Raw genomic sequence first — 57,671 nt, 5'->3', positions numbered from 1 at the left:
TGCGCGAAGGAAAGCAACGAGATCCTTGCGCTTTGTCTTGAGTGTTTCTTCCGTAACGACAACCGTATCGTTGAAGATCGTAAAGCCAAAATCATAGAGCAGGAAGGAAACTGCTTCTTCGCCAGCCTGCTTGATGGTGAAAGGAACATTGGTCGTAAAATCGAGTGAAGCGTCGATTTCACCCTTGATGAGCGGCGTCGGATCATAGGCGTAAGGAACGATGTTGACTTGAGAAGGCTCTATGCCCGAAATCTTCAGCATGGCTTCAACCGAGATGACGTTGACCGGCGGCACAGCCAGCGTTTTGCCGATCAGGTCCTTTGGCTCCCTGATCGGGTTCTTGGCCAGCGAAATAATACCGATTGGGTTCTTCTGATACTGGGCGCCGATGATTTTGAAAGGCGCACCCTGTTCGACGATGGCCTTGATCGTCGTGTCGGGGGTGGTGAGGGTCAGATCGGCCTTGCCCGCGATGATCGTGCTTTCCGGAATGACGTCGGGACCACCGGAGATATAGTTCAGGTCGAGGCCTTCTTCGCGATAGAAGCCCTTGTCGACTGCAATGAAATAGCCGCTGAATTCCGCGTCATTGATCCAGGAAGCCTGAAAGTTGAATGGTGTATCCGCAGAGGCAAAACGGCTCATGGCTGGCAGAGCGGCTGCGGCGCCCATCAGTCCGAGAAAACGACGGCGATCCAGGGCAATATTCATTGAATTTTCCTTTTGGTGCTGAACTGTCAGGCAATGCCGCGCATGCGCGCAAGCTCACGCAGCGGGGGGATGGACTGGATTTCTTCGGCTGAAACGTCGTTCCAGCGAATACCACGCGGCCTGCGACGGTTGCGCGTTATCTCGATCAGGCGGCTGGGCGTGGCAATGAAGTCGAGAGCAATATCGTTCTCCGATACGTTGAGGCGCTCTTCCACGATCTGTACGTCATGCACGGCTGCCACAATCAGAGACTGCTCGTCGGCAAGTCCCAGATCGGTGAACATGCCCCATTCCAGATCGAAGAACGCATGGCCTTTGCCAAAACGGACTCCATCGATGGAAACAGCGGATGCGCCAGTCGCAATGACATCAAAACGACCGATATGGGTCAGGTCTTCTAGACTGACCGATCGACCGAAATGTTCCATTCCGTCAAGCCAGGCTGCGGCTTTCTCCAACCCCGGGGGAACGGATCCCGGTTCGAGCAGGAGAAAGCCGCGCTGCATGCCGTAGGTCGGCATGATGAATGGTGTACCCGACATGATCAGGCGACGGCGCAACTCGATCATGGAATTATCTGGCGTCACAAAAACCAATTTGGCTTTCGCAATCCCTTCAATCGCCAGCAAGCGATCCGTAGCTGCCTCTACTTCTTCAAAGTCCGGTATGAATTCCGAGAATTTGAAGTGGAAGCGTGCATCAGGGCGCGCGACGTCTTTCAGCCGATCCCAGATGCGCTGCCGTGTATTGCGGGAATACGCCATGGAGAATCCATGAATTTCAATGTTTCACTATCAATGAAACAAATGTTTCAGTATTGCAAGAGGCGATGATAAGCTTTTTTAGTGCACAGAGAGATTCGGAATAAACGCACATGGCTTCACGTCTGGTACTGCGCATACAGGAGCGCTACGCAAAGCTCACGGCAGGCGAGCAGAAAATCGCGCAGCTCGTTCTCGAGCGCGAGGACGACATTCTGATTCATTCCGCTACCGAAATCGCGGAGATGGCCGGCGTATCCAAGGCGACCACAGCTCGCTTCTTTCAGCATCTGGGCTATGCCGATTTCAATGAAGTGAAACTTCAGGCGCGCGAAGAGCGCAATCGCACTGAACCTTTTGAATATTCGAGTACGGTTGACGAAGAAGTGCCGTTGGTGCGCACCATCAGCACGCACCTCGATCTGGAGATCGCCAATATTACTCGAACGTTCGAGGCGCTTCGCTCTGACAAGATGCGCGAAGCTGCCGAACTTATTGCAGAAGCGCCGCGTGTCTGGGTGATCGGGCTTGGTGACGAGGAAGGGTTTGCGCGCTACGCGCGGCTTCTGTTTTCAAGGCTGCGCCACAGCGTGATGCTCCTGGGCATCAACCAGGGGTCATGGGCTGAGGACCTGGCCATGACTGGTCCGAAGGATGTGTTGCTGCTGATCACATTGCCGCCGCATCGGGCATTGCTGAAACAAATTCTGGGCTACGCCGCAACGAGCCGGTTGAATATCGTGACTATTACAGACCGTGGATCAGTTTTTGAGGCACAGCGTTACGCGCGTGTTGTTCTCCCATGTCATGTAGACAGTATCGCATTGGGCGCATCTTATACCGCCGTCAGCAGCGCCATCCGGCTTTTGGCGCTGACCTATGCTTCATATGCGGGGAAATCGGCGCAACAGCGGCTGGAAATCGTCGCCGGTATTCACGACGAACTTGACGATATGGACTGAAACTCAGCCGTTCAGTTGTTTCTGACATGTTCCGGGCGGAAGCCGACACCGATCAACCTGCCCGCAAGATGTGCAAGAATGGGCCAGCGTGCGAGGTGACGCATAAAGGTGGGTGGCCCATCGCGTCTGGTATTGTTTGTTTCACGCTTGCGACGATCACTGCGCATCATCAGTTGCAGTTTCTGCGTTGCCTTTGTGGGAAAGCGACGTCGGGCTTCGACTGCTTGGAGATACGGTTCCAAAGTTTGGTTATCCTTAAGCGGTGCGGCCAGAATATTGGCTGCTGCAACGGCATCCTGAATGGCGAGATTGACCCCAAAGCCACCAATTGGCGACATGGCATGGGCGGCATCGCCGATACACAGAAGCCCCGGTTTCCACCACGTTTTAAGTCGGTCGATGCGTACGCTCAAGAGATGAATGTCATCCCATGTGCCTATTTCGTTCATTCGGTCAGGAGGCAATGGAGAGACTTCTGCAACTGCCTTGCGGAATGCATCGAGTCCTCCCTGCCTGACTTCGGCAAAGGTCTGTTTGCGGAGTACAAAACCGCATTGCCAGTAGTCACCGCGATCAATCATGACGAAACCTTGTCGAGGGCCGCCATGGCCCATCGTATAGGGTGGGTCATTGGGAGCGTGCGACAACTTCATCCAGAGAATTTCGCTTGGCGAGCCAAAACTTTCGACCTCCAGACCGGCTTTTGTGCGCACCACGGAGTTTCTTCCGTCCGCACCCACAACAAGTTTGGCATTGATATTTATGGTTTCAGCTGGTGTTGTCGCGACGAGGCCGGTAACACTTCCGTCCTTCTCGGTCAGATTGATCACACTTGCACGCATAAGGAGCCTGAAGTTTGAATATTTCGCAGCTTCGCGTGCAATGTAATCCAGAAATTCCCATTGCGGCATGAAAGCGATGAAACGACACTGAGCGGGAATTCTCGAAAAATCGGCTATCGTGATGTCCTTGCCGCCAATCTCCGCATGTAACCGATGCGCCTTGGTATGGGGCAAGTCGAGAAGACCGTCCAGCAAGCCGAGTTCATGCATGACTTGAAGCGTGGACGGGTGAATTGTGTCCCCGCGAAAATCACGCAGAAAATCTGGATGCTTTTCGAGAACGGTCACGTTCACACCAGCGCGTGCAAGCAAAAGTCCCAGCATCATTCCTGCTGGCCCACCACCCGCTATCGCGCAATCGGTTTCGATATAGCTTATTGGCTGCGTCATGACTGTTCCACTCGACCGCGCTTGTTTTGCACAAGACATAAAAAGACCGGCGCTCTCAATAGGTCAAGCGCCGGCTGGAAGTCTACGCGACCAGTAGAGGTCAAAACATGAATTAAATTATCAAGTTTAATTTGTCAAGCCGGTGAGCCCTGTCGTTGGGTCAGTGATTGGAGCTGATTTGACGGAAAGTACTCGAAACCTCTGACTCGTCGGTATATCAGGCATTGAGAATTGAAACCTATCCAAGCGCGGGTGGATTTCTTTTGCCAAGCTGCCGCTCGCGGAAGACCGAGAACAATCCGGCGCTGACGACGATGACCGCACCGGCAATGATGTTCCATGTCAATTGCTCGTGGAACACTGTGACTGCAATACACGCGCCGATAACGAGCTGCAGATAGGTAAGCGGTTGTACTTCTCCTGCCTCCAGAATGTTGTAGGCACGGATGAGGAAATAATGGCTTGCTATACCGCATGCACAAAGGGCTGCCATCCAAAACCAGTCGCTTCTGGCAATAGGCATGAGATAGAAACTGCCGACAAATGTGAGGGCAACAGCACCTGCTATTCCAGTGTAGAAGAAGCTGGTCATGGCATCGTCGCTCTTGCTGACGGCGCGTGTCGCAACCGCGTAAACGGCGAACATGACCATCGCCGCCACGGGTAGAAGCAGGCTTGCGTCGAATGTCGCGTTCACTGGATTGATAATCAGCAGAACACCGATCAACCCGACAATAATTGCAGTCCAACGTCTCCAGCCAACCTTTTCGCCAAGGAAGGGCACCGAGAGCATGGTCACCAATAGCGGCGCGCCCTGAAAAATCGATTGTGCCGTTGCCATGCCCGCGCGACTGAGGGCGAATATGAATGTAACGATTTCAGCAGCAAGCAGGATGCCGCGAAAAACCTGCAAAAAGGGACGTTTCGTTGCTGCGGCCTTGGCAATGCCTCCGGAGCGGATTGCAAGCAGGAGAACGAAGGCAGCAAAGACCCAATAGCGGATCATCGTTATGAGGATCGGCGAATAATGGGTGCCAAGATACTTCGAGATACCATCCTGCGTTGCAAAAATGGTAACCGCGAGAAGTGTGAAGAGATAGCCCTGGCCTTTGCGTGTCATGGCGCACTCATATCGACACAGCTTTGGTGCTGCCACCCATAAAATCCGAAATGCCCACATTGTATGAGCATTCCATCGTTATCGACGGAAGATTTTCAGTCGATGTACTTTGATGGATTGACACCTCCAAGTTCTCGGCTATTCTTTTATAAAAGCCTATATAACATAATTGTGGAACAAATCAAAAATGGGGGTTCTGCCTTGCGGATCAAATTAGCACTCCTTCTGGCTTCTGCCATGATCTTCAGTCCCGGCGTTTCGCTGGCTCAGGACAAGGGTGGTGTCATCAATGTCGCGACCATTGGCGAGCCGCCGACGCTCGACCCGATGGTATCCACTGCCGATCTTGTGGGTATCGTCACGCAGCATATCTTCGAAACGCTCTATACGTTCGACAAGGAATGGAAGCCGACGCCATTGCTGGCAGAAAGCCTGCCTGAAATCAGCGCGGATGGAAAAACCTATACGATCAAGCTGCGTTCCGGCATCAAGTTCCATGACGGTAGCGACATGACGTCGGAAGACGTGGTTGCGTCGCTGGAGCGCTGGACGAAGCTCGCTTCGCGCGGAAAGCAGGCGTCGGCCTTTATCGATAATATCGCGGCGACCGATCCGGCCACAGTGACGATAACGCTCAAGCAGCCTTATGCGCCATTGACCTCTCTGCTTGCCTTCAACAACTCTGCGGCGATCATCATACCGTCAGAAAAACAGGCTGAGCCGATGAATGAATTTATCGGTACCGGTCCCTATATGCTCAAGGAGCGAAAGGCTGATCAGTATATTCAGCTGGTGCGTTTCGACGGATACAAGTCGCGCGACGGTGAGAGTGATGGTTACGGTGGCGCACGCCATCAATATCTAGACGAAATCCGTTTCGTGTCAGTCCCGGATGCTAACACCCGTGTCGAGGCAGCGGTTTCCGGACAGTATGATTATGTCGATTCCATTCCGGTTGAATCATTTGACAAGATCAAGTCTTCGACAGCTTCCCAGCCATTGCTTCTCAAGCCCTTCGGCTATCCTGTCTTTGTTTTCAACACCAAGGAAGGTGTGGCGTCGAAACTGCCGGTCCGAAAGGCCGTGACACATGCGCTGAGCATGGAAGACATGCTTGCAGCGGCATTTGGCAGCACGGAATTCTATGCATTGGACGGCGCTTTCTATCCGTCCAATTTTGTCTGGAATACAGAAGCTGGCGTCGAAGGGAACTACAATGTGGCCCAGCCGGAAGCTGCAGCGGAAGAATTGAAGGCGGCTGGCTACAACGGCGAGCCGCTGCGTATTCTGACCAGCCGCCAGTACGAGTTCCATTACAAGATGGCGCAGGTGGCTGCCGAATATCTGAAACTTGCCGGTTTTACAGTGGATTTGCAGGTTGTCGATTGGGCGACGCTGACACAGCGCCGCGCAGATCCCAAGCTCTGGGATATCTACATAACGCACAGCCCCTTCCTGCCCGAGCCTGCTTTGATGGGCTCTCTATCGACCAGTTCGCCGGGTTGGTGGGACACGCCAGCGCGTAAAACCGTAGTCGATGCTTTCACGTCCGAATCCAATCCGGAAAAGCGCGTTGCGCTGTGGGCGGACGTTCAGAAGACCATCTATGACGAACTGCCCCTGATCAAGATCGGCGACTTCAATGCCGTTGCAGCGATGTCCACCAAGCTGGAGGGCGTCGAGCCAGCGCCGTGGCCTTACTTCTGGAATGCTTCGTTGAAGAAGTAACTTCCGGCAAGGCGAATGCCGTCCTTACGGTCGGCATTCGCTGAATGGTTCAACCTGGAGAATCTGATCGCATGGTGCGCTACATCCTTCAGCGGTTTGTCGGCATGGCTGTCGTCATGTTTCTGGTCGTAACGATCGTATTCGTGATCGTTCGTGTGACGCCCGGCGATCCTGCCGCCGTCATGCTTGGGCCGGACGCATCGGCGCAGGACATTGCCGATCTGCGCGCTCGACTCGGACTCGATCAGTCGCTGGTCATCCAATACTTCTACTACATCGGTCAGCTACTGAAGGGCGATCTCGGCCAGTCGATCTTCCTCAACATGCCGGTTGGTGCAGCATTGCTCGACCGGGCTGAGCCGACCTTCTTTCTGACCGTTCTTTCGCTTCTGATTGCCTGCATCATTGCCCTGCCGGTTGGAGTTTATGCAGCTTATCGGCGCGGTTCCTTTGTCGATCAGGCGGCGACAACGGTTGCTATGCTTGCAGCGAGCATACCGAGCTTCTGGCTCGGTCTCATCCTCATGCAGTTTTTTGCCGTCCGGCTGAACCTGTTTCCGGTATCCGGCTATGGCGGGCCGGGTTCGAGCTTCATCGATCGAATGTACCATCTGATCCTGCCAGCCATCGCGCTGGGGCTGGTTTCCTCCGCTCTGATCCTGCGTTTCACGCGCGCCTCAATGCTTGATGTTCTTGGTGACGATTACATCCGCACGGCGCGCGCAAAGGGGTTGATCGAGCGGCGCGTGATCATGAAGCACGCATTGAAGAATGCGCTTATCCCTATCCTCACAGTCGTCGGTCTCACCGCAGCCGTTCTGATCTCCGGCGCTGTGGTGACGGAGACTGTGTTCGGCCTGCCGGGGGTTGGCAATCTTGTCGTGTCTGCGGTCCTCCGACGGGATTATCCGGTAATTCAGGGCGCGCTGCTCGTCATCGCGGGGCTCTATGTCCTGATCAATTTCATCATCGACATGCTCTATCTGTTCGTAGATCCGAGGGTTCGCTACTGATGGCCGATCTTGTTACGACCACGCAAAAAGCCCCTTCGGAACGCGCTTTGTTCATCCGTCGGCTGTTCAAACGCAAGACGGTGGCGGCAGGCATCATTGTGCTTGCCGTCTTCGCTATCCTCGCGCTGCTGGCACCCTGGATCGCGCCTTATTCACCGTCGAAGCTTTCTATCGTCAACCGGCTCAAGCCACCGAGCGAGATGTTCTGGTTCGGTACGGATGAGTTCGGGCGCGATGTCTTTTCTCGCACGATCTATGCCGGACGGCTGTCACTTATGGTGGGCGCGGCGGTCGTTGTCCTGTCGGCGATCATAGGCGTTACGCTCGGATTGCTTGCAGGCTTCTTTCAGCGTCTGGATACGCCGATCGCTCGCCTGATCGACGCGATGATGGCATTCCCCGACATTCTGCTGGCCATTGCGCTGGTCGCGGCGCTCGGCCCGTCGCTGGCGACGGTCATCGTTGCGCTGTCTGTTGTTTACGCACCGAGGCTGGCGCGCATTGTGCGCGCCTCAACGCTGGTGATCCGTGAGTTGCCCTATGTCGAAGCGGCCCAATCGCTTGGAATTTCGACATTCCACATCATGACGCGGCACGTGCTGAGAAATCTGATCTCACCCATCATCGTGCAATGCACTTTCCTTTTTGCGAGCGCAATGCTTGCCGAAGCGGGGCTCTCTTTCCTTGGTCTCGGCGTAAGCCCCGAGATTCCAACCTGGGGAACCATGATTGCGGCAGGACGCCAATATATCGGTCAGGCCGACTGGATGACCTACTTCCCCGGCTTCGCCATCATTCTTTCCGTCCTCTCGCTCCAGATGGTGGGGGATGGACTACGCGACATGCTCGATCCAAGACTGCGAAGGGATTTGTAATATGATTTCCGGTGAACAGGCGAAGCCGCTTCTTATCACCAATGTCAAACCGGTAGCCTTCGGGGTGGAACACTCCGACGCGACGACCGATATTCTGGTAGGGAAAGACGGTAGTATCAGCGCCATCGGCAAGTCGTTGAACGCACCAGCCAATGTGGAGCGTGTCGATGGCAAAGGAGCTTGGATTTCGCCAGGTTGGGTCGACCTACATGTCCATATCTGGCATGGCGGTACGGATATTTCGATACGCCCTTCGGAGTGTGGCGCTGAACGAGGGGTGACGACGCTTGTCGATGCCGGTTCGGCGGGAGAAGCCAATTTCCATGGCTTCCGGGAGTATATCATCGAGCCGTCCAAGGAACGGATAAAAGCCTTCCTCAATCTCGGCTCCATTGGCCTTGTCGCCTGCAACCGGGTTCCGGAATTGCGAGACATCAAGGACATCGATCTCGACCGTATTCTCGAATGCTATGCAGCCAACAGTGAGCATATTGTCGGGATCAAGGTCCGGGCCAGCCATGTCATAACCGGGTCATGGGGCGTTACGCCGGTCAAGCTTGGCAAGAAGATCGCCAAGATACTCAAAGTGCCTATGATGGTGCATGTAGGCGAGCCGCCCGCGCTCTATGACGAGGTTCTTGAAATTCTTGGCCCTGGCGATGTGGTCACGCATTGCTTCAACGGCAAATCCGGCTCCAGCATTATGGAAGACGAAGACCTGTTCAACCTCGCGGAACGCTGTGCAGGCGAGGGTATCCGGCTGGATATCGGCCATGGCGGGGCGTCCTTCTCGTTTAAGGTTGCTGAAGCGGCAATTGAACGTGGCCTCCTTCCATTCTCAATCTCGACGGACCTACATGGCCATTCGATGAATTTCCCTGTCTGGGATCTGGCGACAACCATGTCCAAGCTGCTGTCGGTCAACATGCCGTTCGAAAATGTCATCGAAGCTGTCACGCACAATCCAGCGTCGGTGATCAAACTCTCGATGGAAAACCGGCTTTCGGTAGGACAGCGCGCAGATTTCACGATCTTTGATCTGGTCGACGCCGACCTGGAAGCGACGGATTCCAATGGCGATGTGTCTCGCCTGAACAGGCTTTTTGAACCCCGCTACGCAGTCATCGGTGCCGAGGCCATCACGGCCAGCCGCTATATACCGCGTGCGCGCAAACTTGTTCGTCATAGCCATGGCTATTCGTGGCGCTGACACTGTCGGCGCAGCATTGAATTTGCGGGAACGTCCCGTGACGAAATGATGAGGAAAATTCGTGTCTCATTCTCCCCAAACGACCGAAGTACAGCACTCCCCCTATGACCGGCTGGCTTCGCTTGGCATAACTTTGCCACCACCGCCACCGCCTATCGCGAATTTTGTCACGCATGTTCGGGAAGGCAATATCCTCTATCTTTCCGGGCAGGGGCCGCGGGAAGAGAGCGGATATTTGCGTGCGGGTAAAGTCGGTGGCGATATCGGCGTGGATCAGGCCTATCAGGATGCCCGACTGACGGGTATCAATCTGCTGGCCGTCATGCACGAGGCGCTTGGCGATCTTTCCCGTGTGAAGCGTGTCGTAAAGCTGTTGGGGATGGTCAATGCCGTGCCGGACTTCGAATTGCACCCCAACGTCATCAATGGCTGCTCCGATCTTTTCATCGAAGTATTTGGCGCTGCCGGACAACATGCACGTTCAGCCGTCGGCTTCGGTTCCTTGCCGGGCAATATCACGGTTGAAATCGAAGCGATCGTCGCCCTGAATGACTAGGACAGCGTCAATGATTGCGCCAACCCATCAGCTTTTCGATCTTCGCTGCCGAAGCGCGCACCTGACTGGTGTAGCGGCTTTCGTCGGAAAGCACTTTCTGTTCCGGGAGCACGATGGAGATTGTCGCAACGCATTGTCCATCGCGGTCGCAGATCGGGGAAGCAATACAGGCAACCGCATAATCGGATTCCGCAATCTGGATCGAGAGTCGCTCATCGAAGGCTTTCGCCGCAGCCTCCGAAAGACTTGCGGCATCGATTTCAGCCCGACCGGTTGGAGAAGTCCGGGCGCAGCGCTTGAAAAGCTCGATCCGTTCATTTGCAGCCAAATGGCCGACCAACAGACGTCCGGATGCGGTCCAGTTCAAGGGCACTCTTGTGCCGACACGCGAGGCAACCTGGAACGGGCTCGGTCCATCTGCCATAGCCAGAACAAGCATATGGTCGCCGTCCCGGCCACACAGCTGCACCGCTTCGTTTGCTTCGCGGCAGAGATCATGCATCTCGTGCGTGGCCACACTCATGAAGTCAAGCGACCGCGCGTAAGCAAGACCGTAGTGATAGAGCCGCGCGCCGAGCCAGATTGCGCCATCCGCATTGCGGGCGAGCATATTCTTTTCAACGAGATCATCGATGGTCACATAGACCGTCGACAAAGGCGCCTTGATCGCCTTTGCAATCGCATAGGGGCCAGCCGGAGCACCGGTTTCATAAAGATAATCAATCACCTGCAACGCACGATCTATGCCGCTCACACGCGAGCGGCGTGTCGACTTGGCTTCGGTGTCGTCTGCAGGGGCCGTTTCAGCGGGGACGGTGGATGATGATGCGCTCACTCAAGTGCTCCATGTGAATTCGAGAAGTTATTACATTACTATGGTATATCCGTCTATGCCTGAGACAGCGAAAGAAATGGGAGAATTGAAATGACCGATGATATCCGCCGCAAGATCGGGCTTCGACCGGTCATCAATGTTTCCGGTACGATGACATCGCTTGGCGCGTCCATCGTTGTGCCTGAGGCGGTAGAGGCGATGGTGGCCATCCTGCCGCAATTCATCGAGGTCAATGATCTTCAGCGCAAGGCAAGTGAAGTGATTGCGCGATTGACAGGCGGCGAGGCTGGCTTCGTCACGGCGTCCTGCTCGGCAGGCATTACGCTTGCTGTTGCCGGAGCTATGACAGGCAGCAACCTTCTCGCAATTGAAAGGCTACCGGACACTACGCCGGAAAAGAACGAAGTTCTGGTGCAGACCGGTCACGTGGTCAGCTACGGCGCTCCGGTCGATCAGGCAATCAGGCTTGCGGGAGGCAAGGTCGTCCTGATCGGACAGGCAACATCGACTCATCGCTATCATATGGAAAATGCGATTACCGAAAAGACGGCTGCTGCGGTTTATGTCGTATCGCACCACGTCGTCGACTATGGCCTTCTGCATCTCAGCGAGTTTGTCGAGATCGCGCATGCCAAGGGTGTGCCTGTGATCGTGGATGCCGCATCTGAATACGACTTGAAGCTGTTTCTGGAAAAGGGCGCAGACATCGCAATCTATTCGGGACACAAGTTTCTGGGCGGTCCGACCTCCGGCATCGTTGCGGGTAAGAAGGAGCTCGTCCGCAATGCGTTCCTGCAAAATCTCGGCATCGGGCGCGGCATGAAAGTTGGCAAAGAGAGCATTTATGGCGTTATGGCGGCGCTGGAAGCGTGGGAGAAGCGTGACCATGCTGGAATTCGCGAGAGGGAAACCGGATATCTGGAATTGTGGAAGAAGACACTGGATGGTCGCCCCGGTATCACGGCTCTGATCGAACCAGATCCGACCAATAACCCGCTCGACCGCCTGCGAGTAATTGTATCAGCTACTGATGCCCACATCACGGCCTGGGATTTGGTAACCGCTCTTGCGCGAGGGAACCCACCGATCATCACACGTGACCATGAGGTAGAGCACAACTATTTCTATCTCGATCCCTGTAATCTTCATCCCGGTCAGGAAACCGTTGTTGCGCAGCGTCTTGGTGAGGAGCTCGATAAAGCCCGGGCGTCTAATGAGATTATCGCCACTCCTTTTGAGGACCGAAGCAGACATCGTTTCGACGGTTTGCTGCGTTGGCCGGATTGATAATCGGAAGAGCCTGAGTAAAGCGGAGGAACATCATGACGTCTGAGAAAATAGCGACGGTTGGAAAACACGAACCTGTTCTATCCGTTCAAGGACTGACCACTTCTTTTCTGGTCGATGGTGTCTGGAAGCCTGTTGTCGATGACGTTTCCTTCGATGTCCACCCCGGAGAAACCGTGGCAATCGTCGGGGAATCCGGCTCGGGCAAGAGCGTAACCTCGCTGTCGATCATGCGTCTTTTGCAAAAGGATACGAGCCGCACCGAAGGCAGTATCAGGTTGGGAGATCTGGAGCTTCTGACGCTCCCGGAAGAGGAAATGCGCCGGATACGCGGCAATGAAATCTCCATGATCTTTCAAGAGCCGATGACCAGCCTCAACCCGCTCTTCACAATCGGAGACCAGATTTCGGAAGCATTGCTCTGCCATTCGCAAATGTCGAAGGCAGATGCGCGCGCTGAAACGATCCGCTTGCTTGAAAAGGTCCGTATCCCGTCGGCTGCTTCCCGCTTCGATGAATATCCACATCGCTTTTCAGGCGGTATGCGTCAGCGTGTCATGATCGCGATGGCTCTGGCGTCGAGACCCAAACTGCTGATCGCCGACGAACCGACAACGGCATTGGATGTAACCATTCAGGGGCAGATACTCGATCTTATCAAGACATTGCAGGAAGAAGAGGGCACGTCCGTTCTTTTCATCACGCATGACATGGGCGTGGTGGCCGAAATATCGGATCGTACGGTCGTCATGTTTCGGGGAAAGCAGGTCGAGACAGGGCAGACTGCTGATATTTTCCGGCAGAGCCAGCATCCTTATACGCGAGCACTTTTGTCGGCGGTTCCTGTACTGGGTTCAATGCAGGGCTATCAACGTCCTCTACGGTTTCCGATAGTAGACAATGCGACTGGCCTTTCGGAAACGCCAGTCGAGGTGGCGGATACGGTCGACAAGATCGATGTACCCGTGTTGGAAGTAAAAGGCCTTACAAAGCGCTTCGAGATTTATTCGGGCTTTATGTCTCGCCTGAGCGGGCGTGTTCATGCCGTGGAAAACGTGTCCTTCGATCTTCGCAAGGGCGAAACCCTTTCGCTAGTTGGCGAGAGTGGGTGTGGGAAATCGACGACCGGCCGTGCCATCATGCGGCTGAGCGAACCGGATTCCGGTGAAGTTCTGGTTGAAGGCCGAAACATTCTGTCCCTCGACAAACAGGCTATGCGCGAGATGCGACGGTCGGTTCAGATGATCTTTCAGGATCCCTATGCATCGTTGAACCCGCGCATGACAGTGGGTGCCGCGATCGCGGAACCCTACATTGAACACCGGCTGGGGAGTGTGCGGGACGCGAAGGATGTTGTTGCAGACATGCTGGAGAAAGTTGGCCTCACGCCTGATATGGCAAAGCGCTATCCGCATGAATTCTCTGGCGGGCAAAGGCAGCGTATCTGTATCGCCCGCGCGCTTGCCTTGAAACCTAAAGTCATCGTGGCAGATGAGAGTGTGTCGGCGCTCGACGTCTCGATCAAGGCGCAGGTCATCAATCTCATGCTCGATCTTCAACAAAGTCTCGATCTAGCGTTTCTGTTCATCTCACACGATATGGCCGTCGTCGAGCGTGTAAGCCATCGTGTGGCCGTCATGTATCTGGGCGAGATCGTAGAAATCGGACCGAGATCGGCGGTATTTGAGAACCCTCAACATGATTACACACGCAAGCTGATGGCGGCTGTTCCGGTTCCTGATCCTGACAGACGCCGGGTGAAGCTTTCAAGCGAAACGGGAGAACTCAAGAGCCCAATCCGTCCTGCGGATTTCGTTGTGCCTTTGCGCGAATATCGAGAGGTATCGCCGCAGCACTTCGTGGCGTTGTAGAGCATGCAATTCATTATGGTGCGCCAAGACGATCCAGTGCAGTGCGAAGCGGAGTTTCGGAAATGTGGATCAGTCCGGCATAGGGGCTCGCCATATCCGAAATCACGAAAATCGCGCCGGCAACGGACAATGAGCATACGATTATTATCAGTATGACAGTGCTGTTTAGCGGGGCCTGTAGGCCAAAAGTTGCGAATAAAAGCGCCAGCCATGAAATCAGCACGATGAGAAATGGGACAGGCAGCCCTTCATCTGTCGTTTCCACCAATTGCCAGTGACCTTCTGCAATCATGCCGCTGACTTCAAGCGCGCGTGTTTGGAGAGAGCCTTGCGCGGTGTCCTTCGGGTTCAAAGCGCGCAGACTGTCCTGAATATCCTCAATATCCTTGAACTCCGGCAAAGCTCCATTGGAGAGCTCATCGGCTCGCTCAGCATTCCATGCCCGATCGAGACGTTTCTGGATTATTTGCTTGAGTACGGCACGTGGATGCTCCGTTTCAGGACCATAGCGGGCCATGATCCGGTCCAGGAGAACAATGCGGGCTGCCGATGTCTTCATCTCGGCTTGCGCATTGTCATAATCGGATTTTGCCGAAGCAATCAGAAGTCCGAGAGCGAGAGCGGAAAGTGTTCCGACAACAGCGGTGGCAAGGCGTATGACATCCTTGGACTCGGAGTTGAGATGATGCTCGGGCAAACGTGATCGAGCGAACATGCCAAGCATAGTCGCCAATATCAGGATGAAGAATACCAGTGCGCCAAGCAATAAGGAGTTCAACTTCGCCTTCCGCGACTTGCTCTCGAATGATCGCCCATTGAAGCTTAGTATATCATCTGTGAGTTGAGATGCAGCTTCACCAAAAGGGTGGTGTTTTAGGCTCGATATGGCCCGGTATGCGAAGAAAGTGCATTCAATAAATTACACCGCGATCAGATGAAAAAGGTCGGCACATATGGCCGACCCTTTGTTATCAAAACTGCTTTCAATCAGTTCTCTGTATGTTGCTGCTTGGCGAGGTCCTCGACGCTCATGTCCGGTTCGTTACGGGTTTTATACAGCGAATAAAGCACGCCGCTTGCGAGGATAGCCAGCGTTACGACAAGCGACAGCAGCGTGTTGATGTGAACGCCCAGCGGTACGAGGAAAATCTTGATGCCGATCAGCACGAGAATGATAGCAAGCGAAACCTGTAGATAGCGGAACCGGTTCATCGCCGCAGCCAGCGCGAAATAGAGCGCGCGCAAGCCCAGAACGGCAAAGATGTTCGAAGTGTAGACGATAAACGTGTCCTGAGTGACTGCGAAGACGGCGGGGACAGAGTCGACTGCAAAGATCAGATCGACAGTTTCCACCATGATGAGCGCGACCGCCAAAGGGGTCAACCAGGTGACCATCTTGCCGGTTTTAGGGTGTGGCTGTTTGACCGTGAAGTTGCGACCATGCAATTCGCGGGTGATATTGAACCGGCGACGAAGGAACTTGAAGACAGCGTTCTGCTCGATGTCGGGCGTCTCGTCCTGATGGCCGAACATCTTGAAGCCGGTGAAAACGAGAAACGCGCCAAAGAGGAACAGAATCCAGTTGAACTCGTGCACAAGGGCTGCACCAAGTCCGATCAGGATTGCCCGGAAGGCGATAACGCCGAGAATACCCCAGAACAAAACACGATGCTGGTAAAGACGAGGGATGCCAAGAAAGCCGAAGATCGTTGCGATAACAAACATGTTGTCCATCGCAAGACTCTGTTCGATCAGATAGCCGGTATAAAATTCCAGGCCGGATTCCGCTCCGCGCTGCCACCACACCCAGCCACCGAAGGCGAGTGCGATCAGAACATAAAAGCCATAAAGCAGGAGGCTTTCCTTGGCTTCGATCTCGTGTTCGTCACGATGGAGAATGCCGAGGTCGAAGACAAGCAAGCCAACGACGACGACGATAAACGCCGCCCAGAAATATACAGGTGTGCCAAGAAAATCGCCCGAAAGGGCTACAATAAGCGAATCCATCGCCGGACCATCTCCATTTGAACAAGTGGAGCAGCCCCGACATCGCCATAGCGGTAGCCATGACCAGAGGGGCCCGGCGCTGCATTTCTTCAAATGTGTATGGTTTTGCCAAGTTCAAGAGTGGAACCTGAATTTTTTGTAATGTTCGATCCGGTACGTGTCCCGTTCTGAGAACTTTCGATGCGAGTTACGATATCTAAGCCAAGTACTGGAAGCTGATTGCCGCTAAACGCGACATGAAAAAAGCCAGGAAGTATCCGGGCCTGTTGTCTATAACATTGATTTTCTTGAAGAAAGTATTGGCTGGGGAACCTGGATTCGAACCAAGACTAGCGGAGTCAGAGTCCGCTGTTCTACCCTTAAACTATTCCCCAGCAGGAATATGCAAATGCCTTCGATCTGGAGGCCTGCAAGCGCGGTAAAGCATCAGCTCATCCGCGACGGCTTCCATCTAGCGAACTCAAACACCGAACGCAATACTTTTCTTCGAAAAAATCAAAGCGATTTAAGTTATCCAGCAATTGCTGATTTCATGCGATAGGGTCGCTGCAAATTGATGCGCTGAGGAATGGTTTCTGGAAGCCGGCGCATAAAAAGCCCGGCCAGCGGAGGAGCGGCCGGGCAAGAGGCAGGCTGACCGGGAGGGGACCCGGTATGTGAAGGTGGCGCCTGCCAGATGATTTGTCTGCGGGCTTAAAAAGGCTGCGCCTTACTTACCCGAAGAGATGTTGGTTCAGCAGATCAGGCGTGTAGCCTTGATCTGCAACCGAGCGTCTGCCAGCTCACTCAGAACCCGCGTAGGGTCTTCCGTGCCGCGATAATGAGCTGCCGTGTAAATATCCTCACGGCGAAGTCCGATATCGCGCAGCATGTGGTCGTCAAAGCTGCTCAGGTTCAGCACTTGCCGTCGACCATTGGAAAACGTCCAGCGACGCATGATCGACGTAAATACGGTCTTTACCATCTGCACGAACGTGGAGGTTTGTCCGCTTATTGCAGGTAAATGCGTTGTCGTTATCTTGCTTGTCGCTGTCATGTCCGCTCTCCTTTGATCTGGCGGGGCTAAGTGATCCTTATCGTCAGGGTCATTCGCTTTCGCGGCTCCTTTTCCTTTACGATGGCGGCTTTATCCAACAATCGAATTGATTGTTCCAACGAATGTTTTTAATGTAATTCTTCAATAATAATGATGGATGACGCCGATGAGCACGCCTCTGGATCTCGATCAGTTGCAAACCTTCATAGCCATAGCGGATGCGGGCAGTTTTACGCGGGCAGCCGATGCTGTTTTCAAGACGCAATCCGCTGTTTCCATGCAGATGCGCCGGCTGGAAGAGCGTATTGGTAAACCGTTATTTGAACGTGATGGACGGATCAATCGTCTTACTGAAGAGGGCGAGCGGCTTCTGCTTTATGCACGCCGCATGATGCAGCTCAATGGTGAAACCATAGCTGCGTTTGATGACACTCAACTGGAAGGCCACGTGCGTATCGGTACGCCGGACGATTATGCCGATCGGTTTTTGCCGGAAATCATGGCGCGTTTTGCGCGATCAAACCCGCGCGTCGAATTGTCGGTTGTGTGCGAACCGACCGTCAATCTGGACGAGATGATCCGCCGCGGAACACTGGATATTGCTCTTGTCACCCAGTGCGATGACAAACGTCGCTCGGAAGTTGTTCGAACGGAGCCATTGCTTTGGGTGACTTCTGCCAATCATGCTGTGCATGAAGAGGCTGTCCTGCCGCTTGCTGTCGGACGCCCGACCTGTATCTGGCGTCATGCAGCCATCGATTTGCTGGAAGCGGCCAGACGAGATTATCGCATCATCATCACAAGCTGGTCAGCGACCGTTCTGGCGGCGGCGGTTCTCTCCGGCCTTGCGGTCTCAGTTCTTCCGGAATGTGCACTGCGTCCCGGTATGCGGGTCCTTGGTGAAGCAGACGGGTTTGGAATGCTGCCGGAGTTCGGTATTGGCATCATGCGCGGCCATACAAAACAGAATGCCGTCGTCGACGCACTTGCGCAGCATATTATTGAAAGTCTAGACAATATATCGTCACCGCAGCCCGGCGCGATGGCTTCGGCGGAAATTTCACCGTTTCCGGCGGTTCGTACGAGGAGGGTGCGAGCCAACGAATTGCTGCCAGGCTGGTGACGACACCGTAAATAGCCGCATGGCTTCTTGACCAGCCATGTCACCTGGTTGCCTATGATGGGATGAGCATGGGTTCCGATTCGAGTTTTACCGGCGCATCGTCTAATGTTGCCGAGTATAGCGTTTCCGAGATTTCCGGCGCGTTAAAGCGCACGGTTGAGGATACGTTCGGGCATGTGCGCGTGCGCGGCGAAATTTCCGGCTATAGAGGTCCGCATTCGTCGGGGCATGCCTATTTCGCATTGAAAGATGATCGCGCGCGTCTTGAAGCCGTCATCTGGCGCGGTTCGATGAGCCGCCTCCGCTTCCGTCCCGAAGAGGGGATGGAAGTCATTGCTACAGGCAAACTCACAACCTATCCGGGCTCGTCGAAATATCAGATCGTCATCGAACAGATGGAGCCCGCCGGTGCGGGCGCGCTGATGGCGCTTCTGGAGGAGCGTAAGCAGCGGCTGGCTTCGGAAGGACTGTTCGATCCTGCCGTAAAACAACTCTTGCCCTTTATGCCCCGTGTGATCGGAGTGGTGACTTCTCCGACCGGTGCCGTCATTCGGGACATCATTCACCGGATCGCAGATCGCTATCCGCTGCATGTCATTGTCTGGCCTGTGCGTGTGCAGGGCGAGACAAGTGGACCTGAAGTGGCCGCCGCGGTGGACGGTTTCAACGCTTTGCTCGACGAAGGGAATATTCCGAGGCCGGATGTGCTGATCGTGGCGCGGGGTGGCGGCAGTCTGGAAGACCTTTGGGGCTTCAATGACGAAATCGTCGTTCGTGCCGTTGCTGCATCGCATATACCGGTAATTTCTGCGGTCGGCCACGAAACCGACTGGACTTTGATTGATCTTGCAGCCGACATTCGTGCTCCCACGCCAACAGGCGCGGCGGAAATGGCGGTGCCTGTAAAGGAAGATCTTCTGGCAGCGCTGGCGGGGCAATCCGCGCGACTTTCGTCGGCCATGTCACGCTTTATCGATCTGAAACGACAAGCACATCGTTCGGCAGCGCGTGCTCTTCCGTCGGCTGACCAGTTGCTGGCTTTACCGCGTCGGCGTTTCGATGAAGCCGCTGCGCGCCTCACGCGGGCTCTGTTCGTTAATACGCAAAAGAAGCGGGTCCACTTTGACGGTCATGCGCGACAGTTATCGCCGCGTCTCCTTCAACGCCGGTTTACGGAACTGCAGCGCGATGTTTCCGCTCTTGGACAAAGACTGCCTCGTGCGCTCGAGGCATTCCTGCGCGAACGAAGAACAGCTTTCATTCATCGGGCAAATCGCCTTTCGGCGGAGCCGATACTGCGGCGAACAAAACTTACGAGCGTTGCAATAGAACAGCTGGATCGTCGTCGCGATCAAGCCGTCCGTCTTCTCATTGAACGAGCTAAACGGCGCGGGCAGGAACTGGAGCGTCTTATGCGCACGCTTTCTTATGAAAGCATTCTAGAGCGCGGTTTTGCGGTTGTCTTCGATGAAGAAGGGAAACCGGTGAAGCAGGCTGGATCCGTATCGGCTGGCGATGCATTGTCTATTCGGTTTCGCGATGGTGACGTTGCAGTCGTTGCGGGTGATGAGGACGAGAGCGAGCCCGCAAAGCTTGTACAAACAAAAAAGGTTCAGTCTCCCGGCTCTGGCAATCAGGGATCGTTATTTTAGCAACAGTCAGTCGCTGTGTTTTCCGTTTTCTGCTGAGATTGTTTGGCCTTAAGGCTGGCTTAAGCTTGGACGTCTTTTTCTCGCGCATCTGTCATTGTTAGAGATTTAGGATGTCGCGTAAAAAATCCCAGGACGACCTCACAAATGGCTTTGCGAAGGCTGCTTTCAGCCGTCGCGGCTTTCTTATAGGTGTAAGCGCGGTTGCGTTGTCGGGCTGTGTTTCCACGACGCAACAGCCACCTCAACCGGTGAAAAAACTGCCTGAACCTGCACCGTCGCGACCTGTGCCGCTGATGTACCAGGCGCTGCCGGAAGAACAGTTCCCGATCCCGGCTGTCGATACGAGCAAGGTTGATCCAAAATTCTGGCGGCAGGAAGTGGATTATCCAACGGACGAAGTCAGAGGCACTGTTATCGTCGATACGCCGAACAAGTATCTCTACCATGTACTGGGCAATGGGCGGGCCATGCGCTACGGTATCGGTGTCGGGCGCGATGGTTTTGCATGGGCCGGACGCGCCAAGATCGCTTATAAGCGCCAATGGCCGCGCTGGACGCCGCCGGATGAGATGGTTGCACGTCAACCTGCGCTGGAGCCTTACAGCATCGCCAATGGCGGGATGCCCCCTGGTATCAAGAATCCGCTGGGTGCGCGAGCGATGTACATTCACAAGGATGGGCGCGATACGCTCTATCGCATTCACGGATCGCCGGAAGCATGGAGCATCGGTAAAGCCGTGTCGTCGGGGTGCATTCGCATGCTCAATCAAGATGTGATTGATCTTTACAATAATGTACGCGATGGCAGCACGATTGTCGTGATACCCGATCCGAGCAAAGGCCAGCAGGTCACAAGCTGACTAAAACAAAAAGGGCGCGGTATCCGCGCCCTTTTTGTTGGATGTGTTTTGCGGCTCAATGCTCAATAGGCATATTCGAGAAAGATTGGATCGACCGACCCTGCCCATACGCTGTTATATGCCTTCAGCATGCGCTCGGCATCCGTGACGCCTGCTGCTACGATTTCTTCAAGCGGTGCAAGGAAATGTGTTTCGTCATGGCCTTCGCTGTTGAGCTTGTTGCGGTTCAAAAGACCGAGCCGGGAGATTTTCAAAGTCTCACGAGCGACCTGTTCCAGCGGCTTGCCCCGGAATGTCGTGTTCAAAGCTTTAGCGGGAACCTCGTTACGAAGGGCAAGGACCTCTTCGTAAGTCCAATCCTTGGTGAGAAGCTCGGCAGCAGTCAGAGCCTCTTCATCATAAAGCAGGCCGACCCAGTAGGCTGGAAGCGCACAGATACGGCGCCACGGACCTCCATCGGCTCCCCGCATCTCAAGGAAGCGTTTCAGACGGACTTCGGGGAAAAGCGTGGAAAGGTGATTGGTCCAGTCGCCCATATTGGGAACCGGGTCGCTCACTTCACCTTTCAGCGCACCATTCATGAACTGACGGAACGTGACATGCGTACAGTCGTGATAATGGCCGTCGCGCAGGATGAAGTACATCGGTATATCAAGCGCCCATTCGACATAATCGGCGAAACCGAAGTTCTCCGAGAAGACGAACGGCAGCACGCCCGAACGCTGGTTATCGGTATCGCGCCAGATATTCGAGCGCCACGACAAAAGGTGGTTTGGCTTGCCTTCGGTGAATGGGGAGCTGGCGAAAAGTGCGGTGGCCACAGATTGCAGCTTCATCGAAACCTGCATCTTGCGGCGCATGTCGCGTTCCGAGCTGAAGTCGAGATTAACCTGAATGGTCGACGTGCGGTACATCATGTCCAGACCTTCATGCCCGACTTTTGGCATATAGTTGGTCATGATCTTGTAGCGTGATTTCGGCATGACAGGTGTTTCAGCCAAGGTCCATTTTGGACTGCCACCAACACCTAAAAATTGGATGCCCAGAGGCTCGGCAATTTCGCGGACCTGGGACAGATGCGCATTCACTTCACGACACGTCTGGTGAATGGTTGAAAGCGGTGCCCCGGAAAGCTCAAACTGGCCTCCGGGTTCCAGCGAAATGGCGCCCTGTCCGGTTGGCTCTACCAAGCCGATGATATTGCCTTCATCGATAATAGGCTCCCAACCAAGCGTGGCCTGCATGCCTTCGAGTATGGCTTTGATACCGCGCGGCCCCTCATAGGGAACAGGACTGTTATCGGCTGTGTAAAATGGAAATTTCTCATGCTCGGTGCCGATACGCCAGGCATCCTTGGGCTTGCATCCGCCAGCCAGATAGTTCGCCAGTTGTTCAACGCCCGTCAGTGCCGTTTCGTCAGTTGTATCGCGCGCCATGCAGTCTATCCCTAGCCTATTTTTCGCTTTTCAGCGTGATTGGACAAATTTGTCAAATCACGCAAGTCAATTCCATTGAACGTCAGATTTCGAGAACGTCATCCTGCATTCCGCCAGTCTCCGAGCACAGATTGTACCAGAGCCATCGCAGCGACAGCAGCTGTGTCGGCACGCAGGATTCGAGGGCCGAGCGGAATAGCTGTCACGAAGGGGAGATTTCGGAGCGTTTGACGTTCGTCTTCTGAGAAGCCACCTTCGGGACCAATCAACAACGCGACAGGGCCGGGCGCCATTTTCTGCAAGATGGTCAACGGATCGTCCGATTCGTACCCTTCATCGCAGAAGATCAAATGTCGGGATTTGTCCCACTGCTCAATGAAGCGGTCAAAGCGAATGGCCTCACAACATTCCGGTATGGAAAGTACGCCGCACTGTTCCGCAGCTTCTATCGCATTGGCCTTGATGCGATCGGCCCCCAGCTTTGGTACCTGCGTGTGCTGTGTGATGACAGGTTGCAGTATACCTGCGCCCATCTCGACAGCTTTCTGGACCATATAGTCCAGCCGCCCCTGTTTCAGAGGGGCGAAGCAATAAACAAGATCACTCGCTAAAGGCTGCGGGCGCGTCTGTTCGAAGGGCATGAGGAACAGACGCTTTTTACCCTCCGGCTTCAGCCGTGATTTCCATTCGCCGTGGCGTCCATTGAAGGCGAGAATTTCATCGCCATCCTTCAAGCGAAGGACGTGGGTGAGATAATGTGCGGCCTGCGGGGGGACCTCAATCTGGTCGCCGTCGTCGAGGTCGTTTTCAACGTATAGTCTCTGCATTTTGTAGTTTGCGCGCATGACAGCATCGATGGCAGAGGGCAGGGGCGGCGGTCAAGCGCTTTGGTAATGCATCAAGAGACAATTAATTAGCATTCCTACACAAACAATTGATGGGAAACATCATGGCAGTTGCATTTAATTAGATTGTATCCATATAGGTATGAAGCTATCTATTTGAATGGAATTGATGTGATGAAACAAACTTGGGTCGAATTCGCACCGCTTCTTGCAAGCACCGCCAGAGGATGGCGGAAAGCTTTCGATGCAGCGATGGCGGAACATGGTCTTTCCGACGCGAAAGCCATACCGCTGATGATCCTGTTGCGGCACGGAGATCGTATTCCCCAAGGTGTGCTGGCCGAACGGGTCGGTATCGAGGGAGCAACGATTGTCCGGGTTGTCGACGAGTTGGAGAAGGATGGCCTGATCCAGCGGGTTGCCGACGATGCTGATCGTCGCGTCAAGCTCATTCAACTGACAGAGGACGGTCGCGCTCTTGCCGCCAAGGTGGAAAAGTCTGCTGCCCGTCTTCGCGCCATTTTCCTCGGTGATTTCGATTCCGATGCGGTCGACATTGCCATGGAAGTGCTGCGCAAGCTGAATGAGAAGTTTCAAACACAATCTTTCTGATCGGTCGCGCGACCGGAAAGATGCGATGCATTCAACCGGTGCCCTCACAGCCATGACGAAGCCAGTCGAAACAACTCCGAAGTTCTGGGACGTGGTCTTTTCACTGAAGACTTTCGCTGCAGCCATGCTTGCGCTGTGGATCGGCCTGATGGCCAATTTGCCCAATCCTTACTGGTCCATTGCGGCTGTCTATATTGTTGCGCATCCGCTCTCAGGTGCGACGACATCAAAGGGTTTTTACCGTCTGATCGGTACGATTATCGGCGGAGCAGTGACCATTCTGTTCGTGCCGCATCTGGTCAATTCTCCTGAAATACTGACGCTGGCGATCGGTCTTTGGATGGGCCTCTGCCTTGCGATCAGCCTGCTCGATGGTACGCCGCGCAGTTATTTGTTCATGCTGGCTGGCTATACGGTGGCTATCGCGAGTTTTGCCGTTGTTTCCGTGCCTGAAACGACTTTCGACTATGCCGTGGGTCGTGTGGAAGAGATCGCAATCGGGATCATTTGCGCTGCTGTCGTCAATCGACTTGTTTTTCCACGTCACAGCGGCCCGGTGCTCGTCAGTCGTATCGATAATTGGCTGCGTGACGGTTCAAAGCTGGCGCTGGCAAGCATGCGGGGGGAAGGTGCTACACCTGAATTTCTTCGGGATCGCCAGCGTCTTGCAGCCGATGCGCTCGAGCTGCGCAATCTGACGACGCATGTTGCCTATGACACTTCATCAATCAGAAATGTCGGAACGCAGCTTCACGTTTTGCAGCAGCGTATGGTGGCTGTTCTTCCGATCATATCAAGCTTGCACGATGTGCTGGCTATGAAGCCTGGTGAAAATGAAAAGTCCTGGCATCCAGCGGTGCAGAAACTGTTGGACGAGGCCTGTGACTGGATCGAGAGCGGCGAAAACCTGACAGAGGAACGCCGTGCTGTTTTCTTGCAGTTGATCGACGAAATCGACCGGCATGGGAAGGATGCGACAAGTTGGGGTGAATTGCTGCCGTTCAATGTGGCTGCGCGCGTTCGCGATCTGGTGCAGATATGGAGCGATTGCATCACACTGCGTCAGGACATTGTTTCCGATTCCCGACATTCGCTGCGCTGGCGTCGCTACGACGCACATTTGAAGGCCCGCCCTATGCATCGGGACTACGGCATGGCCTTCCTGTCTGGCTTTTCCGCCTTTCTGGCAACTTGTGTAGCGACTGCATTCTGGATTGCGAGCGGCTGGTCTCAAGGCAGTGCTGCAGCCATGATGGCCGGTATTTTCTGCTGCATCTTCGCAACCATGGATGATCCGGTGCCGGTCATGCGCAAGTTCAACTGGCTGCTTTTGATTGTCATCGTTGCCGCCTTCATTTTTGAGTTTGCGTTGCTGCCACTTGTGGATGGGTTCTTCCCGCTGGTTCTGGTGCTGGGACTGTTCCTCATCCCGGCAGGCTTGCTGCTTGCCATTCCTTCGCAATTTTTGCTCGGCATGGTGCTCTGCGTGAACTTGCCGAACATGCTCATGCTGCAGGGCCATCTGACCCACGATTTTGTCAGTTTTGCCAATGCCAATCTGGCCACCGTAGTGGGGATCGTAATCGCTGCCGTAGTGACTTCAATTGTCCGGTCCGTCGGTGCTGAATGGAGCGTGCGCCGCCTGATCAAGGCGGGTTGGAACGATATTGCACTTGCTGCTGAACGGCGCCCCGGACGTCATCGTCGCCAGCGCATGAATCGCCTTTTGCTCCGGATGATCGACCGTATCGGCATGATGACCCCGCGTCTCGCGCTGGTCCCGGCGGCAGATGTCGCGAAGGTCGATCTGTTGCGCGATCTGCGAAACGGCATGAACACGATCGATCTCCAGCAATACCGCTCCAAACTGCCCGAAAACTGTCGGCCAGCTGTCGATGAAGTGCTGGATGGTGTTGGCGCGCATTACCGAGCCTTGGCCAACAAGCCACAGGAGGCAGGTGAAATCGACAGAAACCTGCTCGCCTCCATTGATGCGGCAATCACTACCATTATCGAGAGCGGATCGCCAGCAATAGCCAAACGTACGCGAATGGCGCTGGTCGCCCTTCGCTTCAATCTGTTTCCGAAAGCGCCACCTTTTGCCTTGCCGCCGCGTCCACTCATGGAACTCCCGCAAGCAGCCTAAGACAACGATGTGATTTGTGATGCAACCTGAACTCGATATCTACGGAATTTACATTCCGACCCTCGGCGTGCTGGCGCTTGGCGCTTATTTTGCAAATACGGTCATGCAACGCCTTTTGGCGCGGGCACGCCTTTATCGTTTCGTCTGGCATCGGCCTTTGTTCGATGCTGCGATGTATTTTTGTATTCTCGGTGTTGCCGCCGTCATTCTCAATGGAATACCGCTATGAAAAAGCTCTTTGCACATTCAGGTCGTGTCTTTGTAACCGTCGTCATGGTCACGATGGCAGGGCTCCTCGGTTGGCATTTGTGGGATTACTACATGAACGCGCCATGGACACGCGATGGCAAAATTCGTGCCGATGTCGTGCGTGTTGCGCCGGATGTCTCGGGCCTTGTTGGCGAAGTGCTCGTCCACGACAATGCGACTGTTCATCAGGGCGACGTTATCTTTCGCATCGATCAGGCCCGTTACAAGCTCGCCCTGCAAACAACGGAAGCAAAGGTTGATAGCAGCAAGGCGGCACTTGATATGGCAAACCGCGATCTGGTCCGCTATCGCCAGCTTAACGACACGACCGTGACACGCCAGAAACTGGAGCAGATTGAAACGACGGCCCAGCAAGCGGAAGCTTCCTATCGGCAGGCGCAACTGGATCGCGATCTTGCAGCACTCAATCTCGATAGATCGTCGGTAAAAGCGCCCGTCAACGGTGTGATTACCAACTTCTCGCTTCAGCCGGGTGATTACGTCTCCGCAGGCTCAGCAGTGACTGCCTTGGTGGATACGGACTCGTTCTACGTTTCTGGCTATTTTGAAGAGAACAAACTCGAGCGTATCCAGATTGGTGACCCGGTAGTGGTCGATATCATGGGCAGCAAAGTGCAACTCAAAGGAAAGGTTGAAGGCATCGCTGGAGGTATTGAAGATCGTGAGCGTAGCGATTCTTCCAGCTTGCTTGCGAATGTTTCGCCGACCTTCAACTGGGTGCGTCTGGCACAACGTGTGCCAGTGCGTGTGAAACTTGAAGAGGTGCCGGACAGTGTCCATCTCGTTGCTGGCCGAACAGTCAGCGTTTCGGTGGTGAACTGATTTAAAAGCCCGGCTGTCGTCCGGGCTTTTTCCATGTTAGCAAAGACAAAAGCGGTTGGGGATTTCTCATGGGTGTGCTGGTTGTCCAGAACTACGATGGGTCCGGATTGGGACAGATCGAGCCAATACTGGTGAATGCTGGGCATTCGATTGATCTGCGTCATCCCTACAACGGCGATTCATTACCCTCCGATGACAATGGCTATCAAGCCTTGATCGTTCTTGGCGGCGAGCAGAATGCGCTTGCCGACGCCGAATGTCCTTACTTCCCCCATTTGCTCGAGCTTATACGCCGGTTTGGCGATCATGATAAGGCCGTTCTCGGCATTTGTCTGGGCAGCCAGCTCGTGGCTCGTGCTTATGGTGGGGAGAATATTCTGGATCGCCCGATGGAGTTCGGCTGGCAAGAAATTCGGCTTACCGAGGAGGGTAAAAGCGATCCGGTCTTGTCTGCCGCGGGTGACATCTTTCCAATCTTTCATTGGCATCGCGATACGTTTTCGCTTCCGAAGCAAGCTTTGCATATGGCGATAAGCGATATGACACCTCATCAGGCTTATCGCATTGGACGTGCAGTCTATGGCACGCAATTCCATTTCGAGGCGAACACGCAGCTTGTGGCCGAGTGGAATGACCAGCTAAGCGAACTGATCGCGGGTTTCGCGCCGGATTGGGCGTTACAATATCCAGAGCTTGCAAAGAAGTTCGGAGCACAGGCGGATGCCGCAGGTGCTGCATTAGCCAAGGCGTGGGTAAACCAAATCTAGAGGCCTCGTAACTGCGTCTTAACCTTAAGTCGAAGTATCGCGTTGCCGCTTTGCCACAGCGTTCAACCAATTCGGTTTTTCAAGAGAAAAGCGGTGGCTTGGCTGGAACCGTTCAGTTGCGGGTAACTTTTTTCGGGTGTAACTGAACGCCGTCTCCCCGGGCAGCAACCGAATGAGCAAGGCTGATCGCCATGCTCTCAAGTGGCGGCTCGTCTACCGAACTTTATCCGGCCACCGTCGAAAGAGTTTCCGAATATGACCGCCAAGCATGCCGCTCTTCTCACCGTCCTGATGGTTTCCGCGATTGTATTCATGGCGGTCGGCATATTTACCGTCGATGCGGGCAACAACGCGATGTCTACTGACGGTTATGGCATTTCCAGCGCTCATTGAGCGTACTAGCTCGTTGCAATAAAACGCTTTTCAGAGCCGTTGATCACGATGGCTGAAAGCTGCCCACTTCTCCATGCATATGTATCGAGATTGACCCTGTTCGGTTGAATATCGATAGCGCTTTGCGGTGTATGCCCGTGGATGATGACCTTTTCGAAGGGCTCAGTCCATTTGAGGAAAGCTGTGCGAATCCAGATCAATTCTTCCGGGTCTTGTGCATCCAGCGGCACAGCAGGGTTTATGCCTGCATGACAGAAGAAGAATTCGCCAAAAGCGACTGAGCGCGGCATGGCGCGAATGAAGTCGATATGGGTTTGGGGAACGGCCTTGACGAGCGCGGCATGACCTAGGCGCGCTGAATCTGCATCAGTAAAATCAACTTCCACATTGTAGGAGCGGGCGGTATCAATGCCACCGTGGAGTGCGAATATCCCGGCAACGTCTCCCGTTGCTAGATAGGTAAGAAAACCGTCGTCGTGATTGCCCAACAGCGAAATGACGCGCTTATCCCGACGTGACACATCAATCAGAAAATCCAGCACTTCTTTCGAGCGCGGACCACGATCAATATAATCACCAAGATGAATGATACGCCAGTCGTGAGCGGGGCGGTGGTCAAGGTCGGCACGGATCAGCCCGTGCATATCCTGCAACAAGTCGAGACGGCCATGTACGTCGCCGATGGCATAAAGGCGGATACCGTCGGGTCCTTTGGCATCTTTGAAAACTACGCCGTTCATTCGCTGTCATTTTCCTTCGTGTCCTTGCCTGACTTCGCACCCGCCCGCTGCCGATAGCGCAGGCGCGAGACACGTTCGCGTTCTTCGTGAAGCTCGCGATCATGCGTGGCCTGTTCCACGAAACGAATGTGTTTTCGCACCGCTTCGCGTGCCGCTTGCGGATTACCGGCCATGACGGCATCGTAAATGGCGCGGTGCTGCGAAAGAAACATGTCGGCGACGCCAGGATAGCTGTAAATTAGGCTGCGATTGTAAAAAACGCCATCCTTCAGAAGTTGATAGCAAGACCGCAGGGTGTGCAGCAGAACGATGTTGTGTGCTGCTTCACCAATGGCATTGTGCAATTCCACATCGAGGCGTGCCTCCGTGTCGAAGTCGCTGACGCCATGAGCCTTTTCCATGGCCTCCATGATCTCGGTCAAAAGCGCTTTGTCAGCTGGTGTAGCTCGAAGTGCTGCATATTCTGCGGCAATGCTTTCGATTTCCCGGCGATATTCGAGATAGTCTGCGGTCGCCTTGCGATGATCGGCAAAAAGCTTGACCACAGGGGCGCTGAATACCTGTCCGATCACGTCTGCAACGAATGTGCCTCCACCATGACGAGAGATGAGGAGTTCGGCAGTCTCAAGCCTTTTTAGAGCATCGCGCAATATCGGGCGAGATATATCGAACTGGCGCGCCAGTTCACGCTCGCCGGGAAGCCGGTCGCCACCGCGCAGAACGCCTTCGAGAATGAGCGTTTCGATCTGATGCACAACGTCGTCTGCCGTGCGGCTTGCCTGTATGCGTGAAAAAATTGTTTCGGCCATGCCGTCTGAAGCCCTCTCCATAAAGGCGGCAAATTAGCCTTTAGGTCGATGCCCGGCAACGGAATATATTGAAAAGGAAAGTCCGATCGATGATGCGACCGGGCTTTCGGAATACATGATCAAAAAATGATCAGGCTTTTTTGCGCTTGCGTGTCGCGACGAGTACGAAAAGACCTGCGACAAAGCCGTACATAGCCCATTTAAACGGGAGTGCGTCAGCGGTTTCGCTGCGGATCGGAAGTACGGTCACAGTGCCGGGGCGGCTTTCTACGCCCGATTTGCCTTCGGCTTTAGCTTGTTCGATCTGTTGTGGAGAAACGACCCACTCGGCGCCACGTGATTTGTCATAGAACATGAAACCACAGCCGACGATAACGGCGACGATGATCGCTAGAATAAAACGTAAAGGTGTGTTCATCATTTTTCCCAGAAAATCAGGACAATGGGAGACAATCATCCGATTCGCTTGAATAACGGATTGCGGGATATTTAAGCCTTTTAGAATCAAAAGCTTAGTTAGCTTTATATGCTGGCACACTAATATAGCGCGCGCGACTTATTAACCGACGAACGAAAGCCAGTCTATTTCTTTGCTACTTCGTGCGGAGATGCGCCGCTTTCCCAGTAAGGAACAGGGCCATAAAGATCTGCCAGATAGTCGATGAACAGTCTGACCTTTGCCGGGAGGAACTGTTTCGATGGATAGACGGCATGAATTGCAACGTTGCGAGACGCGGCATAGTCGGGCAGAACTTGTACCAACTTGCCTGCTGCAAGTTCCGGGCCGATATCCCAGGTCGAGCGTTGCGCTATGCCGAGGCCTGCCAGGACTGCCTCGCGTACCATTTCGCTGGAATTGGTTTGCAGTGGCCCCACTGGGCGAATGACGATGGGGCCTTTGGGGCCTTCCAGTCGCCAGGGGTCGTTGTTGTGAGGTGCCAGACAGATATGGTCCTGCAAGTCCTCAATCGTCTGTGGTGTACCGCGTTCCGCGATATAGCCGGGTGAAGCGACGAGAATACGACGCACGGGTGCGAGACGGCGTGCGACGAGGGTTGAATCGGAAAGTTCGGCGATCCGAATGGCAAGATCGTATCCATCGCCTACAATGTCGACCATCTCGTCGGTGAGCTGCATATTGACGGTAAGGTCTGCGTTGGCGCGCATGAACGGCACGAGATAGGGCGCAATGTGCATGCGACCGAAAGTCGTAGGGGCTGAAATTTTCAATGTACCGCGCGCATCGGCAGAACGGCGGGCAACAAAGGCTTCCGCTTCTTCGATGTTGGAGAGAATGGCCAGAACCCGCTCATGATAACCCTGACCGGCCTCAGTCAACGCGATCTGGCGTGTCGTTCGTTGAAGCAGTCGGGTTCCGAGGCGCTCTTCCAGCCGTCCCAGACGTTTTGAGACGACCGCTGGCGAGAGGCCCAGATCGCGAGCGGCTGCTGACATGCTGCCCGTTGCCACGACGCGGGCAAAGATTTCCATATCCGCCAGACTGCTCATCATGTTCTGCTATCCCACTCATTGCCGTGCTTTGCTAAAGCTTTGGGTTTAAAGCATCTAGCCGAGCGCTAGGAAACTAGGCAAGCAATTATGCCGCAGTGTGAAAACTGTTTAGCCGCTGACTAAAGTGGTAAAAATGATTTACCACTTGACGAGAATGGTGCGGAGTGCACTTTGACCACATAAGTGGTGGAGGAGAATATGAGCGGACTCATCATGCCGGAACCGGACGCGTCGTCATGCAGCGGCGCGAGCAGATCGTTGCAGACTTGCGCGACATCGTGTCGGGCGAAGGCGTTGTGGATGCTATCAATGCAATGCGCGTGTTCGAGAGCGATGGCCTGACCGCGCACCGTTCGTTGCCGTTGGTCGTTGTGCTGCCAGAAACGGTTGATCAGGTTTCGCAGGTTCTGCGCTATTGTCACGATAACAACGTTCGTGTCGTGCCACGGGGAGCGGGCACATCGCTGTCGGGCGGTTCCATGCCGCTGCAGGATGCGGTGCTGCTTGGTATGTCCCGCTTCAATCGTATTCTCGAAATCGATTATCCGAACCGCGTTGCCGTGGTACAGCCGGGCGTGACCAATCTCGGCATTACCAAGGCTGTTGAACACGAGGGGTTTTATTATGCGCCTGATCCCTCGTCACAGATTGCCTGTTCCATTGGCGGTAATGTCGCTGAAAATGCGGGTGGTGTGCATTGCCTTAAATACGGTCTGACCGCCAATAATGTGCTCGGCATCGAAATGGTGCTTATCACCGGAGAAGTTATCCGGCTTGGCGGTAAGCATCTCGACAGTGAGGGCTACGATCTTCTCGGTCTGATGACCGGCTCAGAAGGACTGCTCGGTGTCGTGACAGAGATTACGGTCCGTATCCTGCAAAAACCGGAAACGGCGCGTGCAGTCATGGTCGGCTTTCCCTCCAGCGAGCAAGCCGGTCAGTGTGTCGCTGACATCATCGGCGCAGGTATCATACCAGGCGGCATGGAGATGATGGACAGGCCAGCCATCAAGGCTGCCGAAGATTTCGTGCGGGTCGGTTATCCGCTCGATGTCGAAGCGCTGCTGATCGTCGAACTTGATGGGCCGCCCGTCGAAGTGGACTATCTGATAGGTCGGGTCGAAGCACTGGCGCTTACAAACGGTTCCACAACCTGCATTCTGTCGCAGTCGGAAGAACAACGTCTGGCTTTCTGGGCAGGCCGGAAGGCGGCATTCCCGGCAGTGGGACGCATCTCGCCGGACTATCTGTGCATGGATGGCACCATTCCGCGCAAAGAGCTGCCGCGTGTTCTGTCCGGGATGCGCGAACTTTCCGAGAAATACGGATTGCGGGTGGCCAATGTGTTCCACGCGGGCGACGGCAACCTGCATCCGCTTATCCTCTATGATGCGAATATTCCTGGCGAACTGGAAGCTGCGGAAGATTTTGGCGCGGACATTTTGCGCCTTTGCGTGAAAGTCGGTGGTGTTCTCACTGGCGAACATGGAGTAGGCATCGAAAAGCGCGATCTGATGCCGGAAATGTTCAACGAGATCGATCTTGACCAGCAGATGCGCGTCAAATGCGCTTTCGATGCCAAGCATCTGCTCAATCCCGGCAAGGTGTTTCCGCAATTGCGCCGCTGCGCCGAGCTTGGTCGCATGCATGTGCATCGCGGCGAGCTGGCCTTCCCGGATATTCCCCGATTCTGAGTTGTGGTTTTGATCATGAGCGATGCAAATATTCTAAAGCCGCAGGATGAGGCGGGCGTTCTGGAGGCGGTGCAGGATGCACTGGCCAGTTCTACGCCGCTGGAAATTATCGGCCATGGCTCCAAGCGTGGCATCGGACGCAGGGTTGATGCAGGTCGCGTGCTCGACGTGTCGCGGCTTACGGGCGTGACCTTGTATGAGCCGGACGAACTGGTGCTTTCGGCAAAAGCCGGAACGCCAATGGTCGAGATCGAAAAGCTTCTGGCCGACAACAATCAGTGCTTTCACTTCGAGCCGATGGATTACGGCCCGTTGCTGTCGGGCGAGGGTGGGCGCGGCACGATTGGTGGCGCGCTTGCCGCCAATCTGTCCGGTCCGCGCCGTCTCAAGGCAGGTGCTGCCCGCGATCATGTGCTTGGGGTGCGCGTCGTGTCCGGGCGAGGCGAATTGTTCAAATCTGGTGGTCGCGTGGTCAAGAACGTGACCGGCTATGATTTGTCCAAAGGCATGGCTAATTCCTGGGGCACACTGGGCGTTGCCACCGAGGTGACGTTCAAGGTTCTGCCGAAGCCGGAAACGGCGGCAACGCTTGCCGTGCGTGGGCTGACTGACGAACAGGCCGCGCGCGTCATGGCCATGGCGATGGGGTCGCGCGAGGAAGTCGCATCTGCGGCACATTTGCCACCGACGGTTGCCAACCGCTTCCTTGACGGAAAACTCGGCTGGGATGCGGCGACCGTTCTACGGCTCGAAGGCTTTGCACCTTCGGTCGAGCACCGTAGTCGGCAATTGCAGGCGCTGCTGGGCCAATCCGGCACGGTGGAAGTGTTGAACGGGGGGCAATCGCAGCAGCTCTGGCGTGAAGTGCGCGATGTCCTGCCTTATGCCAATGCAGGCGACAATCGCGCTGTCTGGCGTGTTTCGATGACGCCGATGCAAGGCTGGCAGATGGTGGACGAGTTCCGCCGTCATGCGGGCGTCGATGCCTATTACGACTGGCAGGGTGGGCTGATCTGGATGCGGATGGAAGCGGACCCGGAAGCGCAAACTTTGCGCAAGCTGATTACCAAATATGGCGGTGGCCATGCGACGCTCGTGCGCGCATCGGAACATATTCGCGCAAGCAATGCAGTGTTCGAGCCGCAACCGGCAGCACTTGTAGCGCTTTCTCAGCGGTTGAAGCAACAATTCGATCCCGAAAATATCCTCAATCCGGGGCGTATGCATCCCCGTCAGGCTGGAGCTTGAAGCCATGCAGACCCATTTCAGTCCCGATCAGTTACGCGATCCTGGTGTCAGCGAAGCCGAAAAAATTTTGCGCAAATGCGTGCATTGCGGCTTCTGTACCGCAACATGCCCGACCTATGTGACGCTCGGCAACGAACTCGACAGCCCGCGCGGCGCATTTATCTGATCAAGGACATGCTGGAAAATGGTCGTCCGGCGGATGAGGAGGTCGTGCGCCATGTCGATCGCTGCCTGTCGTGCCTCTCATGCATGACGACCTGTCCTTCGGGCGTCAATTACATGCATCTGGTCGATCATGCCCGCGCGCATATCGAGAAAACCTACAAGCGCCCCTTCATGAACCGTTTTCTGCGCGGTGTTCTGGCGCAGGTTCTGCCCTATCCGGGCCGGTTCCGTGCAGCGTTGAAACTGGCGAAGCTCGGCAAGCCGTTCGCGTCGCTTTTGCGCAAGAGCGATGCCCTGAAACCCATGGCGGCGATGCTTGATCTCGCGCCGCAAAGCCTGCCATCAGCGGCCCCTATTGAAGCCATCAGCGCTGCCAAGGGAGAAAAGCGCGGTCGCGTGGCAATTCTCAACGGCTGCGCGCAACCTGTGCTCAATCCGGGTATCAATGCCGCCACCTTGCGGCTTTTGAACCGCTTCGGCATCGAAGTGGTGACACCGAAGGGCGAAGGCTGCTGCGGTTCGCTGGTCCACCATATGGGCCGCGAAGAGCAGGCGCTGGAACAGGCGCGGCACAATGTCGATGTGTGGACGCGCGAGATCGAGGCGGGCGGTCTCGACGGGATCATCGTCACGGCGTCCGGCTGCGGCACAACGATCAAGGATTATGGTTACATGCTGCGGCTTGATCCGGCCTATCACGACAAGGCTGCGCGCGTGTCGGCGCTGGCAAAGGACATCACCGAATATCTCACCGGCATCGATCTGCCGGAACCCGATGCGCCGCAGGCGCTGACAGTCGCCTATCACTCGGCCTGCTCGATGCAGCACGGGCAGAAAATTGTGCGGCAGCCGAAAGACCTGCTGTCAAAAGCGGGCTTCACGGTGAAGGAACCGCTGGAAGGGCATCTGTGCTGCGGATCGGCTGGCACCTATAACATCATGCAGCCGGAGATTGCCGCCAAGCTGCGTGACCGCAAGGTAAAGAACATTGAGGCGACAGGCGCCGATCTGATCGCTACCGGTAATATCGGCTGCATGACCCAGATCGCCACCGGCAGCAAGCTACCCATCGTGCACACGGTGGAACTGATCGACTGGGCCTATGGTGGGCCGAAGCCTCAGGGATTGTCACAAATCGCTGCATAAAAAAAACCGGGCAATTGCCCGGTTTTGTCTTCGATGTCTGCTCAGCCAGCCGAAAAGGTACTCGGATTCGGGCCGATCCGGCCGTCTGCCTTGTCCAGTTTCGTAATCGCATCGTGATCGGTTCCGTTGAGACGGAAATCGAAAATATCGAAATTTTCTTTGATACGGGCGGGCGTAACGGACTTGGGAATGACGATATTGCCCGTTTCGATGTGCCAGCGCAGGATGATTTGTGCGACCGACTTGCCATGCTTTTCCGCGATGGCCTTCAGCGTGGCATCCTCCAGAATTTTACCCTGACCAAGTGGGCTCCACGCTTCCGTCGCGATGTCGTGTTTGCTGTGGAACAGACGCAACTCGTCCTGCTGGAACTGTGGGTGCAGCTCAATCTGATTGAGAACCGGCGTTACGCCGCTTTCCGTGATGATGCGTTCGAGATCGGCTGTACGGAAGTTGGATACACCAATGGATTTGGCTCGACCCTCTTCTTTCAATTTGAGAAAAGCGCGCCATGTTTCCATGAAAAGATCTTTCGATGGCATCGGCCAGTGGATGAGATAGAGATCCACATAATCCGTGCCAAGCTTTTTCAAGCTGGCGTCGAATGCTTTCAGCGTCGATTCATAGCCTTGTTCACCGTTCCACAGTTTCGTGGTGAGGTAAATGTCGCCGCGCTCGATTCCGGAACTCTTGATCGCCTTGCCGACGCCTTCTTCATTGCCGTAAATGGCAGCGGTGTCGATGTGACGATATCCTGCTTTCAACGCTTCGCTGACAGCGGCCACTGCTTCGTCATTACCTACTTGCCAGACACCGTAACCGAGCTGCGGAATGTGATTGCCGTCGTTCAGTTTAACCGTCGGTACGGTCATGATTTATCCTTTCCCTCCGAAGCATTCAGCGCAAAGGTGGATCCTTTGATGCGCATGAATGCTATTGACCTGCATGCCGGTTCTTTCTCCAGCACGAACTGCCATCTGGCAGCCATTTTCATATCTCTTTGGACTTTGCCACTGTCAGCATATGGGTGTTCGGGGGAAAAGGAAAAGCCCTTTCAATCATGTTTCCAAGTCTGCAATCATTCTTTCTGTGCAGAAATTTTGATCTTTTCAGATTTATGAAAACAATACGACCGCCTCCGAGAGAAGGCGGTTGTAAATGGCATAAAAAAGATGGTTCGATTAGCGGACAACCACCTTTGCGCCGACCGGGACACGTTCATAAAGATCGGTGACGTCTTCATTGCGCATGCGAATGCAGCCGGACGACATTGCCTTGCCGATAGTCCAAGGCTGGTTAGTCCCGTGGATACGATAGAGTGTTGAACCGAGATAAAGCGCGCGCGCGCCAAGCGGGTTATTTATCCCCCCTTCCATACGCGCCGGGAGGATACGCCCCTTCTTGCGCTCGCGGGTGATCATTTCCTTCGGCGGTGTCCAGGTTGGCCATTCAGCCTTGCGGCTGATGCGCTGCGAACCCTTCCAGCTGAAACCTTGTTTCCCGACGCCGACGCCATATCGCATCGCTTTACCGCCGGATTGAACGAGATAAAGGAAGCGCTTGCCTGTATCGATGACGATTGTGCCCGGTTTTTCGTTGCCGGAATAGGAAACCGTCTGCGGCAGGTAAGCGGGATCGATCTGGTGCTTTCGTACTGTGGTTGCCGGATTCGCAGCCGGGCGTTGATACGAAACCTGACGATAGCTGGATTTGACTTTCTGCTTCTGTCTGGCGGCAACACGTGGCGCTGGCTGCAAAGATTGCGGTACGGCCCTTATGCGGGCAGGCTGTCCATGCAATTGAGCTACCCATGGCGCGGAAAGATCAGGACTCACACGTACCGGCGGCAGTGTTGCATAGCGGTCATTGGCAAAGGCCATGCCCGTGCTGACGATGGAAACGGCAATCGCCGCAAGCGACCCGATTAAAAGAAGATGCCGTGGTTTCATAATTCAGATCCGTATCTTTGCGCCTGAAAATCTTTGTGACGCAGTTGCCCGTTGCAGCTCCTGACATCTGCTGTCAGGAGAGCGACCCTCATGCTCGTGTGGGGATTGTGTGCCGGAATGGAATCGTAAAGGTAAATTTTGGTCGCGTGTTTTGCCTGACGGCCCTTCCAATTAAAGTTGTGGTTAGTGTCAGGTTGCGCGACATAATTAATTATGGATGAAACTTGAGAGGCGGAACAATGAGCGATGTCGCTGAGGCAAAAACCGGTCTGATCGTCGGCGCCGATGGAATGACGCGTTGCTTCTGGCCGGGTGAGTTACCCGATTATCTTGCTTATCATGACAAGGAATGGGGTGTTCCTGTCTCTGACGATTTCCGGCTTTCGAAAAAATCTGCCTTGAGGGCTTCCAGTCAGGCTTGTCGTGGCTCACGATCTTGCGCAAGCGTGAGAACTTTCGGGCCGCTTTCGATGGCTTCGATTTCCATCGTGTTGCGCAGTACAATCAAGAAGATGTGGCGCGCCTGCTGGCCGATAAGGGTATCGTGCGCCATCGCGGCAAGATCGAATCCACGATCAACAACGCCAAGCGCGCAATTGAGCTGGTTGCCGAAAAGGGTTCACTTGCGGCCTATTTCTGGTCATTCGAACCGGGCGTAAAAGATCGCCCTACCGTGGTGGACTATCCAACTCTTGTTGCCAATCCGAAGACTGAAACATCAATTCGCATCTCCAAAGATTTGAAGAAGCGCGGCTGGTCATTCGTTGGTCCAACGACTGTATATGCTTTCATGCAAGCAATGGGGCTGGTGAACGACCACATCGAAGGTTGTCACTGTCGGACACACATTGAAAAATTGCGACAGAGTTTCAAACGACCCAGCTAGAGCAACGATTGCTAAGCCGCATCATTTCTGCGAGAAACATCCATCTTTGAGTATGGGAGACGATCATGGATTTGGTGTCGTTGTTGGCATTTGCCGGTATTCTGGTTGTGGCGGCGGGTACGCCGGGGCCGAATGTCGGCGCGCTGGTGGCACGCGTCATCAGCCGCGGCCACAAGGGCGTCTTTCCATTCATGTTCGGTCTGTGGCTTGGTGATGCTATCTGGCTTTCACTCGCAGTCTGGGGACTGGCTGCGCTGGCCAACACATTTCACACTGCGTTTCTCATCCTCAAATATGTGGGCGTAGCCTATCTGATCTATCTTTCGTGGAAGATGTGGATCGCACCGGTAGATGAAGTTGCGGATGAAAATGCCATTCCGCGTCAGGGTGAGGCTGGGAAGCTCTTCCTTAGCGCGCTGGCGATTACACTTGGTAATCCGAAAATCATGGTTTTCTACCTCGCCATCCTGCCGACGGTGGTTGATATCACCCATGTTTCGCTGGTTGGTTGGGCTGAATTGCTGGTGGTCATGTTTGCTGTTCTCGCTGCAGTTGATACGGCGTGGGTGGTGCTTGCCGCGCAGGCAAGACGGTTTCTGCGCAGTCCTCGCATGATGCGGATCGCTAACAGAACCAGCGCTGGCATGATGGCAGGCGCGGCCGTCGCCATTGCGACACGCTGAACACGCTTCCTGCACTTGCCGCAACGGACTTGATCGGTTAGGAAACCGGCAACAGAATTGATGCCGGTTCCAATCGGCATGTGTGTATAAATCAGCGATCAGGCAGGAAAAATGGCCGATAAAGCGGACAAGATGAAGGCGCGGTTGCCGCGCGGGTTTGTCGATCGGGTGCCGGATGATTTGCGCGCCGCTGAAAAGATGATGGCGACAATCCGTGAAGTTTACGACCTATATGGCTTCGAGCCGGTGGAAACTCCGCTCGTGGAATATACGGATGCACTCGGCAAGTTTCTGCCGGATCAGGACCGCCCGAACGAAGGCGTGTTCTCGTTTCAGGACGACGATGAACAATGGCTGTCGCTGCGCTACGATCTGACTGCGCCGCTGGCACGTTACGTCGCTGAAAACTACGAGTCGTTGCCAAAGCCTTATCGCAGTTATCGTAATGGTTGGGTGTTCCGCAATGAAAAGCCGGGACCGGGTCGTTTCCGTCAATTCATGCAGTTCGACGCTGACACGGTCGGTGCGCCGAATGTCTCGGCCGATGCCGAAATGTGCATGATGATGGCCGACACGATGGAGCGCCTAGGCATCAGTCGTGGCGATTATGCGATCCGCGTCAATAACCGCAAGGTTCTTGACGGTGTGTTGGATGCTATCGGTCTTGAAGGTGAGGGCAATGCTGTCAAGCGCCTCAATGTACTGCGTGCCATCGACAAGCTCGACAAGTTTGGACCTGAAGGCGTTCGCCTTCTGCTCGGCAAGGGCCGTCTTGATGAAAGCGGCGATTTCACCAAGGGCGCTGAACTTACTGATGATGCAATCGAGAAAGTTTTGGCTTTCACTGCGGCGGGCGGGGCGACAGGCGTCGAAACGATCGCCAATCTCCGTGCAGTTGTGGCTGGCAACGCCAAGGGTGAGGAAGGTGTAACCGAACTTGCCGACATGCAGGTGCTGTTCTCGGCGGGTGGCTACGATGGTCGTGTGAAGATTGACCCGTCCGTTGTGCGTGGTCTTGAATATTATACGGGGCCGGTTTTCGAAGCGGAACTGCAATTCGACGTTACCAATGAAGACGGTCAGAAGGTCGTGTTTGGTTCTGTGGGCGGTGGTGGCCGGTATGATGGTCTCGTGTCACGCTTCCGCGGCGAGCCAGTACCAGCGACGGGCATTTCTATTGGTGTTTCGCGCTTGATGACGGCTTTGAAGAACCTCGGCAAACTTGATGTTTCCGATGTTGTCGGCCCGGTAGTGGTTCTGGTTATGGACAGGGATACAGAAAGCCTTGGCCGCTATCAGAAGATGGTCTCCGACCTGCGCCAGGCCGGTATTCGCGCTGAAATGTATGTCGGCGGGTCCGGCATGAAGGCGCAGATGAAATATGCTGATCGTCGTGAAGCGCCTTGCGTCATCATTCAGGGCTCGCAGGAGCGTGAGGCCGGTGAGGTGCAGATCAAGGATCTGGTCGAGGGCAAGCGCCTTTCTGCGGAGATCGAGGACAATGTAACCTGGCGCGAAAGCCGCCCGGCTCAGATCACGGCCAAGGAAAATGGCCTCATCGATGCCGTCCGTGAAATCCTTGCCAGCCAGGCGCGAGATCGCGCAGAACAGTCGAAGTGACGGAAACCATGGCTGGATCGAGCTCGTCTGGTGTTTTCAATTCTCTTCGTGCGACGCTTGGTGCGCGCGAAGCCGAACTTGTCGAAATTCCGCTGATTCAGCCGGCTGATCCATTTCTGGATATGGCGGGCGAGGATTTACGCCGTCGTATTTTTCTCACTGAAAACGAGAACGGCGATAGTTTGTGCTTGCGGCCGGAATTTACCATTCCCGTCTGCCGCAACCACATCGCCCTGAATGCTGCCACGCCGAAGCGCTATGCCTATCTGGGCGAAGTGTTCCGTCAGCATCGTGACGGTGCGGCTGAATTCCTTCAGGCCGGTATCGAAGACTTGGGTGCTTCCGACGAAGCCGCATCGGATGCGCGCTCGATTGCTGATGCGCTTTCCTGTGTTCGCGCGGCGGCTCCTGAAGCAGAGCTTGAGATTGTTCTGGGAGACCAGTCGGTTTTTGCGGGTATGCTGAAGGCGCTGGGCCTGCCACAAGGTTGGCGCAAGAAGCTTCTGCGTTCTTTCGGCGATGCGAATTCCATGGAACAGGTACTTGCTGAACTGACTGGCGCACAACGGCGTGATCCGTTGCCGGAAACGCTTGCCGGGCTGGTGGCAGAGGGCGATGAATCCGGGCTTGCACGCATGCTGGAAGCGGAAATGCTCGAAGCTGGCATTTCGCCCAGTGCAGGACGTTCGCCGGCCGAGATTGCACGCCGGTTGATCGAGAAGGAAGATCTTGCGGTTACGCGCTTTCCGGCATCCGCGCTTGATCTTCTGAAACAGTTTCTTGAAACGCGCGTCTCGCTTGATTCCGCAGCCGTTACCTTGCGGGCATTTGCTTCGGAACACGCCCTTGATCTTGCTGCAGTCTTGCAGAAGTTTGAGGCGCGCAGTGAAGCTATTGCGAATGCGGGCATCGCCACAAAAGATATTATCTACGATGCCTCCTTCGGGCGTCCGCTCGATTACTATACCGGTCTCGTTTATGAAATCCGGGCTCCGGGTGTTGAAAAGGAAGGCGTTCTCGCTGGCGGCGGTCGCTATGACCGGCTTCTGACCATGCTTGGCGCTTCGGAAAACATTCCCGGCGTCGGCTTTTCCATCTGGCTCGACCGACTGCAAATGCTGGCGGGAGAGAAAAAATGAGTGTGACTCTGGCATTGCCGTCCAAAGGGCGCTTGAAGGAACAGACGCTCGCAGTACTAGACAAGGCAGGTTACAAAGTGATCCTGCCGGATGACTCGCGTAATTACCGGGCTCGTGTTGAGGGCGAAACTGATCTCGACATTCTGTTCCTTTCGGCTTCCGAAATCGCCCGTGAACTGGGATACGGCAGTGTTGATCTGGGCGTTACAGGCGAAGATCTTGTTCGCGAAACATTGGCGCATTCGGAAGAACGCGTGGCCATCGAAGCGGAACTGGGGTTCGGTCATGCTGACGTTGTGGTGGCAGTTCCGGAAGTCTGGCGTGATGTGACCAGTATGGCTGACTTGGACGATGTGGCGGCAGATTTCCGCCAGCGTCATGGTCGCCGTCTGCGCATCGCCACCAAATACTGGCGACTGACACAGCAATTCTTTTCGCAGAAGCATGGTATTCAGGTTTACCGCATCGTTGAAAGCTTGGGGGCTACTGAAGGCGCCCCGGCTGCAGGTTCTGCAGACATGATCGTCGATATTACATCGACGGGTTCAACACTGCGGGCTAACCGCCTAAAGGTTCTGGAAGACGGCGTTATTCTGCGCTCGCAGGCTTGCCTTGTTTCAGCACGCCGCAGTCGCGAGAATGCACGTGTCACAGAAGTTGCGACCCGTATTCGTAAAGGACTGGGCGGGTAGATAACTTCAAGTTTGTCTTTTATGTTGCGAGTTGCCATTTCACAATTGGAACTCGGAACAGTTCAGATGAATAGTGTGCGGAAATTGATTGGACGTTGTACCTGCGAAGCAGGGCGTTTCACAGTGACGGATGAATTCGAATATGCCCTGAACTGCCATTGCTCATTATGTCGTCGTGCCACTGGCAGTGCATTCAAGGCTTTCGGTGGAATAAAAACCCACGCACTCGAAGAGACGAATAGTAAATCGTCGCTCATGCTTGTCGGCAACGAGATCGATCACGATGTGCGATGCGCTTCTTGTGGTTCTTTTCTATATTCCATCGTTCGCGGGGGCGAATATGTTCACGTCAATTATGGCGTGTTGGCTGAGGAGCCAAAGCTGAAGCCGTCTGCTCATATTTTCGTCGGCTCGAAAGCTCCATGGTATGACATTCTGGATGACTTACCTCAATTCGAGGAGAATCCTCCTTTTTAACCATTGGCAGCAAGACGCTGGAAATTAAAAAACCGCGCCATCTGAATAGCGCGGTTTCTTTATGTTGTGTTGGTGATTTCTGATCAGCCGCGCTTGGCGTCAATCGAAAGCGAACCTGCACCATGCAGGGCGAGGATAAAGAGACCACCCGCAATTGCGAGGTTTTTCTGCGCCATCATGGCGTTCATGCCTTGCGAGAAGTCCATGTGGGCAACAAGCGTCGCGCCGATGGTGAACAGACCGACAATGGCTGCCGCGATGCGGGTCTGAAAGCCGACGAGAATTGCGAGGCCGCCGACAAATTCCACCAGACCGACAATGACAGCCGTAACGGTTGGAACCGGAAGGCCGAGACCAGCGAAGTAACCTGCAGTGCCCGAGATGGCGGTCAGCTTGCCGTAGCCGGCAAGAATGAAGAGGATCGAAAGAAAGATGCGGGCGATGAGCGTTACAGCGCCATTGGACTGTGGAGTGATAGAGGACATGCGGGGCTATCTCCTGTTGAACTGAGGCATCAATTAACGACTGCAGACTGTCAAGGAAAGCCGTCTAATCCTCGACAGTTTGTTTACAGTATGAATACCAATTCACTCTGGTGCAATCATTCTCTCTGCCCGCACCAGCCGCTCATAGTCTTCTGCCGACACCAATCCGCTCGCCAATGCTTCTTCACGTAAGGTCGTTCCATTCTTGTGCGCAGTCTTGGCGATCTTGGCTGCATTGTCATAACCGATCGCCGGAGCCAGCGCGGTCACAAGCATCAGCGAGCGGTCCAGCAGTTCCTTGATACGGTTCAGGTTCGGTTCGATTCCCTCCACACAATGATCGGCAAACGACACCATGGCATCACTGAGAATGCGGATCGATTGCAGGACATTATATGCGATTACCGGTTTGAACACGTTAAGCTCGAAGTGACCCTGGCTTGCGGCGACCGTAATTGTGGTCTGGTTGCCAAACACCTGTGTTGTGACCATAGTCAAAGCTTCTGCCTGGGTCGGATTGACCTTGCCCGGCATGATTGAGGAGCCGGGTTCGTTTTCCGGCAGTGACAGTTCACCAAGCCCGGAACGCGGACCCGAACCGAGGAAACGAATGTCATTCGCGATCTTGAAAAGATCCGCCGCCAAAGCATTCAGGCTGCCATGGAAATTGAGGATAGCGCCGTGGCTGGCAAGAGCCTCAAATTTGTTGGGCGCAGTCTTGAAAGGGAGGCCGGTAATTTCGCTCACGGCTTCAGCAAAGCCCGTGTCGAAACCGATTGGCGCGTTCAGGCCCGTGCCGACTGCAGTCCCGCCTTGTGCGAGCAGAAAGACGTCTGCGAGCGATTGCTCGATGCGATGGCGCGCATATTCTAACGCGGCGCGATACCCGGAGAATTCCTGTCCCAGTGTAACCGGCGTTGCATCCTGCGTATGGGTACGACCGATCTTGATGATATCCTTGAAGGACTCTTCCTTGGCCTGGAGCGCCTTGGTCAGATGTTCAACCGCCGGATAAAGCCGATTGACGGCCTCGACTGCCGTGGCAACATGGATTGCCGTTGGGAAGCTATCATTGGACGACTGGCTCATATTCACGTGGTCATTGGGATGGACCGGCTTCTTGGACCCCATTTCACCACCGAGAAGTTCGATAGCCCGGTTTGAAATGACCTCGTTGGCATTCATGTTCGATTGCGTTCCCGAACCAGTCTGCCAGACGACCAGCGGGAAGTGCTCGTCGAGCTTACCCTCGATGACTTCGGACGCCGCCACTGCAATTACCTGGCCGAGAACCGGATCGAGTTTGCCAAGCGCAATATTGGTTTCCGCTGCCGCGCGCTTGACGACACCCAGTGCGTGGACCAACGGAAGCGGCATGCGCTCCCCGCCGATCTTGAAGTTTTGCAACGAGCGTTGCGTCTGAGCGCCCCAGTAGCGGTCTGCAGGAACATCAATCGGTCCGAACGTATCTGTTTCGGTACGCGTAGCGGTCATTTCAGGTCTCCGGGTAATTGGACTCGAAACCGAGCCATCCAAAGCAAATATAGCACCGCCAAGCACCTGGCGGGCTAATGTTTCTTCGTGAAACTTTTATAACGCAATCATTTGATAAAACATGACTATAAAAGTCAATTTTTGTTGACCTGGACCTCCACGGTCAAGCGTCGTCCTCTTCGTCACCGTTATCCGTTTCGGAAATCCAGGCGGTCGGTTCGATCTTGCGCTGGGTTTTGCTATCGGTGAACGTCCACCAGCCAGTATCTGTCTCATCCCACTGACCGCCACCGGCCTGCAATTGGGCTAGCGTTCGATACTGTGCAATTGACTCATTGCGCTGGTCATCTTCATCGGTCCAGACGACTGTAATCTTACGGCCGTCTTTCGGAGCTGTGGCGATAGGAAGTTCTTTACGCATATGATCATCCATTACATTGTGACTGCGGATAATCATAGGGCATACAATGCTAGCGGCAAGCCGGAACTCTAACGTTCCGGCTTGCCGTCTTATTCAGATGGCACGCGCCGACTTAAGTGCCTTGCCCCACCAAACCAACTGATCCAGCATGTTTTTGGCTGCTTCTGCCAGATGAGGGAAGTCGTCCAGCTTATTCTCGCCTTTGACGACGGCGAGATAATCAGGGAAAAGTATATGAACGCCGGTCTTGACGGACATAGAAGACATTTCGACTGCAATCATCCGCAGTTGTTCGACAGCGCGAGCACCACCGACGCCACCATAGCCGACAAATCCCATTGGCTTCTGAATCCAGTCACCATAGTCGATGGCGTTTTTTAGAACAGCAGTAGGAGCGTGATTGTATTCAGCCGCAGTCAGGATATAGGCATCGAATTCGCGCAGCTTGTTTTTCCATTTGTCAGCAGTTTCTGCTTGTGCGGTCGTGGTGGAAGTGTCGCCATAGAAGCCCATCGGATAATCGGCGACATCGAGAATTTCCACGTCCAGTTCCGGGCGTTCTGCTACGAGTTTCGCAATCCACTGAGCAGGGACTGGAGCAAAACGCTGTTCACGTGTACTGCCGACGATGACGGCGACTTTGAGCTTAGACATAGATAGCACCTTTATTTAGAGTGGTAACCGTTAGAAACTGACGCTATATAAGTGACTTACCTAGCGCACAAGGAGGCACTTTTATGAAACCCGGTGACTTCAAGGAAACCAGTGCATGCAGGACCGTTGCGGATATTCTGTCTCGCGTGGGCGATAAATGGACGGTGCTTGTGGTGAGCTATCTCGGTAATCATCCAATGCGTTTCAACGAGTTGCGTCGAAGCGTAGATGGTATTTCTCAGAAAATGCTGACGACGACGTTACGCAATCTGGAGCGAGATGGTTTCGTCACGCGTACGATCTTTCCGACAATTCCGCCCAAGGTCGAATATGAACTGACTGAAATGGGGAGCGATCTCTTGCGGCCTGTGCGCGCATTGGGTGAGTGGGCGATAGCCAATGAAGCAAAGGTAATGATGGCTCGCGCGCGTTATGACGCCTCGATATCAGGAAAGGCGCAGATTGACGCCGCAGAATAGAAGCTGAGTTTTTGGAAGTGCAAGTGGAAAGACAGGCCGAAGCCTGCCTTTCCTGTTGCCTGAGACAGGACTTCCAAAGTGCGGGGGCAAACAGGAAGTCCATCTCTGTGTCATTCGGGATTGACCATGATTGGTGGTTATGAGTCAATCAGAAGTTTCTAAAATAAAGACTTCGGTGCAGCAAAGCGCGAGCAGAGTAAATTTTTTCATAAATCACAAACGGTTATGCAACGTAAAAAGAAAGGCGGCCCAAGGCCACCTTTCTCGCATTTTCATCAAAGTAAGCTTGACGGACTTCTTGGAAGTCCATGCCGCTACCCGCACCGCTTTGCGGTGCGAGCTTATTACCTGATGGGCGTGCTTTATAGACTTCTTAGAAGTCCATGCCGCCCATGCCGCCCATGCCGCCAGGCATGCCAGCCGGAGCTGCATCCTTCTTCGGCAGTTCAGCGATCATGGCTTCCGTCGTGATCAGGAGGCCGGCAACCGATGCAGCATTCTGCAGGGCGGTACGGACAACCTTAACCGGATCGACAACGCCAGCCTTGATCAGGTCGCCGAATTCACCATTGGCAGTGTTGTAGCCGTAGGTTTCAGAAGCATTCTCAAGAATCTTGCCAACGATAACCGAAGCTTCTTCACCGGCATTGGTCGTGATCTGACGAGCTGGAGCCTGCAGAGCGCGACGAACGATGTTGATACCAGCTTCCTGGTCGGCGTTGATGCCCTTGGCGGAGATCTTGGCCGAAGCGCGGAGGAGGGCGGTGCCGCCACCAGCAACGATGCCTTCTTCAACCGCAGCGCGGGTTGCGTTCAGGGCGTCGTCAACGCGGTCCTTCTTTTCCTTCACTTCAACTTCCGTTGCACCGCCGACGCGGATCACGGCAACGCCACCAGCAAGCTTGGCAAGACGTTCCTGAAGTTTTTCACGGTCGTAGTCCGAAGAGGTTTCTTCGATCTGCTGTTTGATCTGGCTAACGCGAGCGTCGATTTCAGCCTTCTGGCCTGCACCGTCAACGATCGTGGTGTTTTCCTTCGAGATCGAAACCTTCTTTGCACGGCCGAGCATGTCGAGCGTAACGGTTTCGAGCTTGATGCCGAGGTCTTCGGAGATAACCTGACCGCCGGTGAGGATCGCGATGTCTTCGAGCATGGCTTTGCGGCGATCGCCGAAGCCAGGAGCCTTGACAGCAGCGATCTTCAGGCCGCCGCGCAGCTTGTTGACGACGAGCGTTGCAAGAGCTTCGCCTTCGACGTCTTCAGCGATGATGACGAGCGGCTTGGAGGTCTGAACGACAGCTTCCAGAACCGGCAGAAGAGCCTGGAGGTTCGAGAGCTTCTTTTCGTGCAGAAGGATGTAGGCGTCTTCGAGGTCAGCAACCATCTTTTCAGGGTTGGTGACGAAGTAAGGCGACAGGTAGCCGCGGTCGAACTGCATGCCTTCGACGACTTCGAGTTCGGTTTCAGCGGTCTTGGCTTCTTCAACCGTGATCACGCCTTCATTGCCGACCTTCTGCATCGCATCAGCAATCATCTTGCCAATTTCGGCTTCGCCGTTAGCGGAGATGGTGCCAACCTGAGCAACTTCTTCCGACGTGTTGATCTTCTTGGCCTTGCCGAGAAGTTCAGCAACAACTTCGGTTACTGCGAGGTCGATACCGCGCTTCAGGTCCATCGGGTTCATGCCGGCGGCAACAGCCTTTGCGCCTTCCTGAACGATTGCCTGACCGAGAACGGTAGCGGTCGTCGTGCCGTCACCGGCAGTGTCGTTGGTCTTCGAAGCCACTTCGCGCAGCATCTGTGCGCCCATGTTTTCGAACTTGTCTTCCAGTTCGATTTCCTTGGCGACCGATACGCCGTCCTTGGTGATGCGCGGAGCGCCAAAGGACTTGTCGATGACAACGTTACGACCCTTCGGGCCGAGCGTTACCTTTACAGCGTCAGCAAGGATATCGACGCCGCGCAGCATCTTTTCGCGCGCAGAGCGACCGAATTTTACGTCTTTTGCAGCCATTTTACTCTCCTGGGAATTGTCCCGGTCAGATTATGGTGAATTGGTTTGTGGTATATGATCGACCCGTATGTAGGCCATATTAGCCGACGATACCGAGTCGGAGGCGTTAGCCGACAATACCCAAAATGTCGGATTCCTTCATGATCAGCAGGTCTTCGCCGCCGATCTTGACTTCGGTTCCCGACCACTTGCCGAACAGAACCTTGTCGCCAGCCTTGACTTCCAGAGCGATCAGCTTGCCAGCTTCGTCACGAGCGCCTGCGCCAACAGCGACGATTTCGCCTTCCTGCGGCTTTTCCTTGGCGGTGTCAGGGATGATGATGCCGCCAGCGGTCTTGGCTTCCGATTCAACGCGACGAACGACGACGCGGTCATGAAGCGGGCGGAACTTGATATCAGCCATGGTATAACCCTTGGTGTTATAGACGTTGAACCCTGTTAACGGATCGAGCCGATCCGCGCTTGTTAGCACTCATCATGCGAGAGTGCTAACGTGGCTCTGAGATAGAAGCCGGACCTTATCTTGTCAAGGTTGCCTGAGAAATTTGACAGATGAATGATGGTTAATTTGCACCATCCTTAACGCGGAGCGGCCACGGGTTGACTATGTCCGATCCGGCATATGGTGATGTCGTTGGCAATATCAATCCACAATGCGCAAATTGGAGAGTTCGTCGCCGATCTGCCTGAATGTTTCGCTTAGTTCACCGCCGGTTGAGTTCCAGAAAAGCTTGGCTGGTCTGCCGCTCTCCATGCGAACGCGCGAGTTTGAAGAGCAGGATCTCAACAGATCTATTTGTGCTTTCTCGGTGCTGTTCGTCTCGCTGAGATCCAATGCGACTGTCATAACGATGATATTGGCTGACTTGGCGTTGTCGCAGAGCTTTGCAAAACGCGCATTCATAGCCTTCGTATATGTACTGTTATTTTGCGAAACCGAAACGCCGCTTTCCTGAAATAAACGGGCCTGGCTGTAGTGTTTGGTTATGCGAGCAGTGTAGCCGTGCGCTGAATAGTAGGAAAAGTTTGCAGCTCTGTCGGGACCCGAGCCAGCCAGTCCGTCATATTTATAATAGGTGTTGGCGCCGTCGGTCAGCACGATCACAACTTTATCATTGCCGCGTTCGGTCGAAGGCCGGGCTTCTGTAAACGGTGCTCCTCGGACGATCGTTCGCCAGCCCCAGGCCATAGCCTCGGGAACATTCGTACCGCCGCTTGGTACCATCGCCTTGATTGCGGTTTGAATTGTTTTCATCCCCTGTTCGGTAGTGACGTCCGTCAATGGGGTGAGAGGTGATGATGTGCAGCTATAGTTGGGGCCGCCGCCATTCGATCTACCGCCTCGGTAAATCTTGTCGAGGGAATCGCGCAGATAGTATTTCTTGAGGTCGCTTTGCCGGGGCGAGTAAGCCAAGGATGTGTCGTCTTGCCACCAGCTGTTCAAAACGGTGGAAGTGACGTTTCCCCTGCTATCGGTATTGTAATACTCAGCCGGGCCGAACATGGGGACAAATAATGTGTCTGGGTTGTTGTCAGAAGGAGGCGTTACATCCAGCGCATAGGTGCCCGGACGAGATTCGACACAACCCTGCCAAGGGAGCCAAGTCTCTTTCGATCGCAGGGAAAGGTCGGCATAAAGTTCTGCACGCGAATAAGGTTTGTTATTGCGTTCCCCCCAGCCGGTTCCGGATTTGTAATATCGCCCGCTGCCTACCGGCTTTTCTTCTATCTTGCGTGTACTGTCGATGGTGACAGGCAGCGTAAAGTTTTCGAGATTGACGGGAGACCTGCCTTCCGGATCCATCCAGGCTGCGTTCAAATATTGCGGGCCGACATTTACTGAACCAGCAAAGGGAACGAGTGAAAATTGCACAGGGTTTTCAACGTGGGTTATGAGCGTGGATTGCGCGGCCAATGTCTCCACGAGCTGTGAGGCGGCTTCTTTCAGAAGGTCGATGCGCTTTTTTGTCGACCCGCTTCTGGTTTCATCCATGGAGCCGGAATTGTCGAGAACGAGAGCGACTTCAATCGTGTTCTTAAGCCTGACCGAAGAGCTGAGCGTATATTGGTTTTGATCCCAATCATCTCCTGTAAGGCGAGAAGCAATGACACCAAACAGGGACTTATAAGTGAATCCAGCGGTCGCCTGTATCTGTTGATCAGTTGTTTTATCTTTGGGAAAAGCGACGTCGAAATTGACCGCATCTGCGCTCAGTGCGGTAAGGTTAGCGGTAAAAACTTGCGCACCATATACCTGCACGACAGTTTGACTTTCGCCAGTGGAAAATCTCCTACCCACAGCAAGTGCCGCAGCATCGAGCGAAGCCTGCACATTGTTGCGCACGCGCATGAGATTGGCGGAGTCGACTGCAACCATGCCGGCAAGCAACAGGGGCACCAGCACCAAAGCCATTATCATCGCAAAATTACCGCGCTCGTCTTTGGCAAAGCGCAGGCTCATGGGTTGAGTCAATTGACGAAAACCACGCAGCGCAAGCCTGCTGGTTTGAGTGATCCAGTTTTTCAATGTAGCCCCCGCCGACGGTTGTGTCTGCGACACATGAAATGAAAGGTTGTATCCGCTCCTACCAGCATCCTTCTAACAGTCAGTCACGAAGCACGGTAAATGATCGGTGAAATCACCTATGGGATAATTGGACGCGCTTTGCCGGTCGGATATCCAGGCCAAAGACCGTGACAGATGTGATTGGCTGCGTTAGATGGAGCGCTGGCTGCCTTCTCGGCAGTCTTAAAGACACCCTATAGCGGTTCTCGCCTTACCGATGGATTATCAAGAGGAAACCATGAAGCAGCTCGAACGCCTCGACGATCTGACCGACCAGTACGATGTGCTCTTCTGTGATGTATGGGGCGTGGTGCATAACGGTGAAGCCACGTATCCGGCTGCAATCGAGGCGCTAAAGCGCGCGCGCGCCGAGGGTGTTACGGTCATTCTGGTGACGAATTCTCCAAGGCCTCATCCTGATGTCGAAAAGCAGATGTTGGGTCTTGGCGTTCCCGCCGATGCCTATGATCGTGTGGTCACGTCCGGCGATGTAACCCGTGATCTGATCGCCGAAGGTCCGCGCAAGGTGTTTCACATCGGCTGTGAGCGCGAGTTGACCATCTATGACGGTCTCGATGTTGAATTGGTCGAAGAATTCGAAGCTTCGGGGGTCGTCTGCACCGGACTTTATGATGATGAAAGTGAAACACCGGACGATTATAAGGAATTGCTGGTCCGGCTGCGTTCGCGCAATCTTCCGTTCATCTGTGCCAATCCGGACATTATGGTTGAGCGCGGTACGCGGCTGATCTGGTGCGCAGGTGCCCTTGCACGCGAATATGGCCAGCTCGGCGGACGCACCCTTATAGCAGGAAAGCCGCATCGCCCGATTTACGAGGCAGCACTGAGGTTCGCTGAAGAGATCCGCGGTGAGACAGTCGAGAAAAGCCGGATTCTCGGTATCGGAGACGGTGTCTTGACCGATGTGAAGGGAGCTGCCGATTTCGGACTGGATGTGCTCTACATTTCCGGCGGAGTTCATGCTGCGGACTATACGACCGATGGTACTGTTGACATCGCCCGAATGGAAGCGTTTCTCCAGAAGCATGGCAATCGTCCGGTTGCTGCGCTTAATGCTCTTGTTTGAGGGCGAGCAATCTCGTTACGACCAACGAAGTTCGGATCACAATGACCCCATCCAGCTTTCAGCGCCTTTCTGGAACGGATTCTTTGCCGGAACGCCTGCAGAATTGTGTCGTGGCAATCGGTAATTTCGATGGTGTCCATCGCGGCCATCAGGCTGTGCTGGAGCGCGCGCTGGAGATTGCTGAAAAAAGCGGTCTGCCAGCAGTAGTCCTGACTTTTGAACCGCACCCGCGTAGCTTCTTCAAGCCAGATGCGCCGATCGATCGTTTGACCGCAGCAGCAAAGAAGGCTGAGATTCTGCGTCTGATGGGTTTTGATGCGGTCGTCGAGCAACCATTTACCGGTGAGTTCTCGTCTCGCTCTGCGGAGGACTTCGTTGAACACATTCTGGTCGAAAGATTGCACGCAAGCTGTGTCGTCACCGGTTATGATTTTCATTTCGGCAAGGGCCGGCGCGGAACACCGGAATTTCTTCAGAAAGCTGGAGAAAAAGCCGGTTTCACGGTTACACTTGTCGATGCCTTTTCAGACGAAGGCGATAACCTCGTCTCGTCGACCCGCATAAGAAATCTGCTTTGCGAAGGGGACGTCGTTCAAGCAGCGGGACTTCTTGGTTATCGCTATATGGCGTGCGGTGAAGTTATTCACGGCAAGAAGCTCGGACGTACGCTTGGATTTCCGACCGCGAACATGCAAATCGACGCGCAGGCGGGCTTGAAGCACGGAATCTATGCTGTCAGGTTCCGGCGCGAGAACGGTGACCTTTATGACGGGGTTGCAAGTTTCGGTCGTCGGCCAACCGTCGACAGTGACGGTACGCCTCTTCTTGAAACATTTCTTTTTGATTTTTCGGGCAACCTTTATGGCGAGATCGCTTGTGTATCTTTCTTCGGCTTTCTGCGCGGGGAAATCAAGTTTGATGGCCTTGATCCGCTTATCGATCAGATGAAGCGCGATGACGCAGAGGCACGAGCCCTGCTTGCAAGTGCGAAGCCACTGTCAGAACTGGATCGCTTGCTTTCTTTTGAGTGAGGCGAAGTCTTGGTTTCGTTTTCCACTTAAGATTTAAATCAAATTTTACTTATTCTCGACAAAAATGTGATAAATGCCTCAAAACTTGTTGGGGCGCTTTTTGTTGGAGTTTAATGTGGCACGTATTGTTCCTCTGGCGCTCGTTGCAGGTGCCGCATTCCTAACGAGTAGTTCGCTCGCTTTCTCCGCCGATGTACAGCAAACCGATATTTATGCGGCGGAAACCGTTCAGCCCGCTCGCAAGCATTTCTGGTCCGGCGATTGGTATCTAAAGGTCGGCGCGGCAGGTCTCGTCGCTCCAAAGTTCGAAGGCTCGAACAAATATCGCTTTTCTGCCCAGCCGTTGATCTCGCTTGGCCGACAGGGGCAGGCGACGCGCTTCTCATCGCGAAATGACAATGTGTCCTTCGCGTTGATCGACAATGACCGCTTCCGTGTGGGTCTCGCTGGCAAACTTCTTTTTGAGCGGGATGACGACATTCATGGCCTGAAAGACACAAAGTTTGGCGGTGAAGCGGGCGCTTTTGTCGACGTCTACCCCACCGACTGGATGCGTGTGCGTGGCGAAGTGCGTCACGGTATCCGTGCGCATAATGGCGTCGTAGCCGATATTGCTGCCGATGCATTCTATGATGTTACGCCGACTGTTCGTGTGTCGGGTGGTCCGCGTGCGACTTTCGCCTCAAAGGATTACTTCAAAACCTATTTCGGTGTCGATGCCGAGGAAGCGGTTGCGTCGGGACTTTCAGAATATAGTCCGGGCGGTGGCTTCAAGTCAGCTGGTGTTGGTGGCGCAATTACCTGGAAGGCAACCGACAAGATCGATACGAGCCTGTTTGGTGAGTACAGTCGTCTGCAAGGTTCGGCAAAGGATTCAAGCATCGTGAAGGAACGCGGCTCCCCGGACCAGTTCATGGTCGGCGTTTCTGCGACTTACCGTTTCGATTTCTCGCTGGACTGACCTCAACGGTATCAATGTGAACACTTTCAGGGGGCAGGGATGCAGTTTTATTGCGTCTTTGCCCCTCTGGCCTCTTTATTCCTGCGAAGCTCATTGCTAAAAGCGTGCCCATGATGACGGATTTTCGGCTTATCATGACGGCCATACGAATTATTGGCCCGGCCTCCCGCTTTGCCTGAATGGCTGCTTTGCCAGGCAATATCTGGCGCGGAGGTCCGGGACCGACCGGCTGTGCTCTACAGCCCCCTGTTTTCTTTGATCCACTTGCCCGCCATCTCCGGCCGGGGCTTCACAGGCGAATACCCTCATGACTGAGACGACCAAAATCGATTATTCCAAAACCCTTTATCTGCCGCAGACAGAATTTCCGATGCGCGCGGGCCTGCCGCAGCGCGAACCGCTGTTCGTCGAGCGCTGGGAGGGGATGAACCTTTACAAGAAGCTGCGCGAACAGGCCAAGGATCGCCCGCTCTATGTGCTGCACGACGGTCCGCCCTACGCCAACGGCAATATCCATATCGGCCACGCACTGAACAAGATTCTCAAGGATGTTATCACGCGCTCTTTCCAGATGCGCGGATACAACTCGAATTACGTTCCGGGTTGGGATTGTCACGGTCTGCCGATCGAGTGGAAGATCGAGGAAAAGTATCGCGCCGAAGGCAAGAACAAGGACGAAGTTCCGATCAATGAATTCCGCAGGGAATGCCGCGAATTCGCGACCAACTGGATCAAGGTCCAGACGGAAGAGTTCAAGCGTCTCGCAATTCTTGGCGACTTTGAAAATCCTTACACGACAATGAACTTTCATGCGGAATCGCGTATCGCTGGCGAACTTCTTAAGTTTGCGGCCTCCGGTCAGCTATATCGCGGCTCCAAGCCGGTGATGTGGTCGGTCGTGGAACGTACTGCGCTTGCGGAAGCCGAAGTCGAATATCACGATGTCGAGTCGGATATGATCTGGGTCAAGTTTCCGGTTGCTGGCCAGAACGATCTTTCCGACAGCGCCGTTGTGATCTGGACGACAACGCCTTGGACCATCCCCGGAAACCGTGCGGTGTCGTATTCTTCGCGTATCGAGTACGGGCTTTATGAAGTTACGGAAGCTGAGAACGATTTCGGTCCGCGTCCTGGTGAAAAGCTTATCTTCGCCGACAAGCTCGCCGAAGAAAGCTTTGCCAAGGCGAAGCTTCAATTCAAGCGTTTGCGTGGTATCTCGGCTGATGAACTGGGTAAAATCGTTCTCGATCATCCGTTGAAGGGCTTTGGCGGTGGTTATGAATTCATCGTGCCAATGCTTGATGGCGACCATGTTACCGATGATGCAGGTACGGGCTTTGTGCATACTGCTCCAAGTCACGGCCGCGAAGACTTTGAGGCATGGATGAACAATGCCCGCGAACTGGAAGCACGCGGTATAGATCCGAGCATCCCGTTCCCGGTTGGTGATGACGGCTTTTATACCAAGGATGCGCCGGGCTTCGGTCCTGACCGTGAGGGTGGTCCCGCGCGGGTTATCGACGATAACGGCAAGAAGGGCGATGCCAACAAGTCTGTCATGGATCAGTTGATCGCGCGCGACAAGCTTTTCGCACGTGGTCGCCTGAAGCATTCTTATCCGCATTCGTGGCGTTCCAAGAAGCAGGTCATCTTCCGCAATACGCCGCAGTGGTTCGTCTATATGGACAAGAACCTCGGTGACGGTACGACCTTGCGTTCACGCGCTTTGAAGGCAATCGACGACACGCGTTTCGTACCGGCAGCCGGACAGACACGCCTGCGCTCGATGATCGAAGGCCGCCCGGACTGGGTGCTTTCGCGTCAGCGTGCATGGGGCGTGCCGATCTGCGTTTTTGTGGATGAAGAAGGCAACATCCTTCAGGACGATGCGGTCAACAAGCGTGTTCTCGATGCTTTTGAAGCCGAAGGCGCTGATGCATGGTTCGCCGAAGGCGCGCGCGAGCGCTTTCTCGGAAGCCGTGCCAATGAAGGCTGGACGCAGGTGCGCGACATCCTTGACGTTTGGTTCGATTCCGGTTCGACGCACACGTTCACGCTGGAAGACCGTCCGGATATGAAGTGGCCAGCTGATGTCTATCTGGAGGGCTCTGACCAGCATCGCGGTTGGTTCCATTCGTCGCTGCTGGAAAGCTGCGGTACGCGTGGCCGGGCACCATATAATGCCGTCGTGACCCATGGTTTCACCATGGATGAGCACGGCAAGAAGATGTCGAAGTCGCTCGGTAATACAGTCACGCCACAGGACGTCATCAAGGAATCCGGTGCGGATATCCTGCGTCTTTGGGTCATGACGACCGATTATTGGGAAGATCAGCGCCTCGGCAAGAGCATCATCCAGACTAACATTGATGCCTATCGCAAGTTGCGGAACACGATCCGCTGGATGCTGGGCACGCTCGCCCATGATGAAGGCGAAAATCTTCCTCACGCTGATCTGCCGGAACTTGAACGCCTGATGCTGCACCGGTTGACTGAATTGGATGAAGTTGTTCGCTCTGGATATGATGCTTTCGACTTCAAGCGAATCGCTCGCACGCTTATCGACTTCATGAATGTTGAGCTTTCGGCCTTCTATTTCGATATCCGCAAGGACGCGCTTTACTGCGATGCGCCGTCGAGCGTTCGCCGTAAGGCTGCGCTACTGACCGTGCGTGAAATCTTTGATCACTTGACGACCTGGCTGGCGCCAATGCTGCCTTTCACCATGGAAGAAGCTTGGCTCGACCGCTATCCGCAATCGGTTTCGGTTCATGCCGAGCAGTTCCGGCCGACACCTGCCGAATGGCGGGATGATGTGCTGGCGGAAAAGTGGCGCAAGGTTCGTGCGGTGCGTCGTGTCGTTACTGGCGCTCTGGAACTGGAGCGTGCGGATAAGCGCATTGGATCGTCGCTCGAAGCTGCTCCGCTCGTCTACATTTCCGACAAGAGCTTGACCGATTCGCTCGAAGGTCTTGATTTTGCGGAAATCTGCATCACCAGTGGTATTTCATTGAGCGATGCGGCTGTACCGGAAGACGCGTTCACGCTTTCTGATGTGAAAGGCGTTGCTGTTGTGCCTGCACGCGCCGAAGGTGAAAAGTGCGCCCGTTCGTGGCGTTATACGACGGATGTTGGTTCCGATCCCGAGTTTCCCGAAGTCTCGGCGCGCGACGCTGCTGCTCTCCGGGAACTCAAGGCACTCGGCAAGCTTGAAGCTTGATGGAGTTCTGAAAATTTTACCCTCGGCGTTTCATATGTTGGGGGTATTTTCAGAAGGAAACGGGTTGCAATCCTTTCTTCGGACATGGTGAAATACCGATTAACATCGGATTGCCGCATGGGTTGCACTCATGTACAAGGCATTCCTCGGATAATTTCAAGATCTGCCTTGGAGTTGCCGGTTTCTTCAGTCAAGGCTTGCTTGAGCAAATTTTGGTGAAGATAAAATCGGCAAGCGTAAAAGAAGTGGCGCTAATGAAGATTGAAGGACGAGTTCTGGTGCTTATGACAGCGATAGCGGGCGTTTCGCTATCCGGCTGCGTTTCTTCGCCAACCTATGGAACCGACAAGACCGCAGGAGCACAGCTCT

General features: G+C 54.5%; 52 protein-coding genes, 1 tRNA gene and 3 pseudogenes (2 of these 56 only partly in view). 32 read left to right on the top strand and 24 right to left on the bottom strand.

The genetic code is table 11. From position 1 onward, the window contains the following. Nucleotides 1-711, bottom strand: partial view of an ABC transporter substrate-binding protein gene (locus tag LJ361_RS08670; RefSeq protein ID WP_010660943.1) — the 5' portion only. Its footprint begins 261 nt before the window's first position; only the first 711 of its 972 coding nucleotides appear in the window; its start codon is at nt 709-711; the stop codon falls past the left edge of the window. A 26-nt stretch (nt 712-737) separates the two neighbouring features. Then, nucleotides 738-1,475, bottom strand: coding sequence for a 5-formyltetrahydrofolate cyclo-ligase (locus tag LJ361_RS08665; protein WP_029928017.1), 738 nt, complete (start codon nt 1,473-1,475; stop codon nt 738-740). Nucleotides 1,476-1,585: 110 nt separating this feature from the next. On the opposite strand from LJ361_RS08665, the gene LJ361_RS08660 reads away from it, so the two are divergent. Next, nucleotides 1,586-2,434 (top strand): MurR/RpiR family transcriptional regulator, encoded by an 849-nt coding sequence (locus LJ361_RS08660; protein WP_029928016.1) that lies wholly within the window; start codon nt 1,586-1,588, stop codon nt 2,432-2,434. 11 nt (nt 2,435-2,445) lie between these two features. On the opposite strand, the gene LJ361_RS08655 is transcribed toward LJ361_RS08660, so the two are convergent. Continuing rightward, on the bottom strand, nt 2,446-3,666 hold the full coding sequence (locus LJ361_RS08655; protein ID WP_029928015.1) for an FAD-dependent oxidoreductase: 1,221 nt from the start codon (nt 3,664-3,666) through the stop codon (nt 2,446-2,448). A gap of 238 nt (nt 3,667-3,904) precedes the next feature. After that, a complete protein-coding gene (locus LJ361_RS08650) occupies nt 3,905-4,786 on the bottom strand; it encodes a DMT family transporter (protein ID WP_029928014.1) in 882 nt (293 codons plus the stop codon). A gap of 237 nt (nt 4,787-5,023) precedes the next feature. On the opposite strand from LJ361_RS08650, the gene LJ361_RS08645 reads away from it, so the two are divergent. The 5 genes from LJ361_RS08645 (at nt 5,024) to LJ361_RS08625 (ending at nt 10,168) form a co-directional block, all read left to right on the top strand. Further along, nucleotides 5,024-6,514 (top strand): ABC transporter substrate-binding protein, encoded by a 1,491-nt coding sequence (locus LJ361_RS08645; RefSeq protein WP_373418748.1) that lies wholly within the window; start codon nt 5,024-5,026, stop codon nt 6,512-6,514. Between the two features lie 71 nt (nt 6,515-6,585). Then, entirely contained in the window at nt 6,586-7,527 is a 942-nt protein-coding gene (locus LJ361_RS08640) for an ABC transporter permease (protein ID WP_010660949.1), read from the top strand. Further along, a complete protein-coding gene (locus LJ361_RS08635; RefSeq protein WP_010660950.1) occupies nt 7,527-8,402 on the top strand; it encodes an ABC transporter permease in 876 nt (291 codons plus the stop codon). Before LJ361_RS08640 ends, LJ361_RS08635 begins: the two co-directional genes overlap by 1 nt. A 1-nt stretch (nt 8,403) precedes the next feature. Beyond that, nucleotides 8,404-9,612 carry an amidohydrolase/deacetylase family metallohydrolase gene (locus LJ361_RS08630; protein WP_264813331.1) on the top strand — a complete coding sequence of 403 codons (1,209 nt, stop codon included), beginning with the start codon at nt 8,404-8,406 and terminating at the stop codon, nt 9,610-9,612. A 61-nt stretch (nt 9,613-9,673) separates the two neighbouring features. Then, nucleotides 9,674-10,168, top strand: a complete 495-nt coding sequence (locus LJ361_RS08625) for a RidA family protein (RefSeq protein WP_011982717.1) — start codon at nt 9,674-9,676, stop codon at nt 10,166-10,168. 7 nt (nt 10,169-10,175) lie between these two features. Here LJ361_RS08625 and LJ361_RS08620 read toward each other — a convergent pair whose 3' ends face one another. Next, nucleotides 10,176-11,003: an IclR family transcriptional regulator gene (locus LJ361_RS08620; protein ID WP_029928011.1), complete on the bottom strand. Its 828-nt coding sequence runs from the start codon at nt 11,001-11,003 to the stop codon at nt 10,176-10,178. A gap of 90 nt (nt 11,004-11,093) precedes the next feature. On the opposite strand from LJ361_RS08620, the gene LJ361_RS08615 reads away from it, so the two are divergent. After that, nucleotides 11,094-12,290, top strand: coding sequence for an aminotransferase class V-fold PLP-dependent enzyme (locus LJ361_RS08615; protein WP_010660954.1), 1,197 nt, complete (start codon nt 11,094-11,096; stop codon nt 12,288-12,290). Between the two features lie 35 nt (nt 12,291-12,325). Then, entirely contained in the window at nt 12,326-14,161 is a 1,836-nt protein-coding gene (locus tag LJ361_RS08610) for an ABC transporter ATP-binding protein (RefSeq protein WP_010660955.1), read from the top strand. Between the two features lie 13 nt (nt 14,162-14,174). Here the strand turns inward: LJ361_RS08610 and LJ361_RS08605 are convergent, their stop codons facing one another. From LJ361_RS08605 to LJ361_RS08590, 4 genes are all read right to left on the bottom strand, one after another. Next, the gene (locus LJ361_RS08605; RefSeq protein WP_264813329.1) at nt 14,175-14,939 is read right to left on the bottom strand and encodes a DUF4239 domain-containing protein; all 765 of its coding nucleotides are present in this window, start codon (nt 14,937-14,939) and stop codon (nt 14,175-14,177) included. Nucleotides 14,940-15,148: 209 nt separating this feature from the next. Then, complete coding sequence (locus LJ361_RS08600; RefSeq protein ID WP_010660957.1) at nt 15,149-16,168, bottom strand: TerC family protein; 1,020 nt, start codon at nt 16,166-16,168, stop codon at nt 15,149-15,151. 300 nt (nt 16,169-16,468) lie between these two features. Continuing rightward, nucleotides 16,469-16,542 (bottom strand) — tRNA-Gln (locus LJ361_RS08595). A 359-nt stretch (nt 16,543-16,901) separates the two neighbouring features. Further along, entirely contained in the window at nt 16,902-17,204 is a 303-nt protein-coding gene (locus LJ361_RS08590; protein WP_010660959.1) for a DUF1127 domain-containing protein, read from the bottom strand. A 166-nt stretch (nt 17,205-17,370) separates the two neighbouring features. Here LJ361_RS08590 and LJ361_RS08585 point away from each other — a divergent pair, with 166 nt between their 5' ends. From LJ361_RS08585 to LJ361_RS08575, 3 genes are all read left to right on the top strand, one after another. Then, nucleotides 17,371-18,327: a LysR substrate-binding domain-containing protein gene (locus tag LJ361_RS08585; protein ID WP_010660960.1), complete on the top strand. Its 957-nt coding sequence runs from the start codon at nt 17,371-17,373 to the stop codon at nt 18,325-18,327. A 68-nt stretch (nt 18,328-18,395) separates the two neighbouring features. Beyond that, nucleotides 18,396-19,979, top strand: a complete 1,584-nt coding sequence (xseA, locus tag LJ361_RS08580; RefSeq protein ID WP_010660961.1) for an exodeoxyribonuclease VII large subunit — start codon at nt 18,396-18,398, stop codon at nt 19,977-19,979. A 110-nt stretch (nt 19,980-20,089) separates the two neighbouring features. Beyond that, complete coding sequence (locus LJ361_RS08575) at nt 20,090-20,839, top strand: L,D-transpeptidase (RefSeq protein ID WP_010660962.1); 750 nt, start codon at nt 20,090-20,092, stop codon at nt 20,837-20,839. Between the two features lie 62 nt (nt 20,840-20,901). Here LJ361_RS08575 and LJ361_RS08570 read toward each other — a convergent pair whose 3' ends face one another. Both LJ361_RS08570 and LJ361_RS08565 read right to left on the bottom strand, forming a co-directional pair. Further along, nucleotides 20,902-22,275 carry a glutamate--cysteine ligase gene (locus LJ361_RS08570; protein ID WP_029928008.1) on the bottom strand — a complete coding sequence of 458 codons (1,374 nt, stop codon included), beginning with the start codon at nt 22,273-22,275 and terminating at the stop codon, nt 20,902-20,904. A 98-nt stretch (nt 22,276-22,373) separates the two neighbouring features. Beyond that, complete coding sequence (locus LJ361_RS08565; RefSeq protein WP_036578447.1) at nt 22,374-23,120, bottom strand: 16S rRNA (uracil(1498)-N(3))-methyltransferase; 747 nt, start codon at nt 23,118-23,120, stop codon at nt 22,374-22,376. A 174-nt stretch (nt 23,121-23,294) separates the two neighbouring features. On the opposite strand from LJ361_RS08565, the gene LJ361_RS08560 reads away from it, so the two are divergent. The 6 genes from LJ361_RS08560 to LJ361_RS08535 all read left to right on the top strand — a co-directional run bounded on the left by LJ361_RS08560 (nt 23,295) and on the right by LJ361_RS08535 (nt 28,130). Next, nucleotides 23,295-23,732 (top strand): MarR family winged helix-turn-helix transcriptional regulator, encoded by a 438-nt coding sequence (locus LJ361_RS08560; protein WP_010660965.1) that lies wholly within the window; start codon nt 23,295-23,297, stop codon nt 23,730-23,732. A gap of 52 nt (nt 23,733-23,784) precedes the next feature. Beyond that, nucleotides 23,785-25,878, top strand: coding sequence for an FUSC family protein (locus tag LJ361_RS08555; RefSeq protein ID WP_264813587.1), 2,094 nt, complete (start codon nt 23,785-23,787; stop codon nt 25,876-25,878). 19 nt (nt 25,879-25,897) lie between these two features. Beyond that, nucleotides 25,898-26,107 carry a DUF1656 domain-containing protein gene (locus tag LJ361_RS08550; RefSeq protein ID WP_010660967.1) on the top strand — a complete coding sequence of 70 codons (210 nt, stop codon included), beginning with the start codon at nt 25,898-25,900 and terminating at the stop codon, nt 26,105-26,107. Continuing rightward, complete coding sequence (locus tag LJ361_RS08545) at nt 26,104-26,970, top strand: HlyD family secretion protein (protein WP_011982727.1); 867 nt, start codon at nt 26,104-26,106, stop codon at nt 26,968-26,970. Before LJ361_RS08550 ends, LJ361_RS08545 begins: the two co-directional genes overlap by 4 nt. Nucleotides 26,971-27,038: 68 nt before the next feature. Next, nucleotides 27,039-27,737, top strand: a complete 699-nt coding sequence (locus LJ361_RS08540) for a type 1 glutamine amidotransferase (protein ID WP_010660969.1) — start codon at nt 27,039-27,041, stop codon at nt 27,735-27,737. Nucleotides 27,738-27,992: 255 nt separating this feature from the next. Beyond that, nucleotides 27,993-28,130: a hypothetical protein gene (locus LJ361_RS08535; protein WP_010660970.1), complete on the top strand. Its 138-nt coding sequence runs from the start codon at nt 27,993-27,995 to the stop codon at nt 28,128-28,130. 5 nt (nt 28,131-28,135) lie between these two features. Here LJ361_RS08535 and LJ361_RS08530 read toward each other — a convergent pair whose 3' ends face one another. The 4 genes from LJ361_RS08530 to LJ361_RS08515 form a co-directional block, all read right to left on the bottom strand. Next, nucleotides 28,136-28,870 carry a metallophosphoesterase gene (locus LJ361_RS08530; RefSeq protein WP_010660971.1) on the bottom strand — a complete coding sequence of 245 codons (735 nt, stop codon included), beginning with the start codon at nt 28,868-28,870 and terminating at the stop codon, nt 28,136-28,138. Then, on the bottom strand, nt 28,867-29,679 hold the full coding sequence (locus LJ361_RS08525) for an FCD domain-containing protein (RefSeq protein WP_010660972.1): 813 nt from the start codon (nt 29,677-29,679) through the stop codon (nt 28,867-28,869). The genes LJ361_RS08530 and LJ361_RS08525 overlap by 4 nt, the downstream gene beginning before the upstream one ends. Before the next feature lie 130 nt (nt 29,680-29,809). Continuing rightward, nucleotides 29,810-30,097, bottom strand: a complete 288-nt coding sequence (locus LJ361_RS08520; RefSeq protein ID WP_010660973.1) for a hypothetical protein — start codon at nt 30,095-30,097, stop codon at nt 29,810-29,812. Nucleotides 30,098-30,261: 164 nt separating this feature from the next. Next, a complete protein-coding gene (locus LJ361_RS08515) occupies nt 30,262-31,191 on the bottom strand; it encodes a LysR family transcriptional regulator (protein WP_010660974.1) in 930 nt (309 codons plus the stop codon). Between the two features lie 198 nt (nt 31,192-31,389). Between LJ361_RS08515 and LJ361_RS08510 the strand changes: the two are divergent. The 3 genes and pseudogenes from LJ361_RS08510 (at nt 31,390) to glcF (ending at nt 35,444) form a co-directional block, all read left to right on the top strand. After that, a pseudogene (locus LJ361_RS08510) lies at nt 31,390-32,885 on the top strand (FAD-linked oxidase C-terminal domain-containing protein). Between the two features lie 15 nt (nt 32,886-32,900). Beyond that, entirely contained in the window at nt 32,901-34,133 is a 1,233-nt protein-coding gene (gene glcE, locus LJ361_RS08505) for a glycolate oxidase subunit GlcE (RefSeq protein WP_029927998.1), read from the top strand. A gap of 4 nt (nt 34,134-34,137) precedes the next feature. Next, a pseudogene (gene glcF / locus LJ361_RS08495) lies at nt 34,138-35,444 on the top strand (glycolate oxidase subunit GlcF). A 41-nt stretch (nt 35,445-35,485) separates the two neighbouring features. Here the strand turns inward: glcF and LJ361_RS08490 are convergent. Further along, nucleotides 35,486-36,316 carry an aldo/keto reductase gene (locus tag LJ361_RS08490; protein ID WP_010660978.1) on the bottom strand — a complete coding sequence of 277 codons (831 nt, stop codon included), beginning with the start codon at nt 36,314-36,316 and terminating at the stop codon, nt 35,486-35,488. A gap of 309 nt (nt 36,317-36,625) precedes the next feature. After that, the gene (locus LJ361_RS08485; RefSeq protein WP_036581538.1) at nt 36,626-37,393 is read right to left on the bottom strand and encodes a L,D-transpeptidase; all 768 of its coding nucleotides are present in this window, start codon (nt 37,391-37,393) and stop codon (nt 36,626-36,628) included. A gap of 239 nt (nt 37,394-37,632) precedes the next feature. On the opposite strand from LJ361_RS08485, the pseudogene LJ361_RS08480 reads away from it, so the two are divergent. From LJ361_RS08480 to LJ361_RS08455, 6 genes and pseudogenes are all read left to right on the top strand, one after another. Then, nucleotides 37,633-38,279 (top strand): annotated as a pseudogene (locus tag LJ361_RS08480) (DNA-3-methyladenine glycosylase I). Between the two features lie 65 nt (nt 38,280-38,344). Next, nucleotides 38,345-38,962, top strand: coding sequence for a LysE family translocator (locus tag LJ361_RS08475; protein ID WP_011982737.1), 618 nt, complete (start codon nt 38,345-38,347; stop codon nt 38,960-38,962). Between the two features lie 111 nt (nt 38,963-39,073). Beyond that, nucleotides 39,074-40,582 carry a histidine--tRNA ligase gene (hisS, locus tag LJ361_RS08470; protein ID WP_036581527.1) on the top strand — a complete coding sequence of 503 codons (1,509 nt, stop codon included), beginning with the start codon at nt 39,074-39,076 and terminating at the stop codon, nt 40,580-40,582. An 8-nt stretch (nt 40,583-40,590) separates the two neighbouring features. Then, a complete protein-coding gene (locus tag LJ361_RS08465; RefSeq protein ID WP_036581524.1) occupies nt 40,591-41,721 on the top strand; it encodes an ATP phosphoribosyltransferase regulatory subunit in 1,131 nt (376 codons plus the stop codon). After that, the gene (gene hisG / locus LJ361_RS08460) at nt 41,718-42,413 is read left to right on the top strand and encodes an ATP phosphoribosyltransferase (protein WP_010660984.1); all 696 of its coding nucleotides are present in this window, start codon (nt 41,718-41,720) and stop codon (nt 42,411-42,413) included. The genes LJ361_RS08465 and hisG overlap by 4 nt, the downstream gene beginning before the upstream one ends. Nucleotides 42,414-42,536: 123 nt before the next feature. Then, the gene (locus tag LJ361_RS08455) at nt 42,537-42,890 is read left to right on the top strand and encodes a GFA family protein (RefSeq protein ID WP_308669810.1); all 354 of its coding nucleotides are present in this window, start codon (nt 42,537-42,539) and stop codon (nt 42,888-42,890) included. Nucleotides 42,891-42,973: 83 nt separating this feature from the next. Here the strand turns inward: LJ361_RS08455 and LJ361_RS08450 are convergent, their stop codons facing one another. From LJ361_RS08450 to LJ361_RS08435, 4 genes are all read right to left on the bottom strand, one after another. Next, entirely contained in the window at nt 42,974-43,375 is a 402-nt protein-coding gene (locus tag LJ361_RS08450) for a DoxX family protein (protein ID WP_010660986.1), read from the bottom strand. A gap of 102 nt (nt 43,376-43,477) precedes the next feature. After that, nucleotides 43,478-44,869: a class II fumarate hydratase gene (gene fumC, locus LJ361_RS08445; RefSeq protein ID WP_010660987.1), complete on the bottom strand. Its 1,392-nt coding sequence runs from the start codon at nt 44,867-44,869 to the stop codon at nt 43,478-43,480. A 163-nt stretch (nt 44,870-45,032) separates the two neighbouring features. Next, the gene (locus LJ361_RS08440; RefSeq protein ID WP_010660988.1) at nt 45,033-45,290 is read right to left on the bottom strand and encodes a hypothetical protein; all 258 of its coding nucleotides are present in this window, start codon (nt 45,288-45,290) and stop codon (nt 45,033-45,035) included. A gap of 93 nt (nt 45,291-45,383) precedes the next feature. Next, nucleotides 45,384-45,944: an NADPH-dependent FMN reductase gene (locus LJ361_RS08435; protein ID WP_151606955.1), complete on the bottom strand. Its 561-nt coding sequence runs from the start codon at nt 45,942-45,944 to the stop codon at nt 45,384-45,386. Between the two features lie 83 nt (nt 45,945-46,027). Here LJ361_RS08435 and LJ361_RS08430 point away from each other — a divergent pair, with 83 nt between their 5' ends. Further along, nucleotides 46,028-46,423 (top strand): winged helix-turn-helix transcriptional regulator, encoded by a 396-nt coding sequence (locus LJ361_RS08430; RefSeq protein ID WP_010660990.1) that lies wholly within the window; start codon nt 46,028-46,030, stop codon nt 46,421-46,423. 373 nt (nt 46,424-46,796) lie between these two features. On the opposite strand, the gene groL is transcribed toward LJ361_RS08430, so the two are convergent. The 3 genes from groL to LJ361_RS08415 all read right to left on the bottom strand — a co-directional run bounded on the left by groL (nt 46,797) and on the right by LJ361_RS08415 (nt 50,964). After that, on the bottom strand, nt 46,797-48,437 hold the full coding sequence (gene groL, locus LJ361_RS08425; protein WP_010660991.1) for a chaperonin GroEL: 1,641 nt from the start codon (nt 48,435-48,437) through the stop codon (nt 46,797-46,799). A 106-nt stretch (nt 48,438-48,543) separates the two neighbouring features. Beyond that, nucleotides 48,544-48,840, bottom strand: a complete 297-nt coding sequence (gene groES, locus LJ361_RS08420; protein WP_006472506.1) for a co-chaperone GroES — start codon at nt 48,838-48,840, stop codon at nt 48,544-48,546. A 240-nt stretch (nt 48,841-49,080) separates the two neighbouring features. Beyond that, the gene (locus LJ361_RS08415; RefSeq protein ID WP_264813320.1) at nt 49,081-50,964 is read right to left on the bottom strand and encodes a pilus assembly protein; all 1,884 of its coding nucleotides are present in this window, start codon (nt 50,962-50,964) and stop codon (nt 49,081-49,083) included. Between the two features lie 277 nt (nt 50,965-51,241). Between LJ361_RS08415 and LJ361_RS08410 the strand changes: the two genes are divergently transcribed. From LJ361_RS08410 to LJ361_RS08390, 5 genes are all read left to right on the top strand, one after another. Then, complete coding sequence (locus LJ361_RS08410; RefSeq protein ID WP_264813319.1) at nt 51,242-52,090, top strand: TIGR01459 family HAD-type hydrolase; 849 nt, start codon at nt 51,242-51,244, stop codon at nt 52,088-52,090. Between the two features lie 41 nt (nt 52,091-52,131). Next, nucleotides 52,132-53,121, top strand: a complete 990-nt coding sequence (locus LJ361_RS08405) for a bifunctional riboflavin kinase/FAD synthetase (protein WP_036578613.1) — start codon at nt 52,132-52,134, stop codon at nt 53,119-53,121. Between the two features lie 73 nt (nt 53,122-53,194). Next, the gene (locus tag LJ361_RS08400) at nt 53,195-54,082 is read left to right on the top strand and encodes a MipA/OmpV family protein (protein ID WP_185757985.1); all 888 of its coding nucleotides are present in this window, start codon (nt 53,195-53,197) and stop codon (nt 54,080-54,082) included. 307 nt (nt 54,083-54,389) lie between these two features. Next, a complete protein-coding gene (gene ileS / locus LJ361_RS08395; protein WP_036587176.1) occupies nt 54,390-57,302 on the top strand; it encodes an isoleucine--tRNA ligase in 2,913 nt (970 codons plus the stop codon). Between the two features lie 254 nt (nt 57,303-57,556). Next, a protein-coding gene (locus LJ361_RS08390; RefSeq protein ID WP_011982750.1) for a hypothetical protein crosses the window boundary here: on the top strand, nt 57,557-57,671 show its start. The gene runs 560 nt beyond the window's last position; only the first 115 of its 675 coding nucleotides appear in the window; its start codon is at nt 57,557-57,559; its stop codon lies off the right edge, out of view.

Source organism: Brucella sp. JSBI001 (assembly GCF_026014005.1).
In the GTDB taxonomy this organism is placed as follows: Bacteria; Pseudomonadota; Alphaproteobacteria; order Rhizobiales; family Rhizobiaceae; genus Brucella; species Brucella anthropi.
This window is presented reverse-complemented; position numbering and strand designations above follow the sequence as displayed.

Coding starts and splice junctions, on each gene's coding strand:
- LJ361_RS08475 (WP_011982737.1), top strand. CDS start 38,345: ATGGATTTGGTGTCGTTGTTGGCATTTGCCGGTATTCTGGTTGTGGCG.
- LJ361_RS08440 (WP_010660988.1), bottom strand. CDS start 45,290: ATGCGTAAAGAACTTCCTATCGCCACAGCTCCGAAAGACGGCCGTAAG.
- LJ361_RS08540 (WP_010660969.1), top strand. CDS start 27,039: ATGGGTGTGCTGGTTGTCCAGAACTACGATGGGTCCGGATTGGGACAG.
- ileS (WP_036587176.1), top strand. CDS start 54,390: ATGACTGAGACGACCAAAATCGATTATTCCAAAACCCTTTATCTGCCG.
- xseA (WP_010660961.1), top strand. CDS start 18,396: ATGGGTTCCGATTCGAGTTTTACCGGCGCATCGTCTAATGTTGCCGAG.
- fumC (WP_010660987.1), bottom strand. CDS start 44,869: ATGACCGCTACGCGTACCGAAACAGATACGTTCGGACCGATTGATGTT.
- LJ361_RS08600 (WP_010660957.1), bottom strand. CDS start 16,168: ATGGATTCGCTTATTGTAGCCCTTTCGGGCGATTTTCTTGGCACACCT.
- LJ361_RS08550 (WP_010660967.1), top strand. CDS start 25,898: ATGCAACCTGAACTCGATATCTACGGAATTTACATTCCGACCCTCGGC.
- LJ361_RS08660 (WP_029928016.1), top strand. CDS start 1,586: ATGGCTTCACGTCTGGTACTGCGCATACAGGAGCGCTACGCAAAGCTC.
- LJ361_RS08655 (WP_029928015.1), bottom strand. CDS start 3,666: ATGACGCAGCCAATAAGCTATATCGAAACCGATTGCGCGATAGCGGGT.
- LJ361_RS08585 (WP_010660960.1), top strand. CDS start 17,371: ATGAGCACGCCTCTGGATCTCGATCAGTTGCAAACCTTCATAGCCATA.
- glcE (WP_029927998.1), top strand. CDS start 32,901: ATGAGCGATGCAAATATTCTAAAGCCGCAGGATGAGGCGGGCGTTCTG.
- LJ361_RS08560 (WP_010660965.1), top strand. CDS start 23,295: ATGAAACAAACTTGGGTCGAATTCGCACCGCTTCTTGCAAGCACCGCC.
- LJ361_RS08565 (WP_036578447.1), bottom strand. CDS start 23,120: ATGCGCGCAAACTACAAAATGCAGAGACTATACGTTGAAAACGACCTC.
- LJ361_RS08665 (WP_029928017.1), bottom strand. CDS start 1,475: ATGGCGTATTCCCGCAATACACGGCAGCGCATCTGGGATCGGCTGAAA.
- hisS (WP_036581527.1), top strand. CDS start 39,074: ATGGCCGATAAAGCGGACAAGATGAAGGCGCGGTTGCCGCGCGGGTTT.
- LJ361_RS08630 (WP_264813331.1), top strand. CDS start 8,404: ATGATTTCCGGTGAACAGGCGAAGCCGCTTCTTATCACCAATGTCAAA.
- LJ361_RS08545 (WP_011982727.1), top strand. CDS start 26,104: ATGAAAAAGCTCTTTGCACATTCAGGTCGTGTCTTTGTAACCGTCGTC.
- groL (WP_010660991.1), bottom strand. CDS start 48,437: ATGGCTGCAAAAGACGTAAAATTCGGTCGCTCTGCGCGCGAAAAGATG.
- LJ361_RS08575 (WP_010660962.1), top strand. CDS start 20,090: ATGTCGCGTAAAAAATCCCAGGACGACCTCACAAATGGCTTTGCGAAG.
- LJ361_RS08555 (WP_264813587.1), top strand. CDS start 23,785: ATGACGAAGCCAGTCGAAACAACTCCGAAGTTCTGGGACGTGGTCTTT.
- LJ361_RS08610 (WP_010660955.1), top strand. CDS start 12,326: ATGACGTCTGAGAAAATAGCGACGGTTGGAAAACACGAACCTGTTCTA.
- LJ361_RS08490 (WP_010660978.1), bottom strand. CDS start 36,316: ATGACCGTACCGACGGTTAAACTGAACGACGGCAATCACATTCCGCAG.
- LJ361_RS08520 (WP_010660973.1), bottom strand. CDS start 30,097: ATGAACACACCTTTACGTTTTATTCTAGCGATCATCGTCGCCGTTATC.
- LJ361_RS08525 (WP_010660972.1), bottom strand. CDS start 29,679: ATGGCCGAAACAATTTTTTCACGCATACAGGCAAGCCGCACGGCAGAC.
- LJ361_RS08405 (WP_036578613.1), top strand. CDS start 52,132: ATGACCCCATCCAGCTTTCAGCGCCTTTCTGGAACGGATTCTTTGCCG.
- LJ361_RS08645 (WP_373418748.1), top strand. CDS start 5,024: ATGATCTTCAGTCCCGGCGTTTCGCTGGCTCAGGACAAGGGTGGTGTC.
- LJ361_RS08535 (WP_010660970.1), top strand. CDS start 27,993: ATGACCGCCAAGCATGCCGCTCTTCTCACCGTCCTGATGGTTTCCGCG.
- LJ361_RS08640 (WP_010660949.1), top strand. CDS start 6,586: ATGGTGCGCTACATCCTTCAGCGGTTTGTCGGCATGGCTGTCGTCATG.
- LJ361_RS08400 (WP_185757985.1), top strand. CDS start 53,195: ATGCCTCAAAACTTGTTGGGGCGCTTTTTGTTGGAGTTTAATGTGGCA.
- LJ361_RS08435 (WP_151606955.1), bottom strand. CDS start 45,944: ATGTCTAAGCTCAAAGTCGCCGTCATCGTCGGCAGTACACGTGAACAG.
- LJ361_RS08450 (WP_010660986.1), bottom strand. CDS start 43,375: ATGTCCTCTATCACTCCACAGTCCAATGGCGCTGTAACGCTCATCGCC.
- LJ361_RS08410 (WP_264813319.1), top strand. CDS start 51,242: ATGAAGCAGCTCGAACGCCTCGACGATCTGACCGACCAGTACGATGTG.
- hisG (WP_010660984.1), top strand. CDS start 41,718: ATGAGTGTGACTCTGGCATTGCCGTCCAAAGGGCGCTTGAAGGAACAG.
- LJ361_RS08485 (WP_036581538.1), bottom strand. CDS start 37,393: ATGAAACCACGGCATCTTCTTTTAATCGGGTCGCTTGCGGCGATTGCC.
- LJ361_RS08530 (WP_010660971.1), bottom strand. CDS start 28,870: ATGAACGGCGTAGTTTTCAAAGATGCCAAAGGACCCGACGGTATCCGC.
- LJ361_RS08650 (WP_029928014.1), bottom strand. CDS start 4,786: ATGACACGCAAAGGCCAGGGCTATCTCTTCACACTTCTCGCGGTTACC.
- LJ361_RS08465 (WP_036581524.1), top strand. CDS start 40,591: ATGGCTGGATCGAGCTCGTCTGGTGTTTTCAATTCTCTTCGTGCGACG.
- LJ361_RS08590 (WP_010660959.1), bottom strand. CDS start 17,204: ATGACAGCGACAAGCAAGATAACGACAACGCATTTACCTGCAATAAGC.
- groES (WP_006472506.1), bottom strand. CDS start 48,840: ATGGCTGATATCAAGTTCCGCCCGCTTCATGACCGCGTCGTCGTTCGT.
- LJ361_RS08430 (WP_010660990.1), top strand. CDS start 46,028: ATGAAACCCGGTGACTTCAAGGAAACCAGTGCATGCAGGACCGTTGCG.
- LJ361_RS08635 (WP_010660950.1), top strand. CDS start 7,527: ATGGCCGATCTTGTTACGACCACGCAAAAAGCCCCTTCGGAACGCGCT.
- LJ361_RS08570 (WP_029928008.1), bottom strand. CDS start 22,275: ATGGCGCGCGATACAACTGACGAAACGGCACTGACGGGCGTTGAACAA.
- LJ361_RS08615 (WP_010660954.1), top strand. CDS start 11,094: ATGACCGATGATATCCGCCGCAAGATCGGGCTTCGACCGGTCATCAAT.
- LJ361_RS08515 (WP_010660974.1), bottom strand. CDS start 31,191: ATGATGAGCAGTCTGGCGGATATGGAAATCTTTGCCCGCGTCGTGGCA.